The organism is Chromatium okenii (assembly GCF_016583745.1).
Taxonomy (GTDB): domain Bacteria; phylum Pseudomonadota; class Gammaproteobacteria; order Chromatiales; family Chromatiaceae; genus Chromatium; species Chromatium okenii.
In genome coordinates this window covers 1-57,671 of record NZ_NRRQ01000005.1, presented here as the reverse complement: position 1 = coordinate 57,671, position 57,671 = coordinate 1, and the positions used below count along the sequence as shown (strand labels likewise).

The window sequence follows — 57,671 nt, the reverse complement described above, 5'->3', positions numbered from 1 at the left end:
ATCAGCAGATTATTATGTGTGCAGCGGGGCAATGAATACGTTGACGCGCAAAGAAACACGCCTGTTTATTAAAAACTGTTTTACGGCATCTCGGGTTGCGTTTGGGTTTAATTTGCTCAAGGGGCGCAATACCTCGTTTACTTATAATTTTTATCAGCCCATTGAGATTGTGCAGATTGCGCAAGAACTTGGTGCTGAGTGCCAGATTGAAGATGAATATATGAGTGAAGACTTTACGGCACTTTTTGTTAAAAAACCAGAGCAAGTATAGGAATAGCAATGTTAGATCCACGTTGGTTACGCACTGATCTTGAAACAATTGCCGCGCAATTGGCACGGCGTGGGGTAATTCTTGATCAAGCACGTTTGGTGGCGCTTGAAACGGAGCGTAAAGGATTACAAATCACGGTGCAGGAATTACAAAATCAACGCAATACCCGTTCTAAAATAATCGGTCAAGCAAAGGCTGCTGGACAGGAAGTTGCGCCATTATTAGCGGAAATGGCGGAGGTGGGAGCGCAACTCAAGGCAACTGAGGCGCGATTGAACGGTATTCAAGAGGAATTTAATGCGCTCAGTTTGAATATGCCGAATGTGCCGGATGCGTCGGTACCAGATGGGCGCACGGAGGCAGATAACCGTGAGGAGCGGCGCTGGGGTTCGCCGCCGGAGTTTGCGTTTCCGCCCAAGGATCATGTCGATCTCGGTGCGCTGCATGGCGGGATGGATTTTGATGTGGCGGCGAAAGTGAGCGGGGCGCGGTTTGTGGTGTTGACGGGTACGCTGGCGCGACTGCAACGGGCGTTGATTCAGTTTATGCTGGATATTCATACGCTTGAACATGGTTATACCGAGGTGTATGTGCCCTATTTGGTCAACGCGGAGAGTTTGCAGGGCACCGGTCAGTTGCCAAAGTTTGCGGCAGATTTGTTTCAAGTGCCCGGCGAAAAACCGTTGTATTTGATTCCGACTGCCGAGGTGCCGGTGACCAATTTGGCGCGGGATGTGATTGTGGAGGCGGCGGCTTTACCACGACGTTGGGTGGCGCATACGCCTTGTTTTCGCAGTGAAGCGGGATCATACGGGCGCGATACGCGGGGCATGATTCGCCAGCATCAATTTGAAAAGGTGGAATTGGTGCAGCTCGTGCGTCCGGAGGATTCTTCAGCGGCGCTGGAGATGCTGACTGGTCATGCGGAAATGATTTTGCAACGGCTGGGGCTGGCGTATCGGGTGGTGACGCTGTGCGCGGGCGATCTCGGTTTTTCAGCGCGTAAAACTTACGATTTAGAAGTCTGGTTGCCGGGGCAACAGGCGTATCGGGAGATTTCGTCGTGCAGCAGTTTTGGGGATTTTCAAGCGCGGCGGTTGCAAGCACGCTGGCGCAATCCGGCGACTGGCAAACCGGAATTGCTCCACACGCTCAACGGTTCGGGGTTAGCTGTGGGTCGCACTTTGGTTGCAGTGTTAGAAAATTATCAATTAGCAGACGGCGATGTTCTGATTCCTGAAGCCCTGCGTCCATATATGGGCGGGCGCGAACGCCTGAGCAATTAATCAGCGCCAGCAAGTGACATAAAAAAACCCGTTAAATCATTAACGGGTTTTTTAGTATTGGCGGAGAGGGTGGGATTCGAACCCACGGAAGGCTTGCGCCTTCTCTTGATTTCGAGTCAAGCCCATTCGGCCACTCTGGCACCTCTCCTGAAATTCTGATCGAAACGCGCAATCAGGTCGCGCATTGTAGGTTTCGCCACCGCTTCTGTCTATCTCCACGTCCGCGTCCCCACTGCACCAGCAGTGTGCAGCACGCAGCGTCTTTGTGCAGTTGCAACATAAAATCAAGTCACCAGTCAGGATTTCGGGATATAGTTATCCAGTTTGCGCTGATCCTGCCGCGTGGTAACGGGATCATTTTTTCCATTGAAAGCGGAATCAAGAGCGATGTTGCAAAAGAGTATGGTAACGCTGGACGGCAATGAAGCAGCGGCCTATGTCGCGCATTTAGCCAGCGAAGTGATCGCCATTTATCCGATCACGCCCTCATCGAACATGGGTGAATGGGCAGATGAATGGTCAGCACAGGGCGTCAAAAACCTGTGGGGCACGGTGCCACGCGTGGTGGAGATGCAAAGTGAAGCTGGCGCGGTGGGGGCACTGCATGGAGCAGTGCAAGCCGGAGCGTTAGCGACCACTTTCACCGCCTCGCAAGGGCTGCTGTTAATGATCCCGACCATGTACAAGATCGCCGGTGAGTTGACCCCGGTGGTGTTTCATGTCTCAGCGCGGGCGCTGGCAGCGCAGGGGTTGTCGATCTTTGGCGATCATGGCGATGTGATGGCGTGTCGCGCTACCGGCTACGCCATGCTGTGCTCCAGCTCGGTGCAGGAAGCGATGGACAGTGCCCTGATTGCCCACGCCGCCAGCTTGGAAAGTCGCGTGCCGTTTCTGCATTTCTTTGACGGCTTCCGCACCTCACACGAGGTCGCCAAGGTCGAACGCCTGCCGGTAGAGGTCGTGCGGGAAATGATCAACGACGTCGCGGTGCAGGCATATCGGGCGCGGGGATTGAATCCAGATCAGCCAGTATTGCGCGGCACCTCGCAGAATCCAGATGTGTATTTTCAAGGACGCGAAACGGTCAATCCGTATCACGCCGCCGCACCTGAGATCGTGCAGCAAGTGATGGATCGCCTCGGGGCGCTGACGGGACGCTCCTATCGGCTGTTTGAATACGTCGGCGCCGAAGATGCCGAGCGCGTGATCGTGCTGATGGGATCAGGCTGCGGCGCGGTAGAGGAAACGGTGGCGCATTTAACTGCGCGGGGCGAAAAGGTCGGAATGCTCAAAGTCCGGCTGTATCGCCCCTTTTCAGCCGCCCATCTGGTCGCAGCGTTACCCGCCAGCGTGACGCGGTTAGCCGTGTTGGATCGCACCAAAGAACCGGGCAGCGATGGCGAACCGTTATACAAAGATGTCGTCACCGCGCTGGCGCAGGCATTCGCCCAAGGTGAGCGGGCAACGATGCCGCGCATCAGCGGCGGACGGTATGGCTTGGGTTCCAAAGAATTCACGCCCGCGATGGTCAAGGGCATCTTTGACGAGCTGTCCAGCCCGGCTCCGCGCTCACAATTCACCGTCGGCATCATTGATGACGTCAGCCACCTGAGCTTGACGTGGGATGCTGATTTCAAAGCCGATGCCACTCTCGGCGTCACCGCCTGCGTATTTTATGGACTTGGCTCGGACGGCACCGTCTCTGCCAATAAAAACTCCATCAAAATCATCGCCGAAGACACCGATAATTACGGTCAAGGCTATTTCGAGTACGACTCCAAAAAAGCTGGCGCGATGACCATCAGCCATCTGCGTTTTGGGCCGCGCCCGATTCAGAGCACTTATTTAGTGGGCACCAATGAAGCCAGCTTTGTGGCTTGCCACCAGCCCACCTTCGTCGCCCGCTACGACATGCTGGAGAAAGCGCGGGAAGGCGCAGTGTTCCTGCTCAATACCGCGACCCCGGCGGCGCAGGTATGGGACGAGCTGCCGCGCACCATGCAGCAGACGATGATTGATAAATCAATCCAGTGTTATGTGATTGATGCGTATGGCATTGCGGCGGCGACCGGCATGGGACGGCGCATCAATACCATCATGCAGACCTGCTTTTTCGCCATCTCAGGGGTGCTGCCCAAGGATGAGGCGATTGAGAAGATCAAGGCGGCGGTGAAGAAAACTTACGGCAAAAAAGGGCAGGCGCTGTTGGATCGCAATTATCAGGCGATTGATGCCACCCTCGCCGGGCTGCATCAGGTCGTTATTCCGGGCACTGTCACCAGCACGCTGGAGCGCGGGTTGACGATACCGGTGACGGCACCGGAATTTGTGCAGCGCGTGACTGCGACTTTATTGGATGGACACGGCAATCAACTGCCAGTCAGTTTGATGCCTGCCGATGGCACTTGGCCGACCGGCACCACGCAGTATGAAAAGCGCAATCTGGCGCTGGAGCTGCCGCAGTGGGATGCCGAGCTGTGTTCGCAGTGCGGCAAATGTCCGTTGGTGTGTCCACACGCAGCGATCCGCGCCAAGGTGTATCCGGCAGAGCTGCTCGCGCAGGCACCGGCGGGTTTCCGTCATGCCACCGTGAAAGGCAAAGATTTTCCCGCTGGCTATCAAATCAGTTATCAGATCGCCCCGGACGATTGCACCGGCTGCGGACTGTGCGCGGATGTCTGCCCGATTCGGGATCGCACGGATCCGAGTCACAAGGCGCTTAACATGGTGGAAGCGGGCACGATTCACGCTGCCGAGCAAGCCAGTTGGGACTTTTTCCTGAGCCTGCCGGAATACGACCGCACCCAAGTCGATCCCACCAAAATCAAGCACGCGATGTTGTTACAGCCGCTGTTTGAATTCTCCGGCTCCTGCGTCGGCTGCGGCGAGACGCCGTATGTCAAGCTGGCAACGCAGTTGTTTGGCGAGCGGATGTTGATTGCTAACGCGACCGGCTGCTCCTCCATTTATGGCGGCAATTTGCCGACCACGCCCTACACCACCACTGCGGAAGGTCGCGGCCCGAGCTGGTGTAACTCGCTGTTTGAAGATAACGCCGAGTTTGGCTTGGGAATGCGGCTGGCGGTGGATAAGCAGACCGAGCAAGCGCGGGAATTGGTGACGGCGTTGGCGAGTGCGCTGGGCGACACGCTGGCTGATGGCTTGTTGACTGCCGCGCAGGACAACGAGACCGGAATTGCCGCGCAGCGGGAGCGCGTCGCCGCGCTGCGGGTCAAGTTGCAGGGAATGACCGGTCCGCAGGCGCGGTTGCTGGAGTCGCTGTGTCATCAATTGGTGAAGCGCAGCGTGTGGATTGTCGGTGGCGATGGCTGGGCGTATGACATCGGTTATGGTGGCGTCGATCACGTGCTTGCCAGCGGTCACAACGTCAACCTGTTGATTTTAGACACTGAAGTGTATTCCAACACGGGCGGGCAAAACTCAAAATCGACGCCGTTGGGCGCGGTGGCGAAGTTTGCAGCCAGCGGCAAGGCGACCTTCAAGAAAGATTTGGCAATGATGGCGATGACGTATGAGCACTGCTACGTCGCGCAGGTTGCTTTTGGCGCGAAGGATACGCAAACGGTGCGGGCGTTTTTAGAAGCTGAATCGTATGACGGCCCTTCAGTCATTATTGCGTATTCACCGTGCATTGCGCATGGCGTGGATTTATCCAATAACCTGCGTCAACAACAATTGGCGGTCAATTCTGGGCATTGGTCATTGTTCCGTTATGATCCGCGCCGCGCTGCAGCGGGTGAAAATCCATTGCAGTTAGATTCCAATGCGCCGAGCGTACCTTATCGGGAATTTATTGCTTCGGAAACGCGGTTTAGTTTATTGACGCGCACCCATCCCGATATTGCGGAACATTACCTGCAATTATCGCAACGGCATGTCCAAGCGCGATTTGAACTGTATCAACAGTTAGCGCAATTGGCGGTACAAAAAGCGAGCGGCGGGGCTAAATAATCAATCGGTTGGGTTGCCTGTGGCAACCCAACTGTATTAGCGCATCTGTCATTGAGTGGCGATTCAATTGGGTTAATTTTTTAACGCCAATACTCCTCTCAAACTATCGGAATCATATCTATGAATTTAACCACTTCTTATCTCGGTTTGACCCTCAAAAATCCGCTGGTGCCTTCCGCATCGCCGCTGACAAAACATCTCAGCACTGCGCGTGAATTAGAAGACAACGGCGCTGCCGCAGTCATCATGTGGTCTTTATTTGAAGAAGCCGTCACCGCTGAAACCGAAGCAATGGCGCGTTTTCTCGACAATCAAGACACCGGTTTTGCCGAAGTTGGCAGCGGCTTTCTCCCGCAGCATCAAGACTTTACTGGCGCACTTGACCAATATCTTGACCATCTGCGCAAGCTCAAAGAAACGCTGGAGATTCCGGTCATCGCCAGTCTCAACGGCGTCACCAGCAGCGGCTGGATTCGTCATGCCCGCTCAATTGAACAAGCGGGCGCAGATGCTTTGGAATTAAATGTGTATTACGTTGCTGCTGATATTCGTCACAGCGGCGCGGAAGTCGAAGAGCGTTATCTCAACCTGCTGCGCGAATTACGCAGCCAGATTCAAATTCCGATCAATTTGAAATTGTCTCCCGCTTTTAGTTCGCTTGGTCATATCGTTGCTGCTGCCGCTGCTGCTGGTGCCAATGGCGTTGCCTTATTCAATCGTTTTTATCAACCCGACATTGATATTCACGGCTTGCGTTTGCAATCGACTTTACGTCCATCGACTTCAGCGGAAACGTTATTAGCGATGCGCTGGCTGGCGATTTTATATGGGCGCATTGAAGGCTTGTCCTTAGGCGCGACTGGTGGCGTTCATACTGCTGAAGATGCAATTAAATTGCTTTTAGCGGGTGCTGATGTGGTGCATTTATGCAGCGTGTTATTACAACACGGGCCGGCGCAAATGGCGTTAATTCTGAACGGAATTCAGGAATGGATGACTGAACAAGGTTTTGAGAGTGTTGACGATTTTCGTGGGCGCGTGAGTGCGCTGACGGTACCTAATCCGGCAGACTTTGAACGCGCCAATTATGTGAGCATTTTAGATAGCTATAGCAGTGCGCCGGGCGTCAGAGTGTAACTGTAGTGCGAGTTATCAACGCCACACAGCATTGTGTGGTTAATTCAGCAGCCCCGCTTTATTTGAGCGGGGTTTTCGTTCATTCACTCAGGAGTCAGTTATGCAACAAGATTTTATTGACGCTGTGCAACAGCACCCGCGTTATCAGGAATTGATCTGTAGTCGCAGATGTTTTGCGTGGAATTTAACCGCGCTGATGCTGGTGATGTATTACGGGTTTATTCTGGTGATTGCCTTTGGGCCGAAATTACTCGGTACTCCGATTGCTGCCGGAGCGGTAATGACGATGGGCATTCCGGTGGGCGTCGTTATTATTGTCGCCGCGTTCATTTTAACTGGCTTATATGTTGCGAAAGCGAATGGCAAGTTTGATGAATTGACCAAAATCATTCGTGAGGATTTACAACAATGAGACGTTATGCCAGTTGGGGAATACTCGTGGCGTTACTAACGCCATTTGCGTTGGCGGCAGCTCCGGCATTATCCGGGGCAGTTGAGCAACAGGCGTTAAATTTAACTGCCATTTATATGTTTGTGGCGTTTGTAGCGGGCACCCTTGGGATTACCTATTGGGCAGCAAAACGCACTCGCACTGCGAGCGATTTTTATACTGCGGGTGGCGGCATTACGGGTTTTCAGAATGGGTTAGCAATTGCTGGCGATTATATGTCGGCAGCCTCATTCTTAGGTATTTCGGGCTTGGTATTTTCCTCCGGTTATGACGGGCTGATTTATTCTATCGGCTTTTTGGTTGGCTGGCCGATCATTATGTTTTTAATTGCCGAACAGATTCGTAATCTCGGCAAGTTTACCTTTGCAGATGTCAGCTCATATCGCTTCGGACAAACGCAAATCCGCACGATGGCGGCGATTTCATCGTTGGTGGTGGTATCGTTTTATTTGATCGCGCAAATGGTCGGCGCGGGCAAATTGATTCAATTGCTCTTTGGTTTGGACTATTGGATAGCAGTAGTCATCGTCGGCATTTTGATGATGGTTTATGTCATCTTTGGTGGTATGACGGCGACAACTTGGGTGCAGATTATTAAGGCAGTGTTGTTGCTGTGCGGTGCGACCTTTATGGCGGGTTCGGCGCTGTATTATTTTGGTTTTTCACCAGAGGAGATGTTCCGACAAGCAGTTGAACATCATCCAAAAGCAGATGCCATTATGTCGCCGGGGTCGTTAGTGAAAGACCCAATCAATGCAATTTCATTAGGATTGGCATTGATGTTTGGGACGGCTGGTTTGCCCCATATTTTGATGCGCTTTTTTACGGTGCCAGATGCGAAAGAGGCGCGTAAATCGGTGTTTTATGCGACCGGTTTTATTGGCTATTTCTACATCTTAACCTTCATTATTGGTTTTGCGGCAATTGTATTGTTGGCGCAGCATCCTGAATTCTTTAAGCCTTCAGCGTTGGCGGCCGACGGTTCGGTATTAAAAGACCAGTTAGTGAGCGGAATTAACGGCGGCACCAACATGGTGGCGATTCGTTTAGCAGAAGCAGTGGGCGGAAATTTATTCCTCGGCTTTATTTCGGCGGTTGCCTTTGCGACGATTTTAGCGGTTGTTTCTGGCTTAACTTTGGCGGGCGCGTCGGCAATTTCCCATGATTTATATGCGAATGTGATTGCACGCGGACGCAGTAATGAAACCACTGAAATTCGGGTTTCAAAGTTTGCAACCTTTGGCTTGGGTTTGGTGGCGATTGGATTAGGCATTGCTTTTGAAAGTCAAAACGTGGCGTTTATGGTGGGATTGGCATTTGCGATTGCAGCAAGCGCAAACTTCCCGGTATTGGTGGCGTCGATTTTCTGGAGCAAGATGACGACTCGCGGTGCGTTAATTGGCGGCTTTGCGGGTTTACTGAGCGCCTTTGTCTTAACCGTGTTGTCTAAAGCAGTCTGGGGTGATGTGCTCGGTCATGTGGGCGCGGATGGTAAACCGGTAGGGTTATTCTTTTTGGATAATCCGGCGATTATTTCAATTCCGGTATCATTCATTTGTATCTGGTTTTTTTCGCGGTTTGATTATTCAGAACGCGGCAAAATTGATCGGGATGCGTATCCCGCGCAGCGGATTCGTTGTGAAACCGGCATTGGCGCTGAGGGCGCATCCGGGCATTAAGTAAATTGTGCGCTGTCAGTCGGTGAAATTGCCGGCTGACAGTTGTTAGTTGGCGGTGGAAACACTGTTTTTTATTACAAACTTGACTGAAAACTGCCAATTGCAAGAGGTCATCACAAAGTGAAATACACCGTTGTTTTTCATCGCACCGAAGAAGGCATCAGTGTTTCTGTCCCCGGATTACCCGGCTGTTGGTCTGAAGGAGATTCTGAACAAGAAGCTTTAGAAAATATCCAAGATGCTCTTGAAGAGTATTTAGCGGCAGTGAAAGAAATGAACCAAACTCAGAACTTACAGCATTGAGGTGATCACTCCGAAAATCTTGCTGGAGCAATTGGCATGACGACCTTAAATCTAACCCTTCCCAACTCGATTCAGCGCCACCTCCAAGAGATGGCTGACCTAGACGGCGTTCCCGTCGAACAATTCGTTATGAGCGCAGTGGCGGAAAAAATTTCCGCTCTGACCGCCGAAAGCTATCTCTGTACCCGTGCCAACCGTGCCAATGCAGCCGTATTTCGTGCCATCCTAGAGAAGGTTCCGCCGCGTGCGCCACTCGTTGACGACGACTAACTGATCACTTTTTTTAACTACCTCACTCTGCGTTTATCGTGCGGCATGATAAACATCATGAGTATTGATATAAAAAAAGCCGTTTGCGCGGCGCGTGAGCAAGCCATGCAACTTTTTGCAGACGAGGTATTGCCGCATTTGGCGCTTGAAGAAATTACATTTGATGAACAAGAACAACATTGGCTGGTCACTTTCGGTTTTGACGCACCGAATCGCATTAGACGTAAAACGATGGAACCAAATTTGTTTCCTACGTTTGAAGAAGAAACACCGCGTAAATACAAAACATTCAGAATTGATGCGCAAGATGGTCATTTAATTTCTATGACTATTTTTAATCCTTGACGCTTGCATCTCCGCGCAAGAGTGTTCTGATTTTAATACCAATCTCCTTTTCAATCCTTTAGGAGCGAGCAATGGCAAAGTTAGGTATTTTGGCGCGGGCGCGGTTGTTATTTGCCATTCTTGGCGCTCTCACGATTCTCATGGGCGGCGGTGGCGTTTACGTCGCCAATCACATTCAACAATCAATCAATCACATTGCTGTTCATCAAGACCGCCTGCAAGAACGCGCTTTAGAATTTAAAATTAACGTGATTCAAATTCAACAATGGTTGACTGACATCAGCGCCACTCGCGGTCGAGATGGTTTAGATGATGGGTTTACGCAAGCGCAACAGTATTTTGCTGCCGCTCGCATGAATATCACGCAATTAGCAGAATTAGATGCAACTTTGGCAGCAGCGGATTTAACTCGCGCTCTCACCGCTTATTACGATGCCGGTCAACACATGGCGCAGCGTTATGTGGCGGAAGGGCCAGATGGTGGTAATGCGCTGATGAGTGCGTTTGATGCGACCGCGCAGACGATGACTGAGCAACTCAACGCGCTCGTAACCCGCGTGCAAACTGAAAAAGAACACGCCCAGCAGGAATTAGAGCGCCAGCTCGCATGGGGCACTTATGCGAGTTTGGCGGCAACGCTGCTGCTGACTGTCGGATTTATTGGCGGGCTTCTGGCGCTCGCGCAATTGTTAAAACCATTGGCGGCGCTGCAACAGTTGTCGGTGCGGATGGCAAATAACGATTTTCGCGGTGAGATGGTGCTGATGAACGGCGAGACCGAGATTGCCGTGCTCAGTCGGGCGTTTGGGCAGTTGCAAACCAGCTTGGCTACGTCATTCGGGCGCATCGCAGCGAGCGTGCGGCAGATGTACGAGGTGACGCAGCAGTTGCAAACCATCGCGGCGAAAACGTCTCAAAATGCGAACCGTGAACAGCATGAAGTGGCGCAGGTGGCGACGGCGATCAATGAAATGACGGCAACGGTGGTGGAAATTGCCCGCAATAGCACGGTGGTTTCAACCGCTGCTGCGGATGCGAAACGCGATGTCGCGCTCAGTCAAACGACGGTGCAGTCGGCGGTCACTTCGATCAATGGCTTGACTGGCGAGGTGATGCGCGGCGCGGAAGCGATGACGCAGTTGGAAGCGGATAGTGAACGCATCGGCTCGGTGCTGGATGTGATTCGTGGCATTGCCGAGCAGACCAATTTGCTGGCGCTCAATGCTGCGATTGAAGCCGCCCGCGCTGGTGAACAGGGACGCGGCTTTGCGGTGGTTGCAGCCGAGGTGCGGGCGTTGGCGAGTCGGACGCAACTGTCCACCAAAGAAATTCAAGACATGATTGAGCAGATTCAACGCGGTTCGCGTGATGTGGCGGGGGCGATGCGCCAAGGACGTGAGCAGGCGGTGTTGACCATCCAACACACCGATAAAGTGGATCAGGCACTGAAAGAAATTGGCACTGCCGTGTCCACGATCAGCGATTTAACGACGCAAATTGCGACGGCGGCGCAACAGCAAGGACACGTCTCTTCTGCCATTGACCAAAGCACCAACGCGATTCATCAGTCCGTCGATCAAACCGCTGGCGGCGTGGATGACACCTTGCGAGCGTGTTCGCGCTTGCTGGCTTTAATTGAAGCGTTCAATGGCGAAATGGCGGCGTTTCGGTTTGCAGGATGAATAAAAATGACGACTGACACTGCTGAATTGCCGCGCATCGTCTGCATCACCGGCGGCACCTCCGGCATCGGCGCGGGTTTAGTCGCCGCCTTTCTCGCCAGCGGCGCAACCGTTTACACCTGCGGACGCACTCCGGCAAAGGTGGCGCAACTTCAGGCGCAGTGGGCAGAAGCGACCGCCAGCGGGCACTTGATCGCGCTGACTGGCGACGTGACCGAAGCTGCGTTTATCGCCGAACTGGTCGCCATCATCACCGCCCAAGCCGGGCGGCTAGATGTCTTGGTTCACAACGCCGGCGTCATTCTCGCTTCCGGCGATCTGAGCGAAAGCGTGACCGCGTGGCGTATGACCTTGGAAACCAACCTGATTGCGCCGTTCGCGCTGACCCAAGCCAGCCTCGCGTTATTGGCACGCAGCGCCGCCGCAGTGGTCATCACCCTGTCATCAGCCTGTGCGCAGCATTCATTTCATACTTGTACTTCAAGCAGTTACTCGGTCAGCAAAGCCGGACTCGACCTGCTCACGCAGCGGCTGGCGCTGGCGCTGGCACCACGCGGCATTCGCGTCAACGGCGTTGCGCCCGGCGTCGTCGCATCGGACATGTGGGGCGAGGCGACCGGCTTGATGGCAGCGACCGTCGCCCAGCGCCATGTGCTCCAACAGCAGTTCGTGACACCAGCCGATGTTGCCGCCGCCGTATTGTTTCTCGCCTCACCACAAGCCCGCTTGATTACCGGCGCGATTCTCAAGGTAGATGCTGGCTATACGCTCGGCTGATTCCTGATAGAATTTGCCCCGGCGCGAGAGAATGCGCCTGTTTAAATCACCATAAACTGGAGGATTGAATACGATGTCTGCACTGTTTTCTGCCGATTGGATGAATGACCTGAAAGAGGCTTGGAATAGCGAGCCAGAAGTGTGCGAGAAGTTGGCCGAAATTGATTTCAATTCGGTGATTTATTGCGGCTTCAAAGATGAAGAAGAACCGCGTGGCTTATTCGTCGTCGAGAATGGCATTTGTGTTCGCGCTGGTGAATGGACGGAAAGCGATCCACCAGCAAATTGGGACATGCGTGCTGATCTGAAGGACTGGCTCAAGTGGGTAGAAAAGGGCATCGGCATGATGGGAATGGGCACCGCATTTGCAACGGGCAAGCTCAAGTTTAATGTTGGCGACTACTCCGCAATGTTAAAAGACCCCCGCATGGCAAATCCCTTCGTGAAGAGTTTTGCTTTAATGCAACGGATTGAGACCGACGAATTGGCATAATTGCCTGCGCATGACCCAAAAAGCCCGCTGCAAAGCGGGCTTTTTTTATGCCGTTAATTGTATAGAAATGCTGCCCCAACGATTAAGGCGCGAGACGCTCAATTGTCCACGCTTGCGCTTCCGTATTGCGTTGATAACAAAAGCGATCATGCAAACGACTATCCCGTCCTTGCCAAAATTCAATCCGCGTCGGCACCACCCGATAACCGCCCCAAAAGTCTGGCAATGGAATCTCACCCGCGCCAAATTTATGTGCAATTTCAGCAACCTTAGCTTCCAACAGCGCCCGTGATCGAATCACCTGACTTTGTGGCGATGACCACGCCCCGAGTTGGCTGCCGCGTGGTCTAGTCATAAAGTATTTTAAGGATTCTGCGGTTGAAATTCGTTCAGCACGACCACTAATTTGCACTTGCCGCGCTAATGCCACCCAAGGAAAGAGCATAGCTACTTGGGGATTATGTTCAATCTCTTGCGCTTTGCGGCTTTCATAATTGGTAAAGAAGACAAATCCCCGCGCATCATAGAGTTTTAATAATACGGTGCGCACCGACGGCTGGCCGCATTCATTTACCGTACACAAGCTCATTGCATTGGGTTCTGGAAGGTCGGTAGCAATCGCAAATTCATACCACTTTTGGAATTGTTGCAGCGGGTCTGAATGCAATTCAGCGCGGGTTAAACCTTGCGCCATTAATTCATCACGAACGCTCACGGGATTGATATTCATAGTTCACAACGACTCTTTTATTCACCAGTGAATGCGCATTTGCGCGGCAGCGACCGCACATTATGACACCATTTCATCCGCAATGATTTGGGAAGAACCGCGAGTATCTGCATCATGGCGAAACACTAAACCAGAAATGCTCGTTTTGGCTTGATGTTTCATGTGCGCAATCACGCGCCCCAATGCTTCCACACACCCATAACGCTCGCCCGGGCGCATTTCAATTAACGCCGCACTACAGCGCATTAACGGCATTTCGCGTTTTTCACCAAAGCGATCACAAGCGCGAATAAAACCGCGTTGCCGATCTTCGGGATCGTAAAGACTTTGCACATCTGCGCTAAATTTAGCGAGTAGATATTGAATTTGATTCAGCACCTGCGCTGAGGGTGCGTCGTGAATACCCGCAAAGAAATCATCGCCGCCAATATGACCAATAAACCAAGCACCACTGCTTAATTCTTTCCGCAATAATTCTGCAAACATCAGAATGGCGCGATCTCCCATTCTAAAACCATAATGATCGTTAAATGCCTTGAAATGATCGAAATCAAAATACACAAAATGGCGCATGACGGTATCACCGTTAAGATGATGGGAAACGTAATTGTGAATAGGGATATTGCCCGGCAGCTTGGTGAGCGGATTTTGGTCACGAGCGACGGCGATATTTTTTTGTTCAATCAATTGCAGCAGCGCCATTGCGGAAATAAAACCAATATAGCGGGCGTCTTGCGTCACAATAATACCCGCTGGATTGACATTCGCAGAAAAGGCTTCGAGCATTCGCTCTACAGAAGCGTGACGATCAATCGTCGGACAGGGACGCGCAAAATCAAACAATGTCCGCGTAAAGGCAGGATTCAGAATGAGATCGCGCCCATACGCAGAATAAATGTGTTCTTTAATATCGGCTTCGTGAATGAGCCCCAGCGGGCGCTCAGCGTCATCTAATAATGGAATAATGGTGTATGCTTTGTGACGGCGGAAGGCTTCAAATAATGATTTCACTTTGGCGCTGGCAAGCAGCGGCGGAATGTATTCCATGCGCTCCTCAATTAAAGCAAGATCGGTGTGCGGTTCGCGGCGGTCGCGTTGATTGACCGCGTGGATATGCTCATAATTGACGCGCAAATCCTCAATCTGTAATTGCGGATGTGCAATAAAAAAACCCTGCACAAGATCACAACCCACTTCTCGACATGCCAATAATTCGGGTGCGGTTTCAACGCCTTCCGCAATCACGCTGATACCCATGACATGCGCGAGCTGCACGGCGTTGGCAACAAACAGCCGTTTCCGATGATCGGTGGCAATCCCGTTAATAAAAAAACGGTCGATTTTGAGTAAGTCGGGCGGATATTCATACAACAAGCGCAGTCCGGCATAGCCGCTGCCAAAGTCATCAATGGCGAATTGAAAGTGCTGCCGCCGATAGGTGGCAATGGTATTGGCAATGCTGGGTTGTGCAGTTAAATCGGTATGTTCAGATAAATCAAAACACAGCACTTCAGGCGTCAAACCATAACGGTGTAATAGCGCCAGTGTGGCATCTGGCTCTTCACCCGCTAATAATCGCGGATCGACATTAAAAAATAGCCGATACCGCGCTGCGTTTGGCAATTGCACAAATTGGGCGATGGCTAATTCACGCAGCAGTTCATCCAATTCAACTGCGCAATGTTGCTGCCACGCTGCGCTTAATAATTGCTTGACATCATTAAAACCCAGTGCGCCAATACCGCGCAATAAGGCTTCATAGCCATAAACGCCGCCGGTGTGAATGTTGACCACCGGTTGCAGCGCATAAGTGAGCACTTCACGGGCGCGATGAACGAGCGTTGTTGGCGCATTGATGCTGGATTGTAGACGCATAAAAACTCGCTAATGAATCCGAAAATAGGCAACCCGTTCGCGCAATGCTTGCGAAAGCGTGTTTAATTGCGTACTTTGTCCAAATCCTTGTGCGGCATCTGAGGCATATTCTTGTGCTAACAAGGTGATTTGGTTAATGGCGCGGGCAATTTCTTCAACCATGCGACTTTCTTCTTCAGCGGCGCTGGCAATTTGATGAGTCATATCGGTTAATACGTTGACGGCTTCTGCAAAGACATCTAAATGAGTGACCGCTTGTCCATAATGGCTAACGCTTTGTTGGGCGCGATCACGATTGGCATGAATCACGTCTACTGCTTGCGCAGAACTGCTTTTCAAACTGTTAATCATCGTTTCAATTTCTTGAATAGATTGATGGGTGCGCGTGGCCAATTGCCGCACTTCATCGGCGACCACCGCAAAGCCGCGTCCGTGTTCACCCGCTCGCGCCGCTTCAATCGACGCATTGAGCGCCAGCAAGTTGGTTTGGCTGGCGATGTTGCGGATCACGTCCAGCACGTTGCCGACCGCTTGGCTGTGTTGCGCCAGCCCAATCACGACGCCCGCTGCTTGGTCAATATCCTGCGCCAATTGTTCAATGATGGCGGTGGTGGCGGTGAGCAATTCCCGACTGCTGCTGAGGCGCTGCCGTGCCATTTCCGTCGCACCGACGGCGCGACTGGTGTGATTGGTGACTTCTTGCGCAGAAGTGGCGAGTTGGGTGATGGCGGCATCAACGGTGCTGGTTTCCGTTTTTTGGCGATCAAACTGAATTTTGCTGTTTTGCGCCAAGGTCGCCATATCGCCCGCTGAATTGTGGAGATCGCTGCTGGCGGTGTGCAGATGGGTGACGATGCCGCGAATGCGTTCAACCATTGCTTGCAAGGCGGTCATCAGGCGTCCGACTTCGTCCGTGCTGGTGGTGGCAAAGGAGACGTTCAAATTGCCCTCCGCCAGCGCCGATACGGTGGCGACGGCGGCATTGAGCGGCAAGAGCGCCCAGCGCATATACCAAAATAAACCGAGGCTGGCGGCTAACAGCAGGAGTGCGACGCCGCTGTAGGCGATCCATTCAAATTGGCGCTGCGCGGCAAAGAGTGCGGTTTCATCCGTCAAGCTGAGGAGATGGACGAGCGGTTGTCCGTCCACGCCGGCGATGGGAACGACGCTGGCGGTGTAGGTCGCATCCGCAGCGGTGACGACCTGATAACGCCGCTCGCCGAGCACGGGCAGCGCGATTTGCAGCTCGGCAAAACGGGCTGGCGCAGTGTTGAGAAACAATTGTCCGCTGGCGCTGGCAAGCGCGACCTCAGAATTGGCAACGGTTTTGAAGCGTTCCAGCGCACTGTGCAGCGGTTGTTGCAACACGATCACGCCAATCGGCGCATGGCGCACGAACAGCCGAAATGCCAGCAACGCCACCGGTTCACCTTGCGCGTTGCGACCGATGCGCCGCAGCGGTTGTTCATCCGGCGGCGGGAGCTGACTCAACGCCCGCACATCTGGCGGCAGCGGCGTGGTGCCGCAACAGAGCTGCTGCGCGGCAGCATCAAAAATATACAGTTGCTCAAAATACCCTTGCTCGCTGATCAAGTTAGTGAGCGCCGCCACCGCGTGCTGCAACGCGTCGGCATCGTGCGCCTTAATCGCTTGGCGGAGGGTGAAATCGCTGTCAAATGCCGCGATCCCGCTTGCCATCTTGTCAAACAGCCGCTCCACCACCTGCCCCCAAATGAGCGTGCGATCAGTGGTCACGGCGAGCGCGACGCGGCTTTCGATGCGGGCATTGCTGGCGCGGGCGACCAGAATCAAAGCGGCGGCGACTAATAAGGTGACGCAGATCGCGGCGAGAGTAACGCTTTTACGAATAGTCATCGGGGAAAATGAAATGATTTAACATCATTCATTGCAATACAAAGTTGTTGATTATCGTAGTAAAACACGTCAAGGTGACAACCAGATGAAAACGATGCTATGAATAAACCGCAGCCGTTTTAAGTTGACGCTTATATCCGTGCTCATATACGGCAATGCGTCAATAACGAATTGAGTGAGGAGTGACGCAGTTGCAAAAATTTCATCAGTTATCAGTTGGCGCTTGTCAGTAAAAACAACGTTGTTGCCGCCAACTGACAACTCAATCAAACGCTTGTATCGCAACTACGTCACGTTAACCATCAAAGTGGCAGTAGAAAAGGCTTTGATAATGGCAATTTATTTTAATGCTCAAAAGAAAAACCACATTGAAACCACACGCCAGCGGTGCGCTGATGCTAATTATTGCAGCAGAATATCGCCATCATGCGCTTGCAATTGCTGAAGCTGCGTGCAAATTAAATCAATTGCGTGAGAATTGGTTCAATCTGCCAGAATGGATTGAGCGCCAGCCCGAAGTGATTGCCGGTTATCCTGAGCGCATCATTCCCAAACCGGAATACACTGCGCAATTAAACCAGCGCACCTTGACCACTTTTTATAATCAAAAACCTGCGTGGCTGGTGAATGCGCATGAGCAATGAGATCGTGCGGTGGTGGCGGCGTATGGCTGGGAAGATACTGCGGCGGCAGTGCATGACACGGATATTTTGCAACGCTTATTGGCGTTGCATGTGACGCGGTGAAACGCAACCCATCGAAATGAATTAACGCCTAAAAAGTCTCTTTTGAGAGAATCCGAGCGCAAAAAAAAGCGGTATCGGAAAACCGACAACCGCTTGATCATAAGACTTGATTTGGCGCGCCCGGAGAGATTCGAACTCCCGACCACCTGGTTCGTAGCCAGGTACTCTATCCAGCTGAGCTACGGGCGCTTGGTGAGCTGCGGATTATTCAGATAACCGCTGTTGCTGTCAATGCCCAAACGCGGATTTTTCGCTGCGCTCGCGGTAGATTGACAGCAACTGGCGCAAAAAAATGAGGCGCAAGTACGCATCGTTGTTGCGCAAATTAGCGCACAGCGCCCTTTAAGCGTGGTCGCAACCACAGTTCAGCCCAACGACTGACCGCATCAATGGCATCTGCTTGATCAAGCGCAGGATCGCTTGGATCAGGACTCGCTCCAGTGGGATTATTGGTATCGCAAAGAGCATAGTGATTTGCGCCTTCAATACTGATTAACGCCTGTGGCAATTCCAATATCGGCAAGGTACGACTCACTTCATCGGGCGTTGCCACGCCATCTTTTGTGCCTTGCAACAGCGCCACTGCGACATCAGACGTATCAAGATCAGTGACCGTATCATCGGCATTGACTAAATGGGCTCCATAAAATACTGCCGCCCGCAATGCGCTTGGACGTTCATAAGTGGCATCACAGATCGGTGGATCACACTGTTTTGCCAGCGCATACAGACCAATTCCGCCACCAAAAGAATGACCAATTAAACCCATGTGCTCCGTATCAACAATCCGATACAGCGGTGATTTAGAATCACCATCTTCTGTTTTCATTTCCGCCAGTACATCAGTCACAACGTGAACGTCGCTGAATAATCCCGCAACGGGCATTCCGGGAAAAGTTTGAGCATGATTAGGAACGGCCACCACAAAGCCCCGTCGTGCTAATGAACGAGCGAGCGTTTTATAATGCGCTTTATCGACATTTGCACCCTGCAACAGCGTAATTAAAGGAAACGCATCAATAAACTTATTGCGCTGGCTGGTGCGAATAGATGGCAGATAAACATCAGTCGGATCATTGCGCGATAAGGTAATGCTATACACCCGCACTGTATAATTGGGTTCTACAGTTGGTTTTGCACTATCTGCCATCACGCTAACCGTTCCAGATACACACAATACTGCGGTTAATGCGGATATACAAAAACGAAAAATGTTCATAGCGGATAACCTCTCGTGATGCTACTCAGTTTTGATCACAGTGCTGACTACTGTAGCGTATCCAGTAAACTGCACTGCCGCACTGTTCCTAGTGTGAACTGTGTTACGCCCGCACCAGCGGCGATCAATTAAACTGTGCCCACCTAAAAAAAGACAACCTGTTTAGAGGACGACCAGCGCCATGACTGACCACTTTGCCCACGCCCGTTTCAACATGATTCAACAGCAAGTGCGCCCTTGGGACGTGCTCAATGACCGCGCTTTGGAAGCGATGTCAGCGATTGCCCGCGAGCAGTTTGTTCCAGAGGCTTATCAAGGTTTGGCGTATGCCGATTTACCCGTGCCGTTGACCGCGACCGCGCAGATGCTGCCGCCAACAGTGGTCGGACGCCTCTTGCAAGCGGTGGCAGTGCAGCCCGGCGAGCGCGTGTTAGAAATCGGCACCGGCAGTGGTTATGTCACCGCCTGTTTGCGGGAGTTGGGCGGACGGGTGTTGAGTGTGGAGATTGATCCCGCGCTGGCAGCAGCGGCGCGAGCGCGGTTGGCGACCTTGAAACTCAAAGGCGTGGAAATCCGCGACGCCGATGGATTAGCCGGAACGATAGCGGGCGGTCCTTTTGATGTGATTGTCGTCACCGGCTCACTGCCGACGTCCGCACTGGTGCCGGCGCTGCAAGAACAGCTCACGGTCGGCGGACGGCTATTTTGTATCATTGGCGAAGCGCCAGCGATGGCAGCAACCTTGACGACGCGCTTGCGTGCCCAAAAATTTGAGCGGCGCACGCTCTTTGAAACCAACATCCCAGCACTGCGTGGCGTACCCGAACCAGAACGGTTTGTTTTCTAAAAACCTCTATTCATCATCAGCGACGCCCATGACCCAGCATTTGCGCACCTTGATCGAATTGCTTACCAGCGGCGGTTGGGAACATCAGTCCGGAGCTCAGTTAGCCGACGTAGGGCGGCAGATTCTGGAACGCTATCGCAGCACTGGCTGGCTCGAAGTGATTGGACGCGCCGAGACCTTGGTCAGCGTGTTGGGCGAATTTCTGCGCGACACCCCGCCGTTGCAGCGGCTGGTGCCGGTGTTGCAAATGGCAGAGGAATTGGCAACGTTATTGGAACAAGGGCAGCACCTCAGCACCTTAGACCTCAACCTGCTGCCTGCTGCACCGCATGAATGGTTGTTTGTATTGGTAGAAGAAGATGCTGGCGCGGCAAGCGTGGAGGTCGCGCTCTCCACCACGCTGCGGGCGCTCGGCTTTGTCGTCGAGCGTCAACTCGCCGCGCACGTCCTCCCCTTTCTGCGCCAGCGCCAGACCAAGTTAGCGCAGGTGATTGTATTGAGCAGCGCGGAGTGGCTGACTGAACATGCCGCCGCGCTCTCAGCCTTATGTCCCCCGTCCGCCACCGAGGTGCCGTTATTCGTCGCCGTGTTGAGCAGCAACGACTTTGCGCCCCAGCTCGCAGCGCGGCAGGCGGGAGCACAGGTGTTATTGGATGCGCCGGTCAGTTGCGAACAGTTACTCAGCGAATTAACCGGGCTGGCGTGGTCGCCGCGCCAGCCATATCGCGTGCTGGTGCTGGATGCGCCGCCGCAGTTGTCACAGCACATCACGCACTTACGCGCCGCCGGTTGTGACGTGCTGGCGGGCAGTGAACCTGCCGAAGTGTGGACACAGGTTTTTGATTTTGCACCGGAAATGTGCGTCGTTAACGTCACGCTGCCCACCTGTCGCGGCAGCGATGTGATGGCGTTACTGCACCGCCACAAACGCTTTGCGCGGCTGCCGGTGACTTATCTCGCAACGGCGGACACTCAACAGCTTGCCGCGTGCGATGCCAATGGCGAACCCCAGTTATTTGTTCCCGTCACCGCGCCGCAATTGACACTGGCAACCGTCACCCGGGCGCGGCAGTTTCGCCGCTTTGAGACGATTTATGAGCAACGGCGGCGGGCATGGCGCGAACTCAGCGATCTGAAAAAGGCGCTTGATCGTCATGCCATCGTCTCGGTTTCCAGCACCGACGGCACCATCATCAGCGTCAATTCCAAGTTTTGCGACATCAGCGGCTATCGGCGCGAGGAACTGATTGGACGCAACCATCGCCTGATTAAATCCGGCTATCACCCGCCGGCGCTGTTTGAAGGCATGTGGCGCACGATCACGCGAGGACACATCTGGCAAGGTGAGGTGAAAAATCGCAGCAAAGACGGCAGCGCCTATTGGGTGCAGGCGACCATCGCGCCAATTCTTAACGCCGACGGTCAACCCGAACGCTACATCTCAATCCGCACCGACATCACTGAGCAAAAACGCTTGCTGAGTGAACAAAAACGCGACGGTCGTTTGTTGGAATTACAGCGGCAGGCGCTCGCGCAGTTCATCGCCACCCAAGACCTTGCCGCCACCTCGTCGCTGTTGCTGGACGGGTTGCTGATTCTGACCAAGAGTGCGCACGGGCTGATTTTGGAAGTGTATGAACAACCAGACGGCAGCCAAGGCTTTCGCCCGCAGGCGATCAGCGGCATTGCGTGGACGGAACACACCTATCACCTGCTCGATCTTGCCCAGCGCAATGGCATGGTATTTCAGGATATTCACAACCTGTTTGGCACCATTTTGGAAGCTGGCGCAGCAGTGATCGTGAATGACTTTGAGACCTCGCGCCAAACCACACCGTTTCCCACCGGACATCCGCCGATTCATGCGTTTTTAGGGATGCCGATTCGCACCGGCGACCATTTATTGGGCGTCGTGGGTTTGGCGAATCGCCCCGGCGGTTATGACCAAACCGAAGTCGATTTCCTGCACTCTTTGACCTCCACCTACGCCAGCATTCTCGATGCCGCCCGGCAGCGGGCGGTGGCGCAACAGGTGATTCAAGAATTGACGCAGGGGCGAGCAACTGCGCAGCCTCGCGCTGCCGCGCCCCTCAATCCCGCGTTGCCGCCCCTGATTTTGATCGCCGAAGACAACCCCACCAATCAAATCTTGCTCAAAATGCAATTGGAGCTGCTGGGCTATCGGGTGGACATCGCCGACAACGGCGTGAGCGCCATCGCCAAATGGAAAGCTGGGACGCACGATCTGTTACTCACTGATCTCAATATGCCCGGCATGGATGGCATGGCGTTAGCGCGGTCGATTCGCGCCGGTGAACAGGAACAAGGCGGTTATTTACCCATTCTCGCCCTCACGGCTGCCGTCTTGCCAGAAGTGAAAGCGCAATGTTTAGCGGCGGGCATCAATGATGTTTTATACAAACCGATCACGCTCACCGCGCTCCAAGACCGGCTGGTGCAGTGGCTGCCGCAATACGTTGCGCGTCCGGTGCCGGACGCAGCAACGACGACGGCGCTGGTCACGACGGATGTCACCGCAATTCTCGACACCAGTCATTTGATCCGCATTCTGGGTCAACTCAGCCCGCCGCACATGCAGGAATTGGTCGATTTATTCACCGCCACCACCCGCACCGATTTGAACTGCGCCCGCCAATTATTGCGCTCCGGCGCAGCGCGGGATTTAGCGTTGCTGATGCACAAATTGAAATCCTCGGCACAGGTGATCGGCGCGTTTTATTTTGCGACGCAAGCCAATCGTTTAGAAACGGCGGTCAATGCCGGTCGGTTAGATGCGGTATTGCCGTTATTGACGGAGCTGGAACACGCCCTCAACGACGTGGAAACGCTCAATGAGCGCATTCATGCCGCGCCAACCGAAGTGCGCCCGCTCGCGGAGGTGTCGCCGTGTTTACCGTCGGAGTTGCGCCCGTACAACGCGCTGATTATTGACGATGATCCGATTGTGCGGCGTCAAACCAGTTTGCTGCTGACGGCGCTGGGCATCAGCGAAGTGCTCACCGTCACCAACGGCGAGGCGGCGCTGCTCACCATCGAACGCGCCGGCAGCACCGGAATTGATCTGTTGATTACCGATTTGAAGATGCCGGGCATGGACGGCATTGAATTTTTACGCTGTCTCGCTCATGCCGGTTATCCGGGCGATCTGATTATTGCCAGCGGCGTGGACGCGCAGTTGCTGCACACGGTGGCAGATTTGGCGCGTTCCAAAGGGCTGCATCTGCGTGGCGCAGTGCGCAAACCGTTGACCCGCGAGGTGCTGACGGAGCTGTTGACAGCAACCCGCCGTCAATTGATGCGGCACTCGATGCCGGTCTTGGCACCGGAGATCACGCCTGCCGATTTGCGGGAAGGCATAGCGCTTGATGAATTCAGCATGGTGTTTCAGCCCAAGGTGGACGCCAACACGCTGGAGGTGATTGGCGTGGAAGCGCTGGCGCGGTGGCAGCATGGCGGGCAAATGATCCGCCCGGATTTATTTATCAGTGCGGCCGAACGTTATGGGTTAATTGCGCCGTTGTCGCGGCGCTTATTAGAAAAAACGGTGCAAGATTGCGATGCGTTGATTACGGCTGGATTTCGGTTAGTGATTGCCTTTAATTTATCGGCGACTTGGTTATCCGATATTCATTTGCCGGAGTTTATTGTAGAGAGTTTGCAGGCATCGCAGTTATTGCCAGAACATTTAATTTTAGAAATTACCGAGACCACCATTTTATCTGATCTTGATATTTCAATGGACGTGCTCACGCGGCTACGAATTAAAGGCTTTAAGTTATCCATTGATGATTTTGGCACCGGCTATTCTTCAATGGAACAATTGCAGCGGATTCCGTTTGGAGAACTCAAAATTGATCGCAGCTTTGTACAGGGCGCTGCGGAACGCCCGGCGGTGCGGGCAATTTTAGCAGCCAGCATTGATATGGCGCACAAACTGAATTTAACGACGGTTGCGGAAGGCGTGGAAACACAAGCGGATTTAGATTTAATTCGTGGTTTGGGTTGCGATTTAGTGCAAGGGTGGTTAATTGCTAAAGCGATGCCGATGCCCGAATTGATTACTTGGTTGCAGCAACGCGCTGCGGAATAATGGCGAGCCAGCATCGCTTATCACGCAGAAGCATTTATTTTAATAACGGGAAATAATCCCGATCCACTTGCAGCATGTGGCGCACCACGACTTCATGCGCTAAAAACTGAAACCACGCTCCCAATTCACCCTCGCCGCGTTGCAGCGCATCAAATAAAGTGGTTCCCTGCGTGATCAAGCCAGCGTGAATTGCCCGATGCGCTTCTAATTCCGTATATCCAATCGCTTCTAAAATCACTTCTTCATCGTGAAAATGTGTTTCGACATCCGTTAACAGCCGCTGGGCGACGATGAGCACTTGGGAGCGCGGATGTGCTTCTAAAATCGCCACTAATAATTCATTGGCATCCTGAAATAAGCCTTGATGTTGCGCATCAATTTGCGCATGACCGCTGGCGTAATACGAATGCCACACCAATTTGAAACAGGCTTCTGGCAGCGCGGGCGCAGCGCACAGCACCCGATTGCGCCCGCCGGCTTTGGCGCGATACAGCGCGGAGTCGGCGCGTTCCAACAGATGTTCTGCCAGCGCGGTGGCGCTGTCGTAATTCGCCACGCCGATGCTGACGGTGACTTGAATTTCTTGTGCGCCGTGGCGAATGCGTGACGCTGCCACCGCCTGCCGAATCCGTTCCAGCGGAATCAGCGCATCGTTGACATCCGATTCTGGCAACACGATGGCGAATTCCTCGCCGCCCCACCGCGCTGCTAAATCAATGTTGCGCAGATTGTCTTTCAGCGTCGCCGCAAATGCTGCCAACACGCGATCACCCGCCGGATGCCCGTAGGTGTCGTTGATGTGTTTGAAATGGTCGAGATCGCAAATCGCCAGCGCAAACGGATGTTGCGTCCGCTGCGAGCGGGAAAACTCCACTTCTAGCCGCGCCAGCAAACCGCGCCGATTCACCAAACCGGTCAAGGTGTCGGTGGTCGCCAGCGATTCTAAATGGCGATTGGTGGCTTCCAAATGATCTTGAATGCGCTTGAGCGCCAAATGGTTGCGCACTCGCGCCAGCAAGATGTCGGGATCAACCGGCTTGACCAAAAAATCAATCGCGCCGAGTTCCAGCCCGCGCACTTCGTCTTCTCGCGCTTCGTGATTCGCCAACAAAATCACCGGCACCGAGGCGGTTCGCGCTTCTGCTTTGAGACGAGCGCACAGCGCGTAACCATCCAGCGGCGCGAGATGTAAATCCAGCAAAATCAAATCAGGAGCGGATTCCAGCGCCAGCGCCACCACGTCAGCTCCAGAAGCGGTGCGGACCAGTTGATAATTGGGATGCAGCACTTGCTGCAGATGCTGATAGTCGGCATCAACGACGACGGCCAGCAAAATCAGTCCTGAGCCAGCGAACGGTGAGGCAGAAATGGTCATAGTGATCTCGCGCTGGTGGTGAACAGTTGCGTTTGCAGCTCGCGCCAAAATTGATGATGAACGGCGCGGCTGACGGTCGCATCCACGCGCACTTCAATCACGCCGCTGGCCTGTTGGCGCTGGAGGCAGTCAGCCAGTGCGTCGTGGAATTCAGCGCCGGTGCTGACGATGCAGTGCGGAATCTGAAAAGGGCGCAGCAGGGCGCTGAGATCAACATCAATCGGCGTGCGCCACAGCCGTTCAAACTCGGGTAAGCCGTGTTGCGGCAAATAATCAAAAATCCGCCCGCCGCCATTGTTAATCACGATGCAGGGGCGCACGAGCTGGCGCAGCAACAATAATCCGCTCAAATCGTGGAAAAAAGACAAATCGCCCAACAAGCCGCTGACCGGAATCCCGCTGGCGTTGAGTCCCGCCAGCGTGGAGGACTGACCATCAATCCCGCTCGCGCCGCGATTGCCGAAGATGCCGAGCGCGGCGTCACGACTACCCGACCAAGTATCCAATTGCCGAATCGGCATCGAATTGGCGCACAGCAGCCCATCGCCTGCGGGCAACTGCGCCAGCAAATCCGTCAGCAGTTGCGCTTCGCACCAGGGCGCGTCTTCGAGATAAGCCGTTGTTAATGCGGCGATCTGTTGCTCATGCGCTGCCCACTGCGCCGTCCACGCGGGATCGCACACGGTGCGCGATCCGTCCTGCGCCAGCGTCGCCAGCCAGTGACAAAAACTGGTGGCATCGGCGTTGACCCGCACTCGCACATCTTTGTTGGGATCGCTCCAGCCCTGTCCGGGGTCTACCAAAATGGTCGGGATGTCCGCCAGCCAGTGCAGCAGCGTTTTGGAGACCGGAGCGCGTCCGATCCGCAAAATCCAATCTGGTTTCAAGGCGGCGGCAGTGGCGGGCTGGCGCAGCAGGCTGTCATAACGGGTGATGCGGTGCGGCGAGCCGGGGCCAAAACGCAGTCCAGACAGCGGATCGCACAGCACGGGCACGGCGAGGCGTTCGGCACATGCCCACAGTGCTTCGGCAAAGCTGGAGGTGGTGCTGAGAGTGCTCAACGGTGAACAGGTGCCCGGCCCGCAGCAAATCAAGCCGCGTCCGCCCATCATCGCCGCCAAATCGTGTGACCAATCATCCACTTCTTCGTTCCAAGTGGGCGCTTCTGCGGCGCTGGGCGCGGCTTTGGGGGGAGTGGGGCGCGATAAGGTGAGCAACGGATTGGGCGCGGCAACGCAGTCGTTTTGCGGCACCAGCGGTTCCCGAAAAGGCAGATTGAGATGTACTGGGCCTGGCCAGTTGCCGAGGCTGACGGCGGCAGCACGAGCGCCGAGCGCCCGCATGGTTTTGAGCGCCTCGCTGGTCGTTTCCGCCGGGCCGGGGTCGTGGAATTCGCGCACAAAACCACCAAACAGGCGAGTTTGATCAATGGTTTGATTGGCACCCCAGCCGCGCAGTTCGGGCGGACGATCGGCGGATAATAAAATCAGCGGGATTTCCGATTCATAGGCTTCAATCACGGCTGGAAACCAATGCGCCAAAGCACTGCCGGAGGTGCATAACACGCCGACGGGACGTCCGCCCGCTCGTGCTAAACCGAGCGCAAAGAAGGCGGCGCTGCGCTCATCGACGATGGGAGTGAGTTCGATCAGGGGCTGGCGCTGGGCAGCTAATAACAGTGGCGTTGAGCGTGAGCCGGGTGAAAACACCAACCGCCGCAGACCACCGGAGACTAGCCCGTCAAGTAGCGCCAGCGCCCAACGGAGATTGCGGCAACCTTGATCGGTGTCGTTCATGGGAGAAGGTTGGTAACAGATTGCCATGTTCTGAAGTGTTCCTGTGAAAAGCGGCATAACTGCTGATGACTTACGCATTTCGTTCACTCGCCAAAATCACACCATCATCTTGATTTTATTCAATAAAAATAATACTGAGCCAGTTCCAATGAATCTGGTGGTCTGGTGAGTGACTGACATGATGAAGCGTATTGAAGCAATTTTACTTGCAAACGCGGTGAGCTTTAGGAAAAACGCGAGCGCCCGGCAACGAGCGTGTTGATGACTCGGCGTGAATATACAAAGTAGCGGGAGCGAGCGTGGTGACGTTCGTACTGACAAACGAGCACGGTCGTCAGTATCTAGTGATGTGGCGGGGGAATGGCGGCAAAACGCGCCTATAAAAAAATAACCCCAAGTGTTCCGATAACGGATAACAACTTGGGGTTGCGTGGGATTGGATTGCCACCCAGCGGCAACCCAATTGATGCGCTTTTAGATCATGCCATCAACGAATGTGCTTTCAATTGCCGCCGCCGCGCTGCGCCTAAACCAGCAAAACCAATACCAAACAGAGCCAGAGTAGCAGGTTCAGGAACAGCTACATCGCCAGTGGTTAAAGACACGGACAACGAATCCATGCCCCAGCCTTCATCCGGCCAACCTTGCCAACCAGGGCCTGTGGAAACAATCTGAAGATTTAATGTAGACGCCGTATGTGCAAAGGTGAGTGCAGAAGCGGTTGCCATATCCACAAGATCATCTCCAAAGGTTGCTGTAGTGTTTGTGTAGGTATTACCGTCAATCGCGCCATCATTGATAAGTTGTGTTCCACCACCGAAAAATGAGGGAGTGTTTAAGGGGGTGTTGTTAGTAGTCATTTGCAAAATATTGACCCCATCAATCGCAATATTTAAGTAGTCTGGTGAAACGCCACCCGGAGTTGATCCAGAGCCATCCCATGAATTCAAAAATCCAAGCAACATGTCAATACTGACTCCGGTATGAGTCGGAAGATCACTCAGAATCAACGTAGACAGTCCGCCGTTGCCATTCAAATAATTACCATCCCAAGTCTTACCGTCGCTGGCAGTATAAGTGCCAGTTGCCGTGCCAATAAAACCACCCACTAATGACGCACCCACGCCCGCTGCAACAGATGTGGTTGTAAAATTGGTGGAATAAACTTCCATTATGGCTGCATTAGCAAAGCCGCTGACAGTCATGGCAAATAGTGAAACTGCAATTGTTTTTTTCATGGTTCTTAATCTCAATTTTGGGTGAAAACGCTGTGTTTTTAATTGACCGGAACTTTGAATCCGAGTGAGTTAATGTTGACGACCGTTGTGCGGTTATCGTCCAAGCTAAACGCATGTTTTGTACCAAAAAATAATTTACTTAAAAATCAATAATAAGGGTCAAGGAGACGGTGCGCGTTTGGCAAATGGTGTAAAAAAACCTGACAAAGAGTGACCGCACATGCGGTGCATCACTACCGCTACCCTTTTGAATGTAAAGATATTTTTAGAAAAAGCGATCCAAAACGCTACGGCGTTACTAAAAACAAGATGTTAATTTTTTTGACAAAATTTTGTTGTCTTTATGCCGAAACCATTGTGGTTTTTTATAAAAACTTTTTTAATTTCAAAGGTATATGTAGAAATTGCGCTGTAGCGAATACTGTCAAGAAATTTTACGTTTTTGCTCATCAAGTTGAAATTAAAAGTGATTTTTTATTTGAGGTGTTGTGGCGTAAAATCCGTAAGTAGCACTAAAACAACACCTCAAACCAAACTCAAGCAAACTGCAACGCCGTCAACATTGCCGCCAGCTTGTGCTCCGTTTCTTGCCATTCGCTCGCCGGGTCCGAACCGGCAACGATGCCGGCACCCGCGTACAAATCCGCCACCCGTTCCTTGATCTGCGCACAGCGCAATAGCACCCACAGTTCGCCAGTGAAATCGGGAGTCACGATGCCAGCCGCGCCGGTGTACCAACCCCGCGCCAGCGGCTCGTTGCGCTGCAACCAATCCCGCGCACTTTGACGCGGTTGACCATTGGTTGCGGGCGTCGGATGCAACAATTCTGCCAGTCGAAACACATCCATCTCCGGGCGCAACTGTCCGCGCACGATGCTCCACAGATGTTGCGCGTTATTGAGCTGCAAAATACGCGGCCCTTCTGGCGGCGCGAGCTGGAGACAACACTGGCGCAGCGCCGAGGTCACGGCATCCACAACCACTTGATGCTCGCGCCGATTCTTATCGCAGTGCTGCAACGTCAAGGTCAGATTGGCATCGCGCTCGGCGTCTTCAGCGCGGCAGATGGTACCCGCCAGCGCGTCCGCTTCAATCCGGTCGCGGTGCTGCGTGAACAGCCGTTCGGGAGTCGCCGCCACAAAGCTGGTTGCCTCGCGGCGAATGTTGATGAGCTGACAGGACGGAAACAGATAACTCAGCGCCGCGTTGAGGCGCGTGAGATCAAAACGGCGCTGCCCTTCCAAGCGCAGCCGTCGCCCCAGCACCACCTTTTCTAAATCACCGTGCGCGATGTCCGCGAGCGCGGTGTTGACCAACCGTTGCCAAGTCGCGGCATCCGGTTCACTCAAACCGCGCTCCAAATGCGCTGAAGTCAGCGGATCAAGAGCGCCTTGCGCCAGCAGCGGCACGATTTGATCTAACCAATGTTGCCAACGTGGGCGCAACGTCTCCAGCGGGATTGGCAGCGCGGTGGTCAGAATTAACGCCGCCTGTCCCGCCTGTCCGCACAGCGCCAGCTCTGGCAACCAAAATAAAGCGTTCGGAAATGCGGAAGAAATCCCCCCCGCCCCACCTTTTTCAAAGGGGGGAGATAAAGCGGTGCCTTTTTCAAAGGGGGGAGATTTGAAGGTGCCTTTTTCAAAATGAGCTGCATCAAGCCCCCCGTTGGAAAAGGAAGCATCAAGCCCCCCTTTGAAAAAGGGGGGTTGGGGGGATTTGAGATCGGCCGGTTGGGGGGATTTGAGATCGGGCGCAGCCGCAAATCCCAGCATCCCGAAGCCAACAAAACCCGTCTCATCCGGGTCGATTTGCGCCCAATTGGCAGTCGCAGCTCTCACGAGCGCCCGCAGTTCCGGCAAGCGTGCTGCGCCAGCGGTGCGCCATTCTGCCGCGCAGCCATAACCGGCACGCAGCTCTTCCCGATGATTGTGAGCAAATTGAAATTGCGGCACTGGCACCGGCAACTCCGGCGCAATGGTCACACTGTGCGGCAATTCGAGAATCAGCGAGACGAAACCGTCTGCTTGGGCGAGTGGGAGCAGGGCGAGCGTCTCATCAAGACGCGCCCGGAGCTGCTCTAAAACTTGGAGCGGTGCAAGCATGAGTGGATGATCGGAACCACAAGAGTGAGCCGGGGCATGGCAGGTGATGCCATGCCGGAGCGCAGACAGTCGCGCTCACTGCGTGGGCAAAGATGCCCAAAAACTGCTCATCGCCGCCGTCGTTTCCGCCGGGCGATCCCACTGCGGCATCCCGCTGGTGGGCGCGATGCGCTGGGCACGCCAATTGGCGTGGCGACCGAGAAAATCGGGCAATTCGTGAAAGTCGATATTCGGATCCTTGTCATATAACACCAGCACCGGCTGCGTCACCTTGCTGTAGAGCGTGACGCCGGCCTGCGGCGTAAATAATTGTCCTGACAGGAAATACAGCGGGGCATATTTCGCGCCCGGCTGATGCGTGGTGGCGTGAGCGTAATCAACCAGTTCGGGCGGAATGTCGTTGACAAAGGCTTGATTATAAAAGAATTTGATGCTGGCGCGGCTGGTCAGCAAGGCAAATAAACCGTCGTTTAAGCCCGGAATGCTCAGGAATTGATAGGCCCGTTCTGCCGCTTTACCAGTCGGCAAACCGCGCACGTTAAAACCGGTCGGTGACAGCATAATCAGGCTGGTGACGAGCGTGGGTTGTGCCAGTGTGGCGCGAGCGGCAAATTCACAGCCCAAAGAAAATGCTGCTAAATCCGCTGGAACCTTGACCACTTGCCCTAAAAATTCTGCGATCACGTTGGCGAATAGTTCTGGCGAATAGCGGCAGTCGCGGCGCTCGGAATGTCCAAAGCCGGGCAAATCCAGCGCATAAACTGGACGCTGCCCGCGATACTGTTCAAACAGCGGTTTCATTTCGATGGCGCTGGGGGCGGCGTTAATGCTGTGGATTAACACCAGCGGGCGTCCGCTCGCAGCAGTGTCGGCGTAGTAATGAATGCGCCCGGCGCTGGCGGAAGCAAAATCGTGCCGATCAGCGGCAAGCGCAGCGGGGAGCGTCGATGAAGTGCGCAAAGCAGTCATGGGTGAATGATCTCGGCTGGATGAGGAACTGATGAACTCAGGTGGGCAATCAAGTGAAGTCTACAGTGGTCTTGTTGGCTTGTCTGGCTCTTGGCGGCTGCGCTATTGGACGCAGCCACTTGTTTTCTGAAGCAAAGGCGGTGCAGCCAGCGCCCAGTTTGCGATCAGCCAGCGGCTGTCTTTTGCGTTATCAACGGTATCAAGCCGCGTCCGCTGTGCCGGGCGAATTGGTGGTCATTGCGCCCGGCTTTAGGCGCGAGCAGACGCATTTCCGTGAGCTGGCGCGGCACCTCGCCGCCGCTGGACTGGAGACAGTGACGGTGGAATCTTGCAACCAGCGGCTGTGGACGGGTGCTCATCAACGCCAAGCGCGGGATTTGCAACTGGTGGCGACGGCGTTGGGAGCGCGGCGGGTCATTTATGTCGGGCATTCCGCAGGTGGTTTGGCGGCATTGTTGGCAGGTCGCGCTGATCCGCGCACGGTGGGCGTGGTGACGCTGGATTTGGTTGACGCCGAGCAGTTGGGGATTCCCGCCGCGCAGCATTTGACGGTGCCGCTGGTGGCGTTGAGCGGCGAGCCGTCGCCGTGCAATGCCCAAAACAACGGGCTGGCGGTGGTGGCTGCCAATCCCCGTGCGCAACTGGAGCGGATTGCTGGCGCGAACCACTGCGATTTTGAAGCACCGACCGATTGGCGTTGCCGCCTGCTGTGTGTCCCCGCGCCAGCGTCAACTGCTGCACTGGAGCAGGCGGCGCGACAGGTGCGGATCATCCAACTGACCACGGCTGCGCTCCAGTCGCTGAGGTCTCGCGCCCCACCAGACTGATCGGGTCTTGATGAATGGTGAGATCAAGATCGGGATATTCCGCCCGCAGCCGCGCTTCCACCTCATCGGCGATCTCGTGCGCCACCAGCAGCGGCAGTTGATCGTCGAGTTCTAAATGCAATTGCACAATCAACGTTTGCCCAGATTGGCGGGTGCGCAGATCGTGGACGCCATGAACCTGCGGCACGCTGCGCACGATGGCGACCAACTGCTGGCGCTGCGCAGCGGGGATTTCGTGATCCATCAGCAACTGCACCGCCTCGCGTCCAATTTGCGTGGCGCTGTACAAAATGTAAGCGCCAATCGCCAGCCCAAACAGCGGATCAAATCCAGCCCAACCCGCGCCAGCCAACGCCAATGCGCCCAGCGTGGCGGCGTTGGTAATCAAATCAGTGGCGTAGTGCAGTGCATCGGCGCGGATCGCCGGCGAGCCGGTGCGACGAATGACGTAATGCTGAATCGCTAATAAAATCAACGTCGCCACCATCGCAAACCCAATCACACCCAAGCCAATCCCGACCTCGGCGACCGGGCGCGGGTGTACCAGCCGATCCAGCGCCTGTAAGCCGAGAAAGAGTGCGGAACCGGCGATGAAAGTCGCCTGCCCCAACGCGGCGAGTGCCTGCGCCTTGCCGTGTCCGAAGCGGTGCTCGGCATCGGGCGGCTGCAACGACCAGCGCACGGCGAATAAATTGATGAGTGACGCCGCAACATCCATTGAAGAATCGACTAATGATGCTAATACGCTCACCGAACCCGTCAATAGCCACGCCACTAATTTCGCCAGAATTAACAGGCTTGCCGTCGCCACTGACGCATAGGTCGCCAAACGCAATAACGTTGCGGTCGTCGCGGCATCGGCTAATCTGGTTGCGTTATTCATTGAAAAGTCTCAACAGCGAGATCAATCCAATCTGTTTTGATTGAATTGATCTCAATAAAATTAACGCGGTGGACGATGCTGCGCAGCTAAATTCGTAAATTCAGTCGGATCAAGACGCCCGTCGCCATTGCGATCAAATTCTGCAAATGCTGGCGCATTTGCTAATCCGCGCATTTGATAGCCCTGTTCCGAGCGTTCTTTAATCCGCTGGGCGCGTGCTTCACCGAATTCTTTCTCGGTAATTGCACCATCGTGATTCAAATCAAAATTGGCAAATGACGGCGGCCCGAATGGCATTGCCGGTTGCGCAGCAAGTGGCGCGAGTGGAATTGCACTGGCAAGGGTCATACTCAATACAAAATAACGTTGAGAAAACATCATAATTCACTCCGCAATGCAGTGATAAAAAAGTGACTGTTGGCGCAGTTAATCGAGAAAAGAACAGCAATAATCAGTCACTGCGAACACGCGCACACTAAACCGCGCTTCCGCTGGAACCTCAAAAGTTTCTCCGCCCTCAATCCGCTGCCAATCCTCAGCATCGGGTAATAAAACCTCAAGTTCACCACTCAAAATTTCCATTTCTTCACGCGCATGAGTCGTAAACTCAAATTCACCCGGCTGCATAATACCCAAAGTTTTAATAGCTCCATTCGGAAAGCTCAGGGTACGACTGGACACCCGCCCATCGAAATAAAGATTTGCCCGTTTGGTCACGGTCACGTTGCTGAATTCAGACATCAGAATGGCTCTCAGTTGATCCTGCAAAAAGGGCGGATGAGTTGCGCCGGCTCCGAATCGGCGCGAGTTGAGAATAGCAGATTTGAGCGCCGATTCGTATTGCAACACTTCGCCTTGATTTAGATCAAGGTCGCGTTGCTGGCAGCTTGCGATCATACTGACCTCGCACCAATCCACGATGACACGAGATTTGCCATGTATTGCAATCAATGTGAACAAACGTTCCACCAGAGCGCCTGCGTCAATTCGCCCGGCGTGTGCGGTAAAGATGCCGATGTGCAATCATTACAAGAGACTTTATTATACGGCCTTAAAGGCATGGCGGCTTATGCGCATCACGCCCGCCGCTTGGGTCAATTCGATGAACAGGTCTCAGCATTTATTGAAGAAGCGTTATTTGCGACGATGACAAACGTCAATTTTGATGTGAAAACGCTGCTAGAAATGTGCTTAGAATGCGGCAAGATGAATTTGCGGGTTATGGAATTACTTGATACTGGACACCTTGAATTATTTGGTAAAGCAGCGCCGATTAAGGTGAAAGAAGGCACTCGCGCTGGCCCCGGTATTTTAGTCTCTGGACATGATTTGTTGGATTTATGGAACCTATTGGAACAGGTCGCTGGAACTGACATTAACGTTTATACGCACGGCGAAATGCTCCCCGCGCACATGTATGAAAAGTTCCAACAGCATCCAAATCTTGCTGGTCATTATGGCGGCGCGTGGCAGAATCAGAAAAGAGAATTTGCCGCGTTTCCGGGACCAGTGGTTGTGACTACTAATTGCGTACTCATTCCGCCGCAAAGTTATCAAGGACGGCTGTACACAATGCGCAGCGTGGCGGTGCCGAATGGTCAACGTTTAGATCAAGATTTTGCGCCGGTAATTGCAGAAGCGTTGCGTTGTGCGCCTTGTGAAGAGTGCATTACTGGTGAATCGACAGTTGGATTTCATCGCACCGTATTACTTGAACACGCACCAGCCATCATTGATGCCATAAAAGCGGGCAAAATCAGCCGCTTCTTTGTGATTGGTGGTTGCGATGGTGCAGAAAAAGGGCGCAATTATTTCAGTGAATATGCGCAAAGCACTCCGCCAGATTCATTCATTTTAACGCTTGGCTGCGGCAAGTTTCGTATTCGTGAGCATGATTACGGCGAACATCTTGGCTTACCGCGTTTGTTGGATATGGGGCAATGCAATGATGCCTATGGTGCGATTGCCGTTGCCGTCGCATTAGCTAATGCTTTTCATTGTAGTGTGAATGAATTGCCCTTGACGCTGGTGATTAGTTGGTTTGAACAAAAAGCCGTAGCGGTCTTTTTAACGCTGCTGAGTTTAGGCGTAAAAGGAATCACGCTGGGACCCAATCCGCCGGCATTCATCACGCCGAATGTGTTTGCAATTTTGCAACAGGAGTTTGATGTGCGGTTGACAGGTGATGATCCGCAAGGTGATTTACAACGTGCTTTAGCTGCATAACGGCTATAGGATACAAAAAAATCCCCCAATTACGGGGGATTTTTTATGGAAACAGAACTGCGTTTATCTATCCCTCTTCAGTTAAACGACGATACAACGAACTCGGTGATAAAAATGTAAATTCATAACGCGCAAAAGAAATCACATCGCCGTCCCGAATTTGTTGCGGTTTGTTGCTGATGCGGAATGCGTTGATCATCGTGCCGTTGGTAGAATCGCAATCACGAATCACGAAAACTTCTTTTTTCATTTCCAACACTGCATGACGTTTAGAAATTGCAATATCGGGAATAATCAAATCGTTGCCATTGATGCGACCGACTGTAAAGATATTCTGTGCCTGCGTTGTGCCTTCTTCTTTGATTAGCGGATAGATGGCATGTTTTAAGGCTTCAGACAGCGCCGTCATGTCTTCTTCATCTTTCACATCCATTTCAAAAATGAAGGTTTGATTCGCTTCCTGTGTTTTGAGATTGCGCCGCAATGCCAATTCACCCGCCTGAATGGAAGAACCAGCCAGCACCGGATGTTTAATAAATTCGACAAAATCCTCGCGGCTACAATTCTGAGCTAATCCTTCTAAAATTTGCAGATTCACCCGTCCAGATGAATTCATCAGTACACTGAGTTGACCCATTTTTTTTAAGGGGTTTTCTTCAACTTCGGGTTCATCATCATCTGTTTTCTTTTTGCCAAACACTTTGAATAGCATGAATAAATCCTCTAAAAACGTTATGCTGGTGAATGGGTACTCAGCCACTCTTTTAACGCTTCGTTAATGCGCGTTTGCCAGCCATCACCAGTGGCTCTGAAAGTTTGTAATACATCTAGTGAGAGATGAATGGTGACGCATTCTTCTGAAAGAGTTTCGGTTTCAAAGCGATGCCGTAGCCGCATTTGTAATGAGGCAGGCAAAACCGAAAATGGCTGAAATAATGCTGGATCGATTTCAGAAAGATCGCCAACGTCGTCATCTTCATCAATTACGGGTAAGTGTGAAACCATGAGTGACTCCTTCCCTTAAATTTGCTTTACGAAAACTGATAATACGAATGCCATCTGTTATTTCGCTAAATACCAATACATGCAAGCGATTATCGAGATAACCAATTGCTACAATGCGCACTTCTGAATACTCTCGGCGCGTATCCTGCCAAAACTTTGCTGTCTCAAAATCAAATGCTAACGCCCGTTCAAAACTCAAACTGCGTTCGGCGATATTACGCATATTTTTAACTGAATCGTAGGTGATTTTCATTTATTGGTGTTAATTGAGAGGTTGGATTGCCAAAATTGGCAATCCAATCACGGAATTTAGCGCCGCGAGTGCAAATCAGAGACCAGCGGCTTCGCGCAGCATCTCCGCTTTATCTGTTCGTTCCCAAGTAAAGCCCGGCTCGGTGCGCCCAAAATGACCATACGCTGCCGTATCCTGATATTGAATCAGGTCACGATTCGTTAAATCAAGCATTTGCATGATGCCATACGGACGCAAATCAAAATGAGCGCGGATCAATTCAATAATCCGTTGTTCATCTACTTTTGCGGTGCCAAAGGTATCAATTGAAACGGAAGTGGGTTCGGCAACGCCAATCGCATACGAGATTTGAATCTCGCATTTATCCGCAAGACCCGCTGCAACGATATTTTTCGCCACATAACGCCCCGCATACGCCGCAGAACGATCCACTTTTGAGGGGTCTTTACCGGAAAACGCGCCGCCACCATGCCGTGCCATGCCGCCATAAGTATCCACAATGATCTTGCGCCCAGTTAATCCGCAATCGCCCACCGGGCCACCAATCACAAATTTACCCGTTGGATTGATGTGATAGCGCGTGTTGCTATTGAGCCAGCCAGTACCCGTCAATACCGGTTTAATAATCTCTTCCATCACGCCTTCATACAGATCGCGGTCGCTCACCGTATCGCTGTGCTGCGTGGATAAAACCACCGCATCAATTGCCACCGGTTTGCCATCGCTATAGCGAATGGTGATCTGTGATTTCGCATCGGGACGCAGCCAAGGTAAAGCACCACTTTTGCGCACTTCTGCCTGACGTTTGACTAAACGATGCGCGTAATCAATTGGCGCTGGCATCAATAGATCGGTCTCGTTGGTGGCATAACCAAACATCAATCCCTGATCGCCAGCGCCTTGCGCTTCTTCAGTCGCCCGATCCACGCCTTGATTGATGTCTTTTGATTGCTCACCGAGTGCAATCAAGACGCCGCAATTATTGCCATCAAATCCACAATCGGAATTGTCGTAACCGATCTCTTTTACAACGCGCCGCACGACTTTTTCATAGTCGATTTTGAGGTTCGCATCGGTGACAGTGATTTCACCTGCCAACATCACGAAGCCGGTTTTTACCAGCGTTTCACAGGCGACCCGCGCCTTGGCGTGATTCGGATCACGTCGATAGATTTCATCAAGAACGGCATCAGAAATCTGATCTGCCATTTTGTCGGGATGACCTTCAGAAACGGATTCAGACGTGAAAATGTAATCCTTGCTCATAAGTATTCGGTTGCCTACTCGCAACGCCAACAGGCGCGGTTAATGGTGTGATCTATGATAGCGATTTGCGGAAAAGGCGCAAAATTTCATCTGGGTGGTGGCAGCGTCTCACATTTCGGTACCATGTGCGGCTTCACTCGGTTCTCAATTCATGCGGAGGTGAGCATGGCCTCACTCGAAACCCCGATTTGTGCGTTTGGGCAGTTGGCGCCGGAGTTTGCGCTGCGCGGCGTTGATGGCAAGGTGTGGACGCGAGAGGACTGTCGCGGTGAGCGCGGTTTGTTGGTCATGTTCATCTGCAATCATTGTCCGTATGTGCAGGCGGTGCGGGAGCGCATCGTTCGTGATGCGCGGGAGCTGACGGCGCTCGGCATTGGCTGCGTGGCCATTAGCGCCAATGATGCGCTTGATTATCCAGAAGATTCGTTTGACAACATGCAGCGCATCGCCGCCGAATTCGCCTTTCCCTTCCCGTATCTGTATGACGAAACGCAAGCCGTCGCGCACGCTTACGGCGCAGTCTGCACCCCCGATTTCTTTGGTTATAACGCCGCGCTCGGCTTGCAATATCGCGGTCGGCTCGACGCCAGCCGCAAAGAAGCCGCTCCCGCTGATGTCCGCCGCGATCTGTTTGTAGCGATGCAACAGGTGGCGGCGACCGGCAGCGGCCCGGTCGAGCAAATCCCCAGCATCGGCTGCTCGATCAAGTGGCGCAGCACCTGACTGCGCCGTAGCAACCCGTTGGCTGTTGCTGCAATATAAGCAACTGATAAACTACTTTGTGCCCGTTATCAGATTGTTTGAATTCCGAGCGGTGGGTTTTTCGCTCAAAATGAACACCTTTTGAGCGCGTCGTCATTGAGAGCTCTATTGTGCAATGCACAATAGCGTTTTTATAAAAATCAGAATCTTGTGGCGTCAATCGCGTAAAATTGCATGTTGGTTATTGTCTCGTTTCAAAACGCGCTGCCGGTGGTCACGGTCAGTCAGTTTTGATTTTTTTTCATCACTCTCAGGAGGGGCTTCATGTCCTCACGCAAAGAACTCGCCAATGCTGTCCGTGCTCTGGCAATGGACGCGGTGCAACAGGCTAATTCCGGTCATCCGGGCGCACCGATGGGCATGGCGGACATCGCCGAAGTGTTGTGGAACGATTTTATGCGCCACAACCCGACCAACCCGCAGTGGGCTGATCGTGACCGCTTTGTGCTGTCCAACGGTCACGGCTCCATGCTGATTTATGCGCTGCTGCATCTCACCGGCTACGAGTTAAGCCTCGAGGATTTGAAGCAATTTCGCCAGCTGCATTCCAAAACACCCGGCCATCCCGAATATGGCTACGCGCCCGGCGTGGAAACCACCACCGGCCCGCTGGGGCAGGGCATCACCAACGCCGTCGGCATGGCGCTGGCAGAACACGCGCTGGCCAATCAATTCAATAAGCCCGATCACAGCATCGTTGACCACAACACCTACGTTTTTCTCGGCGATGGCTGTTTGATGGAAGGCATTTCGCATGAAGCCTGCTCGCTGGCTGGCGCGTTGGGTTTGGGCAAGCTGGTTGCGATTTACGACGACAACAACATTTCGATTGACGGCGAAGTGCGCGGTCACGGCACCACGCCCGGCTGGTTCCTCGATAACACGCCGCAGCGGTTTGAAGCCTACGGCTGGCATGTGATTCCGAAGGTTGACGGGCACGACGCAGCGGCAGTCAAAGCGGCGATTGAGCAGGCTCGCGCCGTCACCGATAAACCGAGTTTGATCTGCTGCCAGACCATCATCGGCTACGGCTCGCCCAACAAGCAGGGCAAAGAAGAATGTCACGGCGCAGCACTCGGCGATGCTGAAATTGCGTTGACCCGCGCCAACCTCGGCTGGAACCACGCGCCGTTTGTGATTCCAGAAACCGTTTATCAAGGCTGGGATGCAAAAACACGCGGCGCAGCGGCTGAAACGGCGTGGAACGACAAATTTGCCGCCTACGCTGCCGCTTATCCGGCGGAAGCTGCGGAATTCAAGCGCCGCATGGCGGGCGATTTGCCAGCCGATTGGGAAGCACAAGCTGGCGCATTTGTGCAAGCAGTGATTGATAAAGGCGAAACCATCGCCTCGCGCAAAGCCTCGCAGAATGCGTTGAATGGATTTGGTCCATTGCTGCCAGAATTACTCGGCGGTTCTGCGGATTTAGCCGGTTCCAATTTAACGTTATGGAGCGGCTGCAAAGGCGTTGGTAAAGGCAGCGAGGCTGGCAATTACGTTTATTACGGCGTGCGTGAATTCGGCATGTCGGCAATGATGAACGGTATTTCTCTGCATGGCGGTTTTATTCCTTATGGCGCAACCTTTTTAATGTTTTCCGAATACGCTCGCAATGCGTTACGCATGGCAGCGTTAATGAAAGTGCCGTCGATTTTTGTGTACACGCACGATTCAATTGGTTTAGGCGAAGATGGTCCAACGCATCAACCCGTTGAACAGATTCCAACGCTGCGCATGATTCCAAACATGAGCGTTTGGCGTCCCTGTGATGCAGTGGAATCAGCAGTCTCGTGGAAACTCGCAATTGAGCGCAAAACCGGCCCGAGTTGTTTAATTTTCTCGCGGCAAAATCTCGCCCACATGCCGCGCACGGCAACACAAATTGCCGATATTGCGCGGGGCGGTTATGTATTGCGCGATTGTGCCGGCACACCTGATGCAATCATTATTGCCACCGGTTCCGAAGTGGAATTGGCAATGAAAGCTGCCGATGCCATGAGCGATAAACAAATCCGCGTGGTATCAATGCCCTGCACCAATGCGTTTGATGCGCAAGATGCCGCCTATAAAGAAGCCGTATTGCCTAAAGCAGTGACGGCGCGGGTTGCAGTTGAAGCCGCAGTGACTGATGGCTGGTGGAAATATGTGGGCACCCAAGGCGCGATACTCGGTGTTGATCGCTTTGGTGAATCCGCACCGGCTGGCGCATTATTCAAAGAGTTTGGCTTTACCGTTGAGAATCTGGTCGCCGTTGTAAAAAGCGTGCTCTAAATTCCAGACCTCGTGTTTATGACATCAATCAAATTTGTTCACGCAAGTTTGATTGATTTTTTCATCTGTTTTTCATTCCATTTAGGAGCTTGACCGCATGACACTTAAAGTTGGCATCAATGGGTTTGGTCGGATTGGTCGCATGGCGTTTCGTGCAATTGCCAAGGATTTCCCCGGAATTGAAGTTGTTGGCATTAACGACCTGCTCGACCCTGACTATTTAGCCTATATGCTGAAATACGATTCAGTTCACGGCAATTTCAACGGTGACATCGCTGTTGATGGCAACACCATGATCGTGAATGGCAAATCCATTCGTTTAACGGCAGAACGCGATCCCGCCAATTTGAAATGGGACGAGATTGGCGCGGAATTGGTGATTGAATGCACCGGCTTCTTTCTTGATGAACCTTCCTGCCAGAAACATATTCAGGCTGGTGCCAAGAAAGTGGTGCAATCTGCACCGTCGAAAGATGCCACACCGATGTTTGTTTATGGCGTGAATCACAATACCTACGCCGGTCAAGCGATTGTTTCCGCTGCATCCTGCACCACCAATTGCTTGGCACCAGTTGCGAAAGTATTGAATGACAATTGGGGGATTAAGCGCGGCTTGATGACGACCGTTCACGCTGCAACTGCGACGCAAAAAACTGTTGATGGTCCATCAATGAAAGATTGGCGCGGCGGTCGTGGTATTTTAGAAAATATCATTCCGTCTTCTACTGGCGCAGCGAAGGCAGTGGGCGTGGTATTGCCGGAATTGAATAAGAAGCTGACCGGCATGGCATTCCGTGTTCCCACGTCTGATGTTTCCGTTGTTGATTTGACGGTTGAATTGAATAAAGAAGCGGATTACGCCGACATTTGCAAGGCAATGAAAGCTGCTTCTGAGACGGGCGATTTGGCTGGCGTGTTGGCATATACCGATGAAAAGGTGGTTTCCACTGATTTTCGTGGTAAATCAACGCCGTCGATTTTCGATGCCGAAGCTGGCATTGCATTAGATAAGACCTTTGTGAAGGTTGTCGCGTGGTATGACAACGAATACGGCTACACTTGCAACATGCTGCGCATGGTTGAGCATGTCGCCAAGTAAGTTGTTTGCATAAAAATGAGTAGAGCGGCGATTAAACAGTTAGAGTGTTTTGCTGCTCTGCTCATTGAATTGAGCTAACTAAATGAACGTTCAATATGACCAAGAAGTAGATGCTTTATATTTAAGATTCAGTGATCAAGTACCAGACGGCGTTATTGAAATGGCGGAAGGTGTTAATCTTGATACGACGGCGGAAGGAAAAATCACTGGCATTGAGATTTTGCAAGCATCTAAGAAGTTGAATGTTGATACAATACTTTCTTATGTTCTCGAACTAGATCAATTTCTTATGTTCTCGAACTAGATCAAGAGGTGTTCAAGAAAAAAGTTGCGTAAAATTTATAAATGGTAAATACCATATGTTAGAGATCAAGAAAGCAGATTATCTTGGTGAGTATAAAATTAATCTTCTGTTTAATAATGATAAATCTGGACAGATCAATCTAAAAGAGTTAATTTTTGATGATCAAAGAAAAACTTTTTCAACGTTAAAAGTTCTTTCGGCGTTTAAGAATTTCCGCGTAGAGCATGGCACTTTAATTTGGTCTGATGCGCTTGATTTAGCTGTCGAATATCTTTTTTATCTTGCTTTTAAGGATGAACCAGACTTGCAAGAACAGTTCAAAACGTGGGGTTATATTGCTTGAATGTCAGTGAGTCAGTAATAAAATCTTCAGATGTTCAAGATCAGTTTCTATGCGGCGATTGCCTTACTGTGATGCAATCAATGCCAGATGAATCTGTCGATTTAGTTGTCACTTCGCCGCCGTATAATCTTAAAAATTCAACGGGCAACGGCATGAAAGATGGTCGTGGCGGCAAATGGTCAAATGCGAGTCTGATTCATGGTTATTCGCACTATCACGATAATATGCCCCACGATGAATATACGGCATGGCAACGCGCCTGTCTTACTGAGATGTTCCGCTTAATTAAAAATAACGGCGCTATTTTTTATAATCACAAATGGCGCGTGCAAGCAGGGTTGTTGCAAGACAGGCAAGATATTGTTTCCGGCTTTCCAGTGCGGCAGATTATCATCTGGAAGCGAAAAGGTGGGATCAATTTTAATAAAGGATATTTTTTGCCAACTTACGAAGTGATTTATTTAATTTGTAAACCAGAGTTTGAACTAGCGCAAGGTGCAAATGCTCAGGGTGACGTCTGGGAATTTATGCAAGAAATGAAAAACGAACATCCTGCGCCTTTCCCAGTTGCGTTAATTGAAAGAATTGTTAGCAGCACAAATGCACAAATAATTCTTGACCCATTTATGGGCAGTGGTACAACTGCTGTTGCAGCTAAAAAACTAGGTCGAAATTTTATTGGCATTGAAATTTCTCCAGAATATATTGAGCTTGCTAAAAAACGGTTGAAAGATTTTTCATCTATGTCACTGCTTTTCTAAAAACGCAAATAAAGGTAATGCCCAAGGTTTCGCGGATTGTTTTAATTTATATTCCACTCACGGTAAAAAATTATGTTTCAGACAGCTAGTGATTCAGAACTAAAACAACTACTGAAAGAAGTGTTGACAGAAACGTTGAACGAACAGCGAGAATTGCTATATGAAGTTTTTACAGATGTCTTAGAAGATGTCGGTCTTGCAAAAGCGATCCGCGAAGGACAACAAACAGAACAAGTAGATCGTGGTGAAGTGTTTAACCTCTTTGAGTGAGTGTCTGTCGTGAAAACGGTATTTCGCACTAGCTTTGTACGTGATTTAAAAAAAATTAAAGACCGTTTAATGCTGTTGCAGATTCGTCAGGTGATTGAAGAAGTAGAAAATATAACTAACCATCAGGGAATTGGTAAACTCAAAAAAATGACTGGCAGCTAAAACTTCTACAGAATTAAGGTGAGTGATTATCGAATTGGTATTATCATTGAAGCAACCGAAGTTGAGTTTGTGCGATGCTTACACCGTAGTGACATCTATCGTTTATTTCCATAAGCAAGCAAAAAACAACATTCACTAAAAGTGATGCGCCAAGCCCCAAGGTTTTGCGGATTGCTTTTACAACAACATGGCCACACCCAAGAGGAAATACCATCGTGTCATTCATTAAACTCACCGATCTTGATCTGACTGGCAAGCGTGTTTTAATTCGTTCTGACCTCAATGTGCCTATTAAAAACGGCAAGGTTACTTCTGATGCGCGAATTACTGCATCCATGCCAACTTTTGAGCACTGCATTAAAGCAGGTGCGAAAGTGATGGTGATGTCGCATTTAGGTCGTCCAGAAGAAGGTGTCTTCTCCGAGGAGAATTCGCTCAAGCCCGTCGCTGAGGCGCTCGGAGCGAAGATGGGCTGTGAGATTCGTTTGATTGGGGATTATTTAATCCAAGCCCCAGAAGTTGCTGATGGCGAATTGGTATTACTGGATAACGTCCGTTTTAATAAGGGCGAGGGCAAGGATAATGAAACGCTCGCTAAACAATACGCAGCGTTGTGTGATGTATTCGTGATGGATGCGTTTGGTACTGCACATCGCGCCCAAGCATCAACGCACGGTGTAGGTCAATTTGCGCCAGTGGCGTGTGCTGGTTTGTTATTGGCGGAGGAATTGGATGCGTTACAAAAAGCATTGGCAAATCCTGCGCGTCCAATGGTAGCGATTGTTGGCGGCTCGAAAGTCTCTACTAAATTGACAGTATTGGAAGCCTTATCAGAAAAAGTCGATCAATTGGTGGTTGGCGGTGGCATTGCGAATACCTTTTTAGCAGCGGCTGGATTTCCGGTTGGCAAATCATTATGTGAACATGATTTAATTCCAACTGCACAGGCGTTGATGAAGAAGATGACGGCGCGTGGTGCAACGATTCCAATTGCAGTTGATGTGGTGTGCGGCAAGCAATTCAATGAGAATGAACCAGCCATTACAAAACCTGCTGGTGAAGTTGTCGAGGATGACATGATTTTTGACATCGGTCCGCAATCCGCGCAGGAATTGGCAGATATTATTGCCAAGGCGGGAACAATTGTATGGAACGGGCCAGTGGGTGTATTTGAGTTCGATCAATTCGGCGCTGGCACAAAAACAGTGTCAATGGCAATTGCGAATGCCGCTGGTTTCAGTTTGGCAGGTGGCGGCGATACCATTGCTGCAATTCAGAAGTATGACATCTATGATAAGGTGTCTTATATTTCAACTGCGGGCGGGGCATTTCTTGAATACTTAGAAGGTAAAACTTTGCCAGCGGTTGCTATGCTTGAAGCGCGGGCGAAGAATTAAATATCAGCGATGTACCGCCGGAATTTCTCCGGCGGTTATGAGATGCGTAATATGCCAAGACGTACCAAAATTGTTGCCACGCTTGGACCGGCTACCGATGATCCGGTAGTGACGGATCAATTGATTGCTGCTGGAATTGATGTTGTGCGTTTGAATTTGTCGCACGATAGTTATGAACGTCATCGGCGGCGCGTTGAATTGATGCGGGAGCGGGCGCACGCTGCGCATCAAGAAATTGCGGTATTGCTTGATTTACAAGGTCCTAAAATTCGGATTGGTCAATTCACTGATGGCAAAATTGAACTGACGACAGGTGATAATTTTGCTATTGATGTGCATTGTCCGATCACTGCGGGTAATCTGTCCCAAGTGGGGACGACCTATACGAAACTTGCTGATGATGTCAATTCTGGCGATACGCTGTTATTAGATGACGGTGCAATTGCTTTGCAAGTAGTCACTGTGGTCAACGGTCGGATTGATTGCACCGTATTAGTGGGTGGTCCGCTGTCCAATAATAAAGGCATCAATAAAAAAGGCGGTGGTTTATCTGCGCCCGCTTTAACTGATAAAGATCGTGAGGATATTCGATTTGCAGCAGAAATTGGTGCTGATTATTTGGCAGTATCATTTGTGCGTAGCAGCGATGATGTGCGATTAGCGCGGGAATTGTTTTATGCAGCAGGTGGACGCGGTGGTATTGTCGCTAAAATTGAACGGGCTGAGGCGCTCAATCAAATAGATGACATCATCAATGCTTCCGATGCCATTATGGTAGCACGAGGGGATTTAGGAGTTGAGATTGGCGATGCTGAATTGCCAGCCGTGCAAAAACATTTGATTAGTCGCGCACGGGCACTCAATAGCGTGGTGATTACCGCTACGCAAATGATGCAATCAATGATTGAGCATCCTATTCCCACGCGGGCTGAAGTGTTTGATGTAGCAAATGCGGTATTAGATGGCACTGATGCGGTCATGTTATCGGCAGAAAGTTCTATTGGTCGCTATCCAGTGAAGGTTGTGGAAGCATTGCATCGCATTTGTGTGGAAGCGGAAAAAAATGTTACTCGCTCCGGGCATCGTTTAGATTCCGTATTCGGGCGTGTCGATGAAGCAATTGCGATGGCGGCAATGTATACCGCAAATCATTTAGGTGTTAAAGCGATTGCAGCATTAACTGAAACTGGTTCTACCGTGAAATGGATGTCGCGTATTCGTTCCGGTATTCCAATTTATGCGATGACGCGCTTTTCACCAACCCGGCGTAAAGTGAAGTTATTTCGGGGCGCGTATCCCGTGAGTTTTGATGTTGCCAGCACTGATATTCACGAAGTCAATCGAGAAGTGATTGAAGAATTGGTGCGTCGTGGTACGGTACGAGATGGCGATTTGGTGATTATTACTAAAGGTGATCGTTCTGGTGTTGAAGGACAAACCAACATTATGAAGATCATGCGCGTTGGTGAACATCGCCTCTTGAATGAAGATTGATCATTACAGAATGACTGTTTGTTATTCACAACGATTCACTACAACGAGGAAAAACTGAATGGCTCTGATTACAATGCGTCAAATGCTCGACCATGCCGCTGAATATGGTTATGGTGTTCCCGCGTTTAATGTGAATAACCTGGAACAGATGCGCGCCATTATGGAAGCGGCTGATGAAACCGATTCTCCAGTCATTGTGCAGGCTTCCGCTGGAGCGCGTAAATACGCTGGCGCACCTTTTTTGCGGCATTTAATTCTGGCCGCTATTGAAGAATGGCCGCATATTCCGGTTTGTATGCACCAAGATCATGGCACCTCACCTGCAATTTGCCAGCGTTCAATTCAATTGGGTTTTTCATCAGTAATGATGGATGGTTCACTTGGTGTTGATGGTAAAACGCCAACCACTTATGAATATAATGTGGAAGTGACGCGCCGAGTCGTTGAATTGTCGCATGATTGCGGTGTGTCAGTTGAAGGTGAATTGGGCTGCTTGGGTTCATTAGAAACCGGACAAGCTGGCGAAGAAGATGGTGTGGGCGCAGAAGGAACTTTGGATCACAGTCAATTATTAACTGATCCTGAAGAAGCGGCAGATTTCGTGAAGAAAACTGGCGTTGATGCGCTGGCAATTGCAATTGGTACCAGTCATGGCGCGTATAAGTTTACTCGCCCCCCAACTGGTGACATTTTGGCAATCAACCGGATTAAAGAAATCCATACGCGGATTCCCAATACCCATCTGGTCATGCACGGTTCTTCTTCTGTACCGCAGGAGTGGTTGGCGATTATCAATCAATACGGTGGCGCAATGGGTGAGACCTATGGCGTGCCAGTTGAAGAGATCGTTGAGGGTATTAAACACGGCGTGCGCAAAGTGAATATCGACACCGATTTACGGATGTCTTCTACTGGTGCAATTCGCAAATTCTTGGCGGATAATCCCAAGGAATTTGATCCGCGCAAGTATTTCATTGCGGCCACCAAGGCAATGAAGGGCATTTGCAAAGATCGTTATGAAGCATTCGGCACGGCGGGCAATGCCAGCAAGATGCGGGCGCTGTCGTTAGACGCGATGACTGGTCGTTATACTAAAGGCGAGCTTGATCCTAAAATCAACTGATTCACGCTAGTGTTGAGTTGATTCACATTGGGCGCGCAAGCGCCCTTTTTTTATTGTGTGATAACCATGAATACTGAAATAACAACTCCAAAAAATATCGAAGAATGGGTGGCGCTGATTTGTGAGCGGGAAATGCCGGTATTTGATATGACGGCACGCAAAGTCATTGCGTTTACCGGTGACGATTTAGCGCCAATTTCAGCGTTGGCAAATGTCATTTTATGTGATGCGTCTTTAACTGCGCGGGTGCTAAAACTCGCTAATTCTATTTTTTATAACCCTAACGGCGTCGTCATTAGCACTGTCACCCGCGCTATTGTGGTCTTGGGTTTTAATGTGGTGCGCGATATTTGTTTGGCGGTGCGGCTTATTGAGGAGCTGGTGAAAGGCGCAGCAAGAGATCGACTGGGGCGGGAATTAGCGCAGGCGATGCACGCGGCAATACAGGCTCGCGCCTTAGCAGAAATTTACAATGAAAAAACTGCTGAAGAAGTGTTTATTGCGACGTTGTTATCGCGGATTGGTGAAATGGCGTTTTGGTGTTATAGCGGCGAGATTGGCAGTCGTTTGGAACAACGCTTAAATCAACCGAATATGTCGCCAGAACGTGCTCAGGAACAGGTGCTCGGATTTCATTTAAGCCAACTCAGTCGTCAATTGATTAAAGAGTGGCGTTTGTCGGAATTGCTGCAACGGGCGATTCACCAATCCGGGCAAGGTGGTGAACAGATGCAAGCTATTAAACTGGGTCAGCAGCTTGCGCAGTGCGCTAAAGATCAGGGTTGGCAATCGCAGGAGATGACGCAGCTAATTCAAAAGATTGCCAAAATAACTGAGTTGTCTGTTGTTGAAACGCAAACGCTGGTACATCAAAAAGCTCGCGCTGCGATTCAATTGGCGGCGGATTTGGGTGCCAGCTTTGCTGCTGCATATATTCCCTTGCCGGGCGCTGAAGCAGTTGAGGTGATACCCAGTGCGGCAACCAAATCAGGTGTAGCCAATAAGCTATTATCCGATGGCGCGTTGCAGATTAAAATTTTGCGTGAATTGGATGCTGTATTGGAAGCGGGACAGTTTGATTTTAATGTGATTATGGAGTTGGTGTTAGAAGGTATTTATCGCGGCATTGGTATGGATCGCGTGATTTTTGCGTTGGTGTCGCCAGATAAAAAGGTGATTAAAGCGAAATATGCGTTAAGCCAATTGCAAGAAGAGTTGGTGACTGGCTTCCAATTTAGTCGTGATGCCAATACGCCGGATGTGTTATTTCAAACGCTGGATCGCAAGGTGCCGCGCTGGTTCAGTGCGCAAGAATATGACGCGCATTTGCGCTTGATTCCCGCGCAATTGACACAATTGATGGGACAAACGCCTTTTATGCTGGCACCTATTGTGGTCAATCAGCACAGTATTGGTTTGTTTTATGCAGATCGCAGTTGCAGTCAACGCGCACTTGATAACGCTAGTTTTTCTGATTTTAAGCATTTCGTGGCGCAGGCAAATGTGGGAATTAGTTTGGCGGCAGCGCGGCGGAAGCGTTAATTTCTTTTCACCTGTAGTATGAATGTGTGATTCAATTTGCGCTGATGATTGCCTTTTAATCGCAATGCAGTTGCGTTTGATGGAGGCGGCTCAATGTCTACCATTTCTTTATTACACGAATTCACCACGACGCTTGCAGCCTGTCATAAATTACTGGATGCGTTGCATCTGGTTTTGCAAGTGACCGCAAAATTGGGCATTCCGCGAGCGGCGCTGTGTTTGTCAGACCCGATCATTGATAACAAGCTGGTGGTGCGGCTGACTTTTGGCATGGCGGGCGCAGTCACCAAGGTGCTTGCGCCCAGTGCGCCGGGCGCGGTGGCGGCGTTTTGCGCGGTTCAGGAACGCCGCATCATTCAGGTGGCGCACTACGCGAGCAGCCCTTATCAGGCGACGAATTTGGAGGAATGGCTGCGGGTGACGACTGCTGTGCATGTGCCAATTCTGGCGTCAGCACCGGCGGCGCTCGGCGTGTTGATCGCCATTCCCAACAGCAGCGCCAGCATCACGCCGACAACGCTGATGATATTGGAGCGTATCTGCACCTACTTGGGCGCACAGTTGCCGCGTCTCGTGCCGTTGGCGCTGCCACTGCCAGCGGAACCGGCACCACCTTGGCACACCGAACTGTTTACGGCGCTGCGCACCTGTCTCAACACGCCCGATCTCGATGCGTTATCGCATTTGGTGTTGGAGCACTGCCGGGCGGTAACGCACAGCGAGTTTGGTTTTGTGGGTTATATCGACGCGGTGACGGGGTTTTTAATCACGCCGACGATGACCCGCAACATCTTTGCGCAGTGTCAGGTCGCCGGCAAAACGGTGGTGTTTGAAAAGCCGAGCGGGTTGGGTGGCTGGGTGCTCGACAACCGGATGCCGTTGATTGCTAACGATCCTTTTGCGCATCCCGTGAGCGTGGGCACGCCGCCCGGACATTTACCGATCCGCAAATTCATGGGCGTGCCCTGTCTGTCACAAGGGCGCGTGCTGGGCATGATCGCGTTGGCCAATAAAACCAGCGACTACGATCATCACGATTTGCAGCGCGTCACCGCCTTTGCTGACGTGTACGCCGCCGCCGTTGCCCGCTTTATTTCGGAGCGCGAGCTGACGGAATCGCGCAATCGTTTTGCCTCGCTGTATGAAAACGCGCCCTGTTGCTATCACACCCTCGCGCCCGATGGACAGATTGTAGAAATCAACGAGACCGCGCTGGCGCTGCTCGGGCGGCGGCGCGAGGACTTGGTTGGATGCGCCAACATCAATGCGCTGCTCACGCACACCGGACAAAAGCTGTTTGCGCAACAGTTGCAGGCGTTGAAACAGGGCACTGCCGCGCCGGTGGAGCTGTATTTCAAGAGCGCCGACGGCAGCCGGGTGCCGGTGCTGCATTCCGCCACGCTGATCACCGATCCCCGCGGCTTTCCGTTGACGATCCGCTGCACCAGCATTGACCTGCGCCAGCACCGGCAGGCAGAAGCCCGCATCCGCAGCTTGAATCGCATTTATGCCGTGTTGAGCGGTATCAACTGCGCGGTCGTGCGGCTGCGCGATCCGGCGCTGCTGTATCACGAAGCCTGCCGGATTGCTGTCGAAGTGGGCGGCTTTCAAATGGCATGGCTGGGCGCGGTGGATGCGCAGTCCGGCGCACTCCAACCGTTAGCTCATGCTGGCGCAGTGGCAGATTATCTCGATCAATTACAGCTATCGTTGCGCGATGACACGCGCCAGCACGGCCCAACGCTGCTGGCGCTTGAGCACGGACAAGCGGTGGTCTGTAACGACATCGCCACCGATCCGTGCATGGAACCTTGGCGGGAACGGGCGCTGGCGCTGGGCTATCGCTCCTCCGCTGCGTTTCCGCTGCGGATTAGCGGCACGGTGCGGGGCACATTCAATTTGTACGCAGCCACGCCGGGCTTTTTTGACATTAAAGAGCTGCGGTTATTAAATGAATTAACGCAAGATTTAAGTTTCGGTTTGGAATTCATTGACAATGAACGGCAGCGCAAACAGGCAGAAGAAGCGGTGCGTTATCAAAAAGAAGTATTAGATCGCACCGGACGCTTGGCCAAGGTGGGCGGTTGGGAATTTGACGTTACAACCCACACTGGTTCATGGACGGAGGAAACGGCGCGGATTCAAGACCTGCCGCCGGACACTCCGGCGACGGTGGCGCAGGGCTTGAACCTGTTTCATGGCGTGATGCGGACGCAATTAGAGCAAGCGGTGCAACAGGCGATCACGCAAGCGCAACCCTATGATTTAGAATTAGAAATGATGAGTGCGCGGGGTGTTCATAAATGGGTGCGCACAATTGGCTTGCCGGTGGTTGAAGGCGGGCAGGTGGTGCGGATAGAAGGTGCCATGCAAGACATCAGCCGTCGTAAACGGGCGCAATTGGAAGCCCGCCAAAACGCGATTTTGCTGGATTCTGTGTTCCAAGTGTTGCCCGATTTGTTTTTTCTCGTCGATCCCGACGGCACCATTTGTGATTATCGCGCCAGTCACGATGAAGGCTTATATGTTCCGCCGTCCACCTTTTTGGGGCGACGATTCCGCGACGTGCTCCCGCTGGATGTGGCGCTGCAATTTGAAAAGTGTATTGAACAAATCATCGCGCACGGGCGATTAGTATCCTGTCATTATGAATTGCCAATGCCCAACGGAATACGGCAATTTGAAGCTCGGCTCAATCAATTACCGGATAGCCATCAATTTATTGCTGTGGTGCGCGATGTAACGGAACGCAAACGCGCTGAAGCGGCAGTGATTCAGTTAAATGCGGAATTAGAGGAACGGGTGGCGCAACGCACGGCGGAATTAGCAACGATTAACAAGGAACTAGAAACCTTTACTTATTCCGTATCGCATGATTTGAAAGCACCTTTGCGCGGCATTGATGGCTACAGTCGTTTGCTCATTGAAGAACACTGGCAACATCTCAATGAAGAAGGGCAGTTATTTTTGCGCAACGTGCGGCGCGGCGTGGCGCAAATGGGGCAGTTGATTGAAGATTTACTGGCTTATTCGCGCATGGAACGGCGAGAAATGCAGGGCATCAGTTTAGATTTACTCAGTTTACTGGAGTGCATCATTGCTGAACGCACAGATGAACTTTACACCAGCAACGCCAAAGTGCATTTACAGTTTGACACACGCCCTTTGGTGCAAGCTGATCCAGATGGTTTAGCGTTGGTGCTGCGAAATGTATTAGACAACGCGCTTAAATTTCATCTCTCCGATAGACCGCCGATCATCGAATTCAGCGCCAGCGCAATGAAACAACATTTAGTTGTTGCCGTTAAAGACAACGGCATTGGTTTTGCAATGCAATTCCACGACCGCATTTTTGAAATGTTTCAACGCTTACAACCTGCTGATGAATATCCCGGCACGGGAATTGGTTTGGCGATTGTGCGTAAAGCATTGACACGCATGGGCGGACACATTTGGGCAGCCAGCGTGCCGGGGCAGGGCACAACCTTTTTTATAAAATTGCCATTATGTGCGCAACCTTAAAGAACAGTTGCATATAGTCGATCCAACATAAAATGATTGTCGAAATCCGCGCACTACCTTCAATAATGCTTGTTGCGCAGCAATCAATAGATTTGTACCCATCGTTGTAACAGATTGTTTTATAAGCATTATTGTCGATAATGCCTCCTATTTACAGTGCCATCACCAACGAGTATTGCAAAGTCTTGCTTTATAGGTAGTATTACACTCGATAAACTACATAAGCTATTTTGAGGTGATCTATGATTTTTGAAAAATTTAAGAACCTAAACATCGATCGTACAACAAAAGCGATGATTGGAATGAGTCGAAAAAAGTTCGACGAGCTTGTGCCAGTTTTTATTGCTTCTTATCATGCCATACAAGAAGAACGCTTGAAAAATAAAGAAATTAAATGTTTGCCAAAAGGTGGTTTTCGTGGTGCGCTTGATACTCATGAAAAACAGTTATTTTTTCTTCTTTTTTATTTGAAAACATACCCTACATTTGATGTTATTGGATTCCTTTTTGATCTCAGTGCGGGGCACGCTCACGATGCTGTTAAAACACATATGCCTATCCTAAAAAAGAGTTTAGAAACCTTGAATGTTTACCCAAAACGCGCTTTTGAAAGCGTAGAAGATTTTACTCAAGACACTGAAAGTTATGAACAAATAATCATTGATGGGGTAGAGGTACCATGTGTTAGACCTTCTGAGAAGGATCGCCAAAAAGATCATTACAGTGGTAAAAAAACTCCATACTGTCAAGTCGATAATTATTACTGGTCAAAACAGAAAAGTTATCTATCTGAGCCACATTTATGGTGGTCGTAACCACGATTACTCAATAATGAAATCGGAATTTGATATGGATAAGCAGTGGTTTGTCGATGTTACAGTTCGGGCTGATCTTGGGTTTTTAGGTTTAGTTAATGACTATGGGTTCAAATCTGATCTCAGGTTGCCTAACAAAAAACCTCGAAAATCAAAAAATAATAGATTTGTACCGAATGTTAAATATCTGAATTTTTAAGAGATGTTGAAGTTCCAAAGACCAGCTGCCAGTCCAAAGAACTGATCCATAATGACACTTGACTGGCTTCTGATCCGGTGCGTCAGACAGTGAAAATGTTTCATTCCACCAATCGAATGCTCAACAAAAATGCGACGTTGTGCATGTGCGCGGTTTTCTATCTTCTGCTGTTTAGTGAGTTCTGGTGAAAGATTATTTTTTGATTTTCGAGGTTTTTTGTTAGGCAACCTGAGATCAGATTTGAACCCATAGTCATTAACTAAACCTAAAAAACCAAGATCAGCTCGAACTGTAACATCGACAAACCACTGCTTATCCATATCAAATTCCGATTTCATTATTGAGTAATCGTGGTTACGACCACCATAAATGTGACTCAGGTAGATAACTTTTCTGTTTTGACCAGTAATAATTATCGACTTGACAGTATGGAGTTTTTTTACCACTGTAATGATCTTTTTGGCGATCCTTCTCAGAAGGTCTAACACATGGTACCTCTACCCCATCAATGATTATTTGTTCATATTTTTCAATGGCTTGAGTAAAATTTTCTACGCTTTCAAAAGCGCGTTTTGGGTAAACATTCAAGGTTTCTACGAGTTACGCAGTTGAAAGTTAAGTCGTTGATTTTTATGAAAACGCGGTTACGCACTGCACAAACCAAGTTTCAATTAAATCAGGAACTTAGGCATCCAACTGCGTAACCACTACAAATAAAAAAGAAGAAAAAATAACTGTTTTTCATGGGTATCAAGCGCACCACGAAAACCACCTTTTGGCAAACATTTAATTTCTTTATTTTACAAGCGTTCTTCTTGTATGGCATGATAAGAAGCAATAAAAACTGGCACAAGCTCGTCGAATTTTTTTCGACTCATTCCAATCATCGCTTTTGTTGTACGATCGATGTTTAGGTTCTTGAATTTTTCAAAAATCATAGCTCACCTCAAAATAGCTTATGTAATTTATCGAGTGTAATACTACCTATAAAGCAAGGCTTTGCAATACTCGTTGGTAATGGCACTGTAAATAGGAGGCATTATCGAAAATAATGCTTATAAAACAACCTGTTACAACGATGGGTGCAAATCTGATGTTCTCCCGTATTGAACCATAGTTCTAAAAAAAATCTTCTCGTGGAATGACTCGAATCACAGTTCCCATGACGATCATACCTAGCGTAGTGGATCAATTTGAAAGGGTTTTTGACCATTGACAGCCCAGTTCCCAATTGGCTAATAGCGATTCACGGTGAATTTCAATCCATGCTTGCACTAAACGCATTTTAGCAATTGGTAAATTACCGCTCAATACCGTGCCATTAAGAATCAAAAATGAAGCCATTTAACCTTGATATTTTGCATGAATATATGTGGCAGTTGGTGTCGCTCGTTGTCATAAAAATATAAACAGATCAATATCCCATAAAACATGCTAATCGTCGGCATTCGTCAACTCCGCTGCGGCAATTGCTGTATTCCTCCACCCAACAAAAAACTCGCTGCTCAATTCAAAACCAAGCGGCGGGCATTTTCTCTCACCCAGTCAGGTCGCCAAACAGCAGCAACCCAACCGACGCTGCTTCACCAAGTCATGCCGCTGCGCACAACCCGCTCAGTTCATACAGACGTGCTGGTGATAAATCTAAACCATTCGGCCATCCTAAAGCACCAGCGTCAATAAAACATCGCTGTACATACTCTTCTGATTGTAATGGTTTGAGCAACGAACCTTGTTTGTTGCGGCAGTACGTCAGTACGTCAAATTGACCGCATTCGCCACCAGAAAATAGTAATTCAAAGCGATAATTTCCAAGATAATGACACTCTAAAACTTTAATCACGATCGGCTCCTTGAATACGTTCGAGTGGTTCAAAGCGTTGAGTATATTCCCAATTATTGAGCAGCTCAATTTGATGATTATAGCCAAGCCAGAATAAATTGATTGCGGCACAACAGTAGGATTGAAGGTGCTGCGCCGATTTTGACAATCATTTTGTGGTGGATCGACTATATGACACCAATCGCTGACAATACTAGCAACCTTGCGTGGCAGTGATCCTTGCAACACCTGTCCAGTTTTTATGGCAACGATGGCCTCAAATCCTTGATATTCAACATGAATATGCGGTGGCGGATGGTCATCATGCCACATGCGTATGATGATGCCAAAGAAAACTGATAATACCGGCATTCGTCAACTCCGTTGCGTCAATTGCTGTGACTTAAGTATAAACCACTCCACCAACAAAAAAACGCCGCCCAATTTTTCAATCAAGCGGCGGGCATTCTCATCTCACCCAGTCAGGTCGCCAAACAGCGGCAACCCAACCTACGCGGCTAATAAATAAAGCGTATCAGGAGAAAGATCGATTTCATCGTTCCAAGTGATGACGCCATGAACAATGAATGCTTTCATAAATAAATTATCATCAGCTAGTGGCGCGAATGCGGGATATGAAAGATACGGCTTCATATCAAAAACGCGATGTTCGCCTGTTGCGAAATCAACTTCAAGACGAAAATCAGGTAATGGTTTAACCTGAATAGCATCTGGTGTCATTTCCAAATCTCCTTAACGTAATGGATCTATTTTAAATGGAGTTTGCCCGCTGGACGCTAAAAACCAATCTGCCATCAACTCATTCTGATGCAATTCAATCCACGCTTGCAACAATTTCATTTGGCGGTTCAGCAATTGACCTTCCAATATCTCACCATTAGGAATTGCCAACACGATTTTGTATTCATTGTACCTAACATGAATATGGGGCAGATGATGTTTTTGAGTATTCAATGTATATAGTCGATCCACCACAAAATGATTGTCAAAATCGGCGCACTGCCTTCAATTATGCTTGTTGCGCAGCAATCAATTTATTCTGGATCGACTATATGAGGTGGCATTTTGGTGCGATTGTAAATGACACGCAAGGTGCGGTTGCCAAATTCAGGAATGCGACGCCATACATGAATCAGTGTCAGATCATTTTGATCGCATTGAAACATATCCGGTGTTTGGAGTGTCATATTTAGCCAAGCCAAATCAATACCGCGTTCTCGCACCATCTCTTCAGCATGTTTGCTTATAGTTGTCCGCAAAACTAACCATACAGCACCCAAGGCACGAACTGTTCTATCCAGCCCTTAGCATAGCTTGATGATTTGCTGAATACAGCCCAAGAATCAGAGATGACTGACTTTAAGTACTCATTAGAATAGATAAATTCTACAGAAACTTCCCGCTTAATAGATTTCCATATCTGTTCAATTGGGTTGAGATCAGGAAAATAAGGAGGAAGAAATAAGTGCGACAAGGTAAGCCGTATAAGTAATTGTTTTCCAACGATTTTGTTGAGAAAACCTGCTATTTTCCTAGCAGTAGTCTAACCGAGCAGGCGGAATTGGTAACAAACCGTCTGAAGCCTTGGTGAAAATGTAGCCCGTGACCGGAAGGTCAGAAGATGGAATCGTGAGATAAAATCAACTCTACTAGCATTAAAGTGGATGGGAGCTAGGCTTGGAAGGTATGGTGAACATAAGTGAAGCAATGTTAAAGACCGTTATCCTCAAGGAGCCAAATAATGCTGATAGGCTC

Annotated in this window: 54 protein-coding genes, 2 tRNA genes and 1 pseudogene (1 of these 57 running past the window's edge); 32 read left to right on the top strand and 25 right to left on the bottom strand. The window is 51.1% G+C overall.

Going from position 1 to position 57,671, the window contains the following annotated elements:
- Positions 1 to 271, top strand: partial view of a class I SAM-dependent methyltransferase gene (locus CKO12_RS02995; RefSeq protein WP_200153253.1) — the 3' portion only. The gene continues 323 nt to the left of window position 1, outside the view; only the last 271 of its 594 coding nucleotides appear in the window; its start codon lies off the left edge, out of view; its stop codon occupies positions 269 to 271.
- Positions 272 to 279: 8 nt separating this feature from the next.
- The gene (gene serS, locus CKO12_RS02990; protein ID WP_200153252.1) at positions 280 to 1,557 is read left to right on the top strand and encodes a serine--tRNA ligase; all 1,278 of its coding nucleotides are present in this window, start codon (positions 280 to 282) and stop codon (positions 1,555 to 1,557) included.
- A 58-nt stretch (positions 1,558 to 1,615) separates the two neighbouring features.
- On the opposite strand, the gene CKO12_RS02985 is transcribed toward serS, so the two are convergent.
- Positions 1,616 to 1,705: transfer RNA gene (locus CKO12_RS02985), tRNA-Ser, on the bottom strand.
- A gap of 239 nt (positions 1,706 to 1,944) precedes the next feature.
- On the opposite strand from CKO12_RS02985, the gene nifJ reads away from it, so the two are divergent.
- From nifJ to CKO12_RS02935, 10 genes are all read left to right on the top strand, one after another.
- A complete protein-coding gene (gene nifJ, locus CKO12_RS02980) occupies positions 1,945 to 5,529 on the top strand; it encodes a pyruvate:ferredoxin (flavodoxin) oxidoreductase (RefSeq protein WP_200153251.1) in 3,585 nt (1,194 codons plus the stop codon).
- Positions 5,530 to 5,649: 120 nt separating this feature from the next.
- Positions 5,650 to 6,666, top strand: coding sequence for a dihydroorotate dehydrogenase-like protein (locus CKO12_RS02975; protein WP_200153250.1), 1,017 nt, complete (start codon positions 5,650 to 5,652; stop codon positions 6,664 to 6,666).
- Positions 6,667 to 6,766: 100 nt separating this feature from the next.
- A complete protein-coding gene (locus CKO12_RS02970) occupies positions 6,767 to 7,078 on the top strand; it encodes a DUF485 domain-containing protein (RefSeq protein ID WP_200153249.1) in 312 nt (103 codons plus the stop codon).
- Positions 7,075 to 8,796 (top strand): cation acetate symporter, encoded by a 1,722-nt coding sequence (locus CKO12_RS02965; protein ID WP_200153248.1) that lies wholly within the window; start codon positions 7,075 to 7,077, stop codon positions 8,794 to 8,796. Before CKO12_RS02970 ends, CKO12_RS02965 begins: the two co-directional genes overlap by 4 nt.
- A 120-nt stretch (positions 8,797 to 8,916) precedes the next feature.
- On the top strand, positions 8,917 to 9,099 hold the full coding sequence (locus tag CKO12_RS02960; protein WP_200153247.1) for a type II toxin-antitoxin system HicB family antitoxin: 183 nt from the start codon (positions 8,917 to 8,919) through the stop codon (positions 9,097 to 9,099).
- A 36-nt stretch (positions 9,100 to 9,135) separates the two neighbouring features.
- On the top strand, positions 9,136 to 9,369 hold the full coding sequence (locus CKO12_RS02955; RefSeq protein WP_200153246.1) for a hypothetical protein: 234 nt from the start codon (positions 9,136 to 9,138) through the stop codon (positions 9,367 to 9,369).
- Positions 9,370 to 9,414: 45 nt separating this feature from the next.
- A complete protein-coding gene (locus CKO12_RS02950) occupies positions 9,415 to 9,714 on the top strand; it encodes a hypothetical protein (RefSeq protein WP_207146240.1) in 300 nt (99 codons plus the stop codon).
- A gap of 71 nt (positions 9,715 to 9,785) precedes the next feature.
- Complete coding sequence (locus CKO12_RS02945; protein ID WP_200153244.1) at positions 9,786 to 11,396, top strand: methyl-accepting chemotaxis protein; 1,611 nt, start codon at positions 9,786 to 9,788, stop codon at positions 11,394 to 11,396.
- A 6-nt stretch (positions 11,397 to 11,402) separates the two neighbouring features.
- Entirely contained in the window at positions 11,403 to 12,173 is a 771-nt protein-coding gene (locus CKO12_RS02940; protein ID WP_200153243.1) for an SDR family NAD(P)-dependent oxidoreductase, read from the top strand.
- A 73-nt stretch (positions 12,174 to 12,246) separates the two neighbouring features.
- A complete protein-coding gene (locus CKO12_RS02935) occupies positions 12,247 to 12,666 on the top strand; it encodes an SCP2 sterol-binding domain-containing protein (protein WP_200153242.1) in 420 nt (139 codons plus the stop codon).
- An 82-nt stretch (positions 12,667 to 12,748) separates the two neighbouring features.
- On the opposite strand, the gene pdxH is transcribed toward CKO12_RS02935, so the two are convergent.
- From pdxH to CKO12_RS02920, 3 genes are read right to left on the bottom strand one after another with little or no spacing between them, the layout of a single operon-like run.
- Positions 12,749 to 13,396 (bottom strand): pyridoxamine 5'-phosphate oxidase, encoded by a 648-nt coding sequence (gene pdxH / locus CKO12_RS02930; RefSeq protein ID WP_200153241.1) that lies wholly within the window; start codon positions 13,394 to 13,396, stop codon positions 12,749 to 12,751.
- Between the two features lie 60 nt (positions 13,397 to 13,456).
- The gene (locus CKO12_RS02925) at positions 13,457 to 15,271 is read right to left on the bottom strand and encodes a GGDEF domain-containing protein (protein ID WP_200153240.1); all 1,815 of its coding nucleotides are present in this window, start codon (positions 15,269 to 15,271) and stop codon (positions 13,457 to 13,459) included.
- Between the two features lie 9 nt (positions 15,272 to 15,280).
- A complete protein-coding gene (locus tag CKO12_RS02920) occupies positions 15,281 to 17,146 on the bottom strand; it encodes a methyl-accepting chemotaxis protein (RefSeq protein ID WP_200153239.1) in 1,866 nt (621 codons plus the stop codon).
- Between the two features lie 395 nt (positions 17,147 to 17,541).
- Here CKO12_RS02920 and CKO12_RS02915 point away from each other — a divergent pair, with 395 nt between their 5' ends.
- On the top strand, positions 17,542 to 17,790 hold the full coding sequence (locus CKO12_RS02915) for a hypothetical protein (protein WP_200153238.1): 249 nt from the start codon (positions 17,542 to 17,544) through the stop codon (positions 17,788 to 17,790).
- Between the two features lie 214 nt (positions 17,791 to 18,004).
- Here CKO12_RS02915 and CKO12_RS02910 read toward each other — a convergent pair.
- Positions 18,005 to 18,081 (bottom strand) — tRNA-Arg (locus tag CKO12_RS02910).
- A 136-nt stretch (positions 18,082 to 18,217) separates the two neighbouring features.
- Positions 18,218 to 19,111, bottom strand: coding sequence for an alpha/beta hydrolase family protein (locus tag CKO12_RS02905; protein WP_200153237.1), 894 nt, complete (start codon positions 19,109 to 19,111; stop codon positions 18,218 to 18,220).
- 181 nt (positions 19,112 to 19,292) lie between these two features.
- Between CKO12_RS02905 and CKO12_RS02900 the strand changes: the two genes are divergently transcribed.
- Together CKO12_RS02900 and CKO12_RS02895 are read left to right on the top strand one after the other, a co-directional pair.
- Entirely contained in the window at positions 19,293 to 19,958 is a 666-nt protein-coding gene (locus CKO12_RS02900; protein ID WP_242466177.1) for a protein-L-isoaspartate O-methyltransferase family protein, read from the top strand.
- A 28-nt stretch (positions 19,959 to 19,986) separates the two neighbouring features.
- Entirely contained in the window at positions 19,987 to 24,069 is a 4,083-nt protein-coding gene (locus tag CKO12_RS02895) for an EAL domain-containing protein (RefSeq protein ID WP_200153236.1), read from the top strand.
- Between the two features lie 34 nt (positions 24,070 to 24,103).
- Here CKO12_RS02895 and CKO12_RS02890 read toward each other — a convergent pair whose 3' ends face one another.
- The 3 genes from CKO12_RS02890 to CKO12_RS02880 form a co-directional block, all read right to left on the bottom strand.
- On the bottom strand, positions 24,104 to 25,444 hold the full coding sequence (locus CKO12_RS02890; protein WP_200153235.1) for a diguanylate cyclase: 1,341 nt from the start codon (positions 25,442 to 25,444) through the stop codon (positions 24,104 to 24,106).
- Positions 25,441 to 27,267, bottom strand: coding sequence for a 2-succinyl-5-enolpyruvyl-6-hydroxy-3-cyclohexene-1-carboxylic-acid synthase (gene menD, locus CKO12_RS02885; RefSeq protein WP_242466176.1), 1,827 nt, complete (start codon positions 27,265 to 27,267; stop codon positions 25,441 to 25,443). Before menD ends, CKO12_RS02890 begins: the two co-directional genes overlap by 4 nt.
- A gap of 452 nt (positions 27,268 to 27,719) precedes the next feature.
- Positions 27,720 to 28,478: a PEP-CTERM sorting domain-containing protein gene (locus tag CKO12_RS02880; RefSeq protein ID WP_200153234.1), complete on the bottom strand. Its 759-nt coding sequence runs from the start codon at positions 28,476 to 28,478 to the stop codon at positions 27,720 to 27,722.
- Positions 28,479 to 28,688: 210 nt separating this feature from the next.
- Here CKO12_RS02880 and CKO12_RS14630 point away from each other — a divergent pair, with 210 nt between their 5' ends.
- Positions 28,689 to 28,988, top strand: coding sequence for a hypothetical protein (locus CKO12_RS14630; RefSeq protein WP_207146239.1), 300 nt, complete (start codon positions 28,689 to 28,691; stop codon positions 28,986 to 28,988).
- A gap of 26 nt (positions 28,989 to 29,014) precedes the next feature.
- Here the strand turns inward: CKO12_RS14630 and CKO12_RS02875 are convergent, their stop codons facing one another.
- On the bottom strand, positions 29,015 to 30,580 hold the full coding sequence (locus tag CKO12_RS02875; RefSeq protein ID WP_242466175.1) for an isochorismate synthase: 1,566 nt from the start codon (positions 30,578 to 30,580) through the stop codon (positions 29,015 to 29,017).
- A gap of 75 nt (positions 30,581 to 30,655) precedes the next feature.
- Entirely contained in the window at positions 30,656 to 31,549 is an 894-nt protein-coding gene (locus CKO12_RS02870; protein WP_200153233.1) for an alpha/beta fold hydrolase, read from the bottom strand.
- Between the two features lie 119 nt (positions 31,550 to 31,668).
- On the opposite strand from CKO12_RS02870, the gene CKO12_RS02865 reads away from it, so the two are divergent.
- Positions 31,669 to 32,376, top strand: coding sequence for an alpha/beta fold hydrolase (locus CKO12_RS02865; protein ID WP_200153232.1), 708 nt, complete (start codon positions 31,669 to 31,671; stop codon positions 32,374 to 32,376).
- On the opposite strand, the gene CKO12_RS02860 is transcribed toward CKO12_RS02865, so the two are convergent.
- The 3 genes from CKO12_RS02860 to ppnP are packed head-to-tail and all read right to left on the bottom strand — an operon-like array spanning position 32,318 to position 34,156.
- Positions 32,318 to 33,259, bottom strand: coding sequence for a cation diffusion facilitator family transporter (locus tag CKO12_RS02860; RefSeq protein WP_200153231.1), 942 nt, complete (start codon positions 33,257 to 33,259; stop codon positions 32,318 to 32,320). The genes CKO12_RS02865 and CKO12_RS02860 overlap by 59 nt on opposite strands.
- A gap of 60 nt (positions 33,260 to 33,319) precedes the next feature.
- Positions 33,320 to 33,640: an EF-hand domain-containing protein gene (locus tag CKO12_RS02855; protein WP_200153230.1), complete on the bottom strand. Its 321-nt coding sequence runs from the start codon at positions 33,638 to 33,640 to the stop codon at positions 33,320 to 33,322.
- A 45-nt stretch (positions 33,641 to 33,685) separates the two neighbouring features.
- Positions 33,686 to 34,156: a pyrimidine/purine nucleoside phosphorylase gene (gene ppnP, locus CKO12_RS02850; protein ID WP_242466174.1), complete on the bottom strand. Its 471-nt coding sequence runs from the start codon at positions 34,154 to 34,156 to the stop codon at positions 33,686 to 33,688.
- A 39-nt stretch (positions 34,157 to 34,195) separates the two neighbouring features.
- Between ppnP and hcp the strand changes: the two genes are divergently transcribed.
- Complete coding sequence (gene hcp, locus CKO12_RS02845) at positions 34,196 to 35,485, top strand: hydroxylamine reductase (RefSeq protein WP_200153228.1); 1,290 nt, start codon at positions 34,196 to 34,198, stop codon at positions 35,483 to 35,485.
- 67 nt (positions 35,486 to 35,552) lie between these two features.
- Here the strand turns inward: hcp and CKO12_RS02840 are convergent, their stop codons facing one another.
- From CKO12_RS02840 to metK, 4 genes are all read right to left on the bottom strand, one after another.
- Complete coding sequence (locus CKO12_RS02840) at positions 35,553 to 36,197, bottom strand: FHA domain-containing protein (protein WP_200153227.1); 645 nt, start codon at positions 36,195 to 36,197, stop codon at positions 35,553 to 35,555.
- 20 nt (positions 36,198 to 36,217) lie between these two features.
- Positions 36,218 to 36,490, bottom strand: coding sequence for a BrnA antitoxin family protein (locus CKO12_RS02835; protein ID WP_200153226.1), 273 nt, complete (start codon positions 36,488 to 36,490; stop codon positions 36,218 to 36,220).
- Positions 36,465 to 36,743, bottom strand: a complete 279-nt coding sequence (locus CKO12_RS02830) for a BrnT family toxin (protein ID WP_200153225.1) — start codon at positions 36,741 to 36,743, stop codon at positions 36,465 to 36,467. Before CKO12_RS02830 ends, CKO12_RS02835 begins: the two co-directional genes overlap by 26 nt.
- A 75-nt stretch (positions 36,744 to 36,818) precedes the next feature.
- Positions 36,819 to 38,009 (bottom strand): methionine adenosyltransferase, encoded by a 1,191-nt coding sequence (gene metK, locus CKO12_RS02825; RefSeq protein ID WP_200153224.1) that lies wholly within the window; start codon positions 38,007 to 38,009, stop codon positions 36,819 to 36,821.
- A gap of 165 nt (positions 38,010 to 38,174) precedes the next feature.
- On the opposite strand from metK, the gene CKO12_RS02820 reads away from it, so the two are divergent.
- The 14 genes from CKO12_RS02820 to CKO12_RS02755 all read left to right on the top strand — a co-directional run bounded on the left by CKO12_RS02820 (position 38,175) and on the right by CKO12_RS02755 (position 53,874).
- A complete protein-coding gene (locus CKO12_RS02820) occupies positions 38,175 to 38,732 on the top strand; it encodes a thioredoxin family protein (protein WP_200153223.1) in 558 nt (185 codons plus the stop codon).
- Between the two features lie 303 nt (positions 38,733 to 39,035).
- Complete coding sequence (gene tkt / locus CKO12_RS02815; protein ID WP_200153222.1) at positions 39,036 to 41,042, top strand: transketolase; 2,007 nt, start codon at positions 39,036 to 39,038, stop codon at positions 41,040 to 41,042.
- 97 nt (positions 41,043 to 41,139) lie between these two features.
- Entirely contained in the window at positions 41,140 to 42,141 is a 1,002-nt protein-coding gene (gene gap / locus CKO12_RS02810; RefSeq protein WP_105072484.1) for a type I glyceraldehyde-3-phosphate dehydrogenase, read from the top strand.
- Between the two features lie 82 nt (positions 42,142 to 42,223).
- Positions 42,224 to 42,445, top strand: coding sequence for a DUF2283 domain-containing protein (locus tag CKO12_RS02805; RefSeq protein ID WP_200153221.1), 222 nt, complete (start codon positions 42,224 to 42,226; stop codon positions 42,443 to 42,445).
- Between the two features lie 55 nt (positions 42,446 to 42,500).
- Positions 42,501 to 42,788 carry a DUF2442 domain-containing protein gene (locus tag CKO12_RS02800; RefSeq protein ID WP_200153220.1) on the top strand — a complete coding sequence of 96 codons (288 nt, stop codon included), beginning with the start codon at positions 42,501 to 42,503 and terminating at the stop codon, positions 42,786 to 42,788.
- Between the two features lie 80 nt (positions 42,789 to 42,868).
- The gene (locus tag CKO12_RS02795; protein ID WP_200153219.1) at positions 42,869 to 43,549 is read left to right on the top strand and encodes a DNA-methyltransferase; all 681 of its coding nucleotides are present in this window, start codon (positions 42,869 to 42,871) and stop codon (positions 43,547 to 43,549) included.
- A gap of 72 nt (positions 43,550 to 43,621) precedes the next feature.
- Positions 43,622 to 43,819, top strand: a complete 198-nt coding sequence (locus CKO12_RS02790) for a hypothetical protein (protein WP_200153218.1) — start codon at positions 43,622 to 43,624, stop codon at positions 43,817 to 43,819.
- A 9-nt stretch (positions 43,820 to 43,828) separates the two neighbouring features.
- Entirely contained in the window at positions 43,829 to 43,981 is a 153-nt protein-coding gene (locus CKO12_RS02785) for a hypothetical protein (RefSeq protein ID WP_200153217.1), read from the top strand.
- A gap of 215 nt (positions 43,982 to 44,196) precedes the next feature.
- Positions 44,197 to 45,378 (top strand): phosphoglycerate kinase, encoded by a 1,182-nt coding sequence (locus CKO12_RS02780; RefSeq protein WP_200153216.1) that lies wholly within the window; start codon positions 44,197 to 44,199, stop codon positions 45,376 to 45,378.
- A 51-nt stretch (positions 45,379 to 45,429) separates the two neighbouring features.
- A complete protein-coding gene (pyk, locus tag CKO12_RS02775) occupies positions 45,430 to 46,872 on the top strand; it encodes a pyruvate kinase (RefSeq protein ID WP_200153215.1) in 1,443 nt (480 codons plus the stop codon).
- Between the two features lie 58 nt (positions 46,873 to 46,930).
- Positions 46,931 to 47,995, top strand: a complete 1,065-nt coding sequence (gene fba, locus CKO12_RS02770) for a class II fructose-bisphosphate aldolase (RefSeq protein ID WP_200153214.1) — start codon at positions 46,931 to 46,933, stop codon at positions 47,993 to 47,995.
- 66 nt (positions 47,996 to 48,061) lie between these two features.
- Positions 48,062 to 49,537: an HDOD domain-containing protein gene (locus tag CKO12_RS02765; RefSeq protein ID WP_200153213.1), complete on the top strand. Its 1,476-nt coding sequence runs from the start codon at positions 48,062 to 48,064 to the stop codon at positions 49,535 to 49,537.
- Between the two features lie 93 nt (positions 49,538 to 49,630).
- Positions 49,631 to 53,059 carry a GAF domain-containing protein gene (locus CKO12_RS02760; protein WP_200153212.1) on the top strand — a complete coding sequence of 1,143 codons (3,429 nt, stop codon included), beginning with the start codon at positions 49,631 to 49,633 and terminating at the stop codon, positions 53,057 to 53,059.
- 242 nt (positions 53,060 to 53,301) lie between these two features.
- Positions 53,302 to 53,874, top strand: a complete 573-nt coding sequence (locus tag CKO12_RS02755) for a helix-turn-helix domain-containing protein (RefSeq protein ID WP_200153211.1) — start codon at positions 53,302 to 53,304, stop codon at positions 53,872 to 53,874.
- Between the two features lie 195 nt (positions 53,875 to 54,069).
- Here the strand turns inward: CKO12_RS02755 and CKO12_RS02750 are convergent, their stop codons facing one another.
- From CKO12_RS02750 to CKO12_RS14825, 7 genes and pseudogenes are all read right to left on the bottom strand, one after another.
- Positions 54,070 to 54,519 carry a transposase family protein gene (locus CKO12_RS02750; protein WP_338032686.1) on the bottom strand — a complete coding sequence of 150 codons (450 nt, stop codon included), beginning with the start codon at positions 54,517 to 54,519 and terminating at the stop codon, positions 54,070 to 54,072.
- Between the two features lie 742 nt (positions 54,520 to 55,261).
- Positions 55,262 to 55,417: a DUF4160 domain-containing protein gene (locus CKO12_RS14830; protein ID WP_242466173.1), complete on the bottom strand. Its 156-nt coding sequence runs from the start codon at positions 55,415 to 55,417 to the stop codon at positions 55,262 to 55,264.
- A gap of 247 nt (positions 55,418 to 55,664) precedes the next feature.
- On the bottom strand, positions 55,665 to 56,267 hold the full coding sequence (locus CKO12_RS02740) for a DUF4160 domain-containing protein (RefSeq protein WP_200153209.1): 603 nt from the start codon (positions 56,265 to 56,267) through the stop codon (positions 55,665 to 55,667).
- Between the two features lie 138 nt (positions 56,268 to 56,405).
- The gene (locus tag CKO12_RS02735) at positions 56,406 to 56,636 is read right to left on the bottom strand and encodes a DUF2442 domain-containing protein (protein ID WP_182583572.1); all 231 of its coding nucleotides are present in this window, start codon (positions 56,634 to 56,636) and stop codon (positions 56,406 to 56,408) included.
- A 12-nt stretch (positions 56,637 to 56,648) separates the two neighbouring features.
- A complete protein-coding gene (locus CKO12_RS02730; protein ID WP_338032685.1) occupies positions 56,649 to 56,888 on the bottom strand; it encodes a DUF4160 domain-containing protein in 240 nt (79 codons plus the stop codon).
- A 62-nt stretch (positions 56,889 to 56,950) separates the two neighbouring features.
- Entirely contained in the window at positions 56,951 to 57,175 is a 225-nt protein-coding gene (locus CKO12_RS02725; RefSeq protein ID WP_274599886.1) for a DUF4258 domain-containing protein, read from the bottom strand.
- Positions 57,176 to 57,314: 139 nt separating this feature from the next.
- Positions 57,315 to 57,396: pseudogene (locus CKO12_RS14825) on the bottom strand (transposase); the annotation flags it as partial.
- Positions 57,397 to 57,671 lie beyond the last annotated feature (275 nt).

Excerpts from the sequence above, each read along its gene's own strand:
- CKO12_RS02895 (WP_200153236.1), top strand. The coding sequence starts at position 19,987 with ATGACCCAGCATTTGCGCACCTTGATCGAATTGCTTACCAGCGGCGGT.
- CKO12_RS02875 (WP_242466175.1), bottom strand. The coding sequence starts at position 30,580 with ATGCTTGCACCGCTCCAAGTTTTAGAGCAGCTCCGGGCGCGTCTTGAT.
- CKO12_RS02890 (WP_200153235.1), bottom strand. The coding sequence starts at position 25,444 with ATGACCATTTCTGCCTCACCGTTCGCTGGCTCAGGACTGATTTTGCTG.
- CKO12_RS02795 (WP_200153219.1), top strand. The coding sequence starts at position 42,869 with ATGCCAGATGAATCTGTCGATTTAGTTGTCACTTCGCCGCCGTATAAT.
- pyk (WP_200153215.1), top strand. The coding sequence starts at position 45,430 with ATGCCAAGACGTACCAAAATTGTTGCCACGCTTGGACCGGCTACCGAT.
- CKO12_RS02830 (WP_200153225.1), bottom strand. The coding sequence starts at position 36,743 with ATGAAAATCACCTACGATTCAGTTAAAAATATGCGTAATATCGCCGAA.
- tkt (WP_200153222.1), top strand. The coding sequence starts at position 39,036 with ATGTCCTCACGCAAAGAACTCGCCAATGCTGTCCGTGCTCTGGCAATG.
- CKO12_RS02800 (WP_200153220.1), top strand. The coding sequence starts at position 42,501 with ATGTTAGAGATCAAGAAAGCAGATTATCTTGGTGAGTATAAAATTAAT.
- CKO12_RS02965 (WP_200153248.1), top strand. The coding sequence starts at position 7,075 with ATGAGACGTTATGCCAGTTGGGGAATACTCGTGGCGTTACTAACGCCA.
- CKO12_RS02760 (WP_200153212.1), top strand. The coding sequence starts at position 49,631 with ATGTCTACCATTTCTTTATTACACGAATTCACCACGACGCTTGCAGCC.
- CKO12_RS02940 (WP_200153243.1), top strand. The coding sequence starts at position 11,403 with ATGACGACTGACACTGCTGAATTGCCGCGCATCGTCTGCATCACCGGC.
- CKO12_RS02835 (WP_200153226.1), bottom strand. The coding sequence starts at position 36,490 with ATGGTTTCACACTTACCCGTAATTGATGAAGATGACGACGTTGGCGAT.
- pdxH (WP_200153241.1), bottom strand. The coding sequence starts at position 13,396 with ATGAATATCAATCCCGTGAGCGTTCGTGATGAATTAATGGCGCAAGGT.
- nifJ (WP_200153251.1), top strand. The coding sequence starts at position 1,945 with ATGTTGCAAAAGAGTATGGTAACGCTGGACGGCAATGAAGCAGCGGCC.
- CKO12_RS02880 (WP_200153234.1), bottom strand. The coding sequence starts at position 28,478 with ATGAAAAAAACAATTGCAGTTTCACTATTTGCCATGACTGTCAGCGGC.
- CKO12_RS02925 (WP_200153240.1), bottom strand. The coding sequence starts at position 15,271 with ATGCGTCTACAATCCAGCATCAATGCGCCAACAACGCTCGTTCATCGC.
- CKO12_RS02950 (WP_207146240.1), top strand. The coding sequence starts at position 9,415 with ATGATAAACATCATGAGTATTGATATAAAAAAAGCCGTTTGCGCGGCG.
- CKO12_RS02945 (WP_200153244.1), top strand. The coding sequence starts at position 9,786 with ATGGCAAAGTTAGGTATTTTGGCGCGGGCGCGGTTGTTATTTGCCATT.
- CKO12_RS02735 (WP_182583572.1), bottom strand. The coding sequence starts at position 56,636 with ATGACACCAGATGCTATTCAGGTTAAACCATTACCTGATTTTCGTCTT.
- CKO12_RS02870 (WP_200153233.1), bottom strand. The coding sequence starts at position 31,549 with ATGACTGCTTTGCGCACTTCATCGACGCTCCCCGCTGCGCTTGCCGCT.
- ppnP (WP_242466174.1), bottom strand. The coding sequence starts at position 34,156 with ATGATCGCAAGCTGCCAGCAACGCGACCTTGATCTAAATCAAGGCGAA.
- CKO12_RS02900 (WP_242466177.1), top strand. The coding sequence starts at position 19,293 with ATGACTGACCACTTTGCCCACGCCCGTTTCAACATGATTCAACAGCAA.
- hcp (WP_200153228.1), top strand. The coding sequence starts at position 34,196 with ATGTATTGCAATCAATGTGAACAAACGTTCCACCAGAGCGCCTGCGTC.
- metK (WP_200153224.1), bottom strand. The coding sequence starts at position 38,009 with ATGAGCAAGGATTACATTTTCACGTCTGAATCCGTTTCTGAAGGTCAT.
- CKO12_RS02820 (WP_200153223.1), top strand. The coding sequence starts at position 38,175 with ATGGCCTCACTCGAAACCCCGATTTGTGCGTTTGGGCAGTTGGCGCCG.
- CKO12_RS02955 (WP_200153246.1), top strand. The coding sequence starts at position 9,136 with ATGACGACCTTAAATCTAACCCTTCCCAACTCGATTCAGCGCCACCTC.
- CKO12_RS02755 (WP_200153211.1), top strand. The coding sequence starts at position 53,302 with ATGATTTTTGAAAAATTTAAGAACCTAAACATCGATCGTACAACAAAA.
- CKO12_RS02855 (WP_200153230.1), bottom strand. The coding sequence starts at position 33,640 with ATGATGTTTTCTCAACGTTATTTTGTATTGAGTATGACCCTTGCCAGT.
- CKO12_RS02975 (WP_200153250.1), top strand. The coding sequence starts at position 5,650 with ATGAATTTAACCACTTCTTATCTCGGTTTGACCCTCAAAAATCCGCTG.
- CKO12_RS02915 (WP_200153238.1), top strand. The coding sequence starts at position 17,542 with ATGCTAATTATTGCAGCAGAATATCGCCATCATGCGCTTGCAATTGCT.
- CKO12_RS02765 (WP_200153213.1), top strand. The coding sequence starts at position 48,062 with ATGAATACTGAAATAACAACTCCAAAAAATATCGAAGAATGGGTGGCG.
- CKO12_RS14830 (WP_242466173.1), bottom strand. The coding sequence starts at position 55,417 with ATGGCTTCATTTTTGATTCTTAATGGCACGGTATTGAGCGGTAATTTA.
- CKO12_RS02935 (WP_200153242.1), top strand. The coding sequence starts at position 12,247 with ATGTCTGCACTGTTTTCTGCCGATTGGATGAATGACCTGAAAGAGGCT.
- CKO12_RS02970 (WP_200153249.1), top strand. The coding sequence starts at position 6,767 with ATGCAACAAGATTTTATTGACGCTGTGCAACAGCACCCGCGTTATCAG.
- CKO12_RS02790 (WP_200153218.1), top strand. The coding sequence starts at position 43,622 with ATGTTTCAGACAGCTAGTGATTCAGAACTAAAACAACTACTGAAAGAA.
- CKO12_RS02860 (WP_200153231.1), bottom strand. The coding sequence starts at position 33,259 with ATGAATAACGCAACCAGATTAGCCGATGCCGCGACGACCGCAACGTTA.
- menD (WP_242466176.1), bottom strand. The coding sequence starts at position 27,267 with ATGGCAATCTGTTACCAACCTTCTCCCATGAACGACACCGATCAAGGT.
- CKO12_RS02905 (WP_200153237.1), bottom strand. The coding sequence starts at position 19,111 with ATGAACATTTTTCGTTTTTGTATATCCGCATTAACCGCAGTATTGTGT.
- CKO12_RS02840 (WP_200153227.1), bottom strand. The coding sequence starts at position 36,197 with ATGCTATTCAAAGTGTTTGGCAAAAAGAAAACAGATGATGATGAACCC.
- CKO12_RS02740 (WP_200153209.1), bottom strand. The coding sequence starts at position 56,267 with ATGCCGGTATTATCAGTTTTCTTTGGCATCATCATACGCATGTGGCAT.
- CKO12_RS02805 (WP_200153221.1), top strand. The coding sequence starts at position 42,224 with ATGAACGTTCAATATGACCAAGAAGTAGATGCTTTATATTTAAGATTC.
- fba (WP_200153214.1), top strand. The coding sequence starts at position 46,931 with ATGGCTCTGATTACAATGCGTCAAATGCTCGACCATGCCGCTGAATAT.
- CKO12_RS02920 (WP_200153239.1), bottom strand. The coding sequence starts at position 17,146 with ATGACTATTCGTAAAAGCGTTACTCTCGCCGCGATCTGCGTCACCTTA.
- serS (WP_200153252.1), top strand. The coding sequence starts at position 280 with ATGTTAGATCCACGTTGGTTACGCACTGATCTTGAAACAATTGCCGCG.
- gap (WP_105072484.1), top strand. The coding sequence starts at position 41,140 with ATGACACTTAAAGTTGGCATCAATGGGTTTGGTCGGATTGGTCGCATG.